The 54,308-nt window shown below is 59.7% G+C and carries 31 protein-coding genes and 15 pseudogenes; 24 read left to right on the forward strand and 22 right to left on the reverse strand.

Features of this window, described 5'->3' with window-relative positions; all coding sequences use genetic code 11:
* Window positions 1-480: 480 nt before the first annotated feature.
* Together DC522_RS34325 and nodD3 are read left to right on the forward strand one after the other, a co-directional pair.
* The gene (locus DC522_RS34325) at window positions 481-765 is read left to right on the forward strand and encodes a hypothetical protein (protein WP_133239325.1); all 285 of its coding nucleotides are present in this window, start codon (window positions 481-483) and stop codon (window positions 763-765) included.
* Between the two features lie 73 nt (window positions 766-838).
* A pseudogene (gene nodD3, locus DC522_RS20600) lies at window positions 839-1,072 on the forward strand (transcriptional regulator NodD3); the annotation flags it as partial.
* 380 nt (window positions 1,073-1,452) lie between these two features.
* Here the strand turns inward: nodD3 and DC522_RS20605 are convergent.
* The 7 genes and pseudogenes from DC522_RS20605 to DC522_RS20635 form a co-directional block, all read right to left on the reverse strand.
* Window positions 1,453-1,899: pseudogene (locus DC522_RS20605) on the reverse strand (IS6 family transposase); the annotation flags it as partial.
* Window positions 1,900-1,912: 13 nt separating this feature from the next.
* Window positions 1,913-2,914, reverse strand: a complete 1,002-nt coding sequence (locus DC522_RS20610) for a transposase (protein ID WP_133239326.1) — start codon at window positions 2,912-2,914, stop codon at window positions 1,913-1,915.
* A 201-nt stretch (window positions 2,915-3,115) separates the two neighbouring features.
* A pseudogene (locus DC522_RS20615) lies at window positions 3,116-3,343 on the reverse strand (IS6 family transposase); the annotation flags it as partial.
* 44 nt (window positions 3,344-3,387) lie between these two features.
* A pseudogene (locus DC522_RS20620) lies at window positions 3,388-3,534 on the reverse strand (IS6 family transposase); the annotation flags it as partial.
* A gap of 144 nt (window positions 3,535-3,678) precedes the next feature.
* Window positions 3,679-5,514 (reverse strand): NEL-type E3 ubiquitin ligase domain-containing protein, encoded by a 1,836-nt coding sequence (locus tag DC522_RS20625; protein WP_116530522.1) that lies wholly within the window; start codon window positions 5,512-5,514, stop codon window positions 3,679-3,681.
* A gap of 189 nt (window positions 5,515-5,703) precedes the next feature.
* Window positions 5,704-6,087: pseudogene (locus DC522_RS20630) on the reverse strand (transposase); the annotation flags it as partial.
* A gap of 283 nt (window positions 6,088-6,370) precedes the next feature.
* A complete protein-coding gene (locus DC522_RS20635; RefSeq protein ID WP_116530551.1) occupies window positions 6,371-7,402 on the reverse strand; it encodes an IS110 family transposase in 1,032 nt (343 codons plus the stop codon).
* 742 nt (window positions 7,403-8,144) lie between these two features.
* On the opposite strand from DC522_RS20635, the gene DC522_RS37335 reads away from it, so the two are divergent.
* Together DC522_RS37335 and DC522_RS20660 are read left to right on the forward strand one after the other, a co-directional pair.
* Window positions 8,145-9,305 carry a reverse transcriptase N-terminal domain-containing protein gene (locus DC522_RS37335; RefSeq protein ID WP_371680104.1) on the forward strand — a complete coding sequence of 387 codons (1,161 nt, stop codon included), beginning with the start codon at window positions 8,145-8,147 and terminating at the stop codon, window positions 9,303-9,305.
* 1,051 nt (window positions 9,306-10,356) lie between these two features.
* Complete coding sequence (locus tag DC522_RS20660) at window positions 10,357-11,409, forward strand: hypothetical protein (RefSeq protein ID WP_133239328.1); 1,053 nt, start codon at window positions 10,357-10,359, stop codon at window positions 11,407-11,409.
* Between the two features lie 143 nt (window positions 11,410-11,552).
* On the opposite strand, the pseudogene DC522_RS20665 reads toward DC522_RS20660, so the two are convergent.
* Both DC522_RS20665 and DC522_RS20670 read right to left on the reverse strand, forming a co-directional pair.
* Window positions 11,553-11,837: pseudogene (locus DC522_RS20665) on the reverse strand (IS5/IS1182 family transposase); the annotation flags it as partial.
* A gap of 64 nt (window positions 11,838-11,901) precedes the next feature.
* A pseudogene (locus tag DC522_RS20670) lies at window positions 11,902-12,126 on the reverse strand (DDE-type integrase/transposase/recombinase); the annotation flags it as partial.
* A 233-nt stretch (window positions 12,127-12,359) separates the two neighbouring features.
* Here DC522_RS20670 and DC522_RS36120 point away from each other — a divergent pair.
* Window positions 12,360-12,542 (forward strand): annotated as a pseudogene (locus DC522_RS36120) (IS110 family transposase); the annotation flags it as partial.
* A 55-nt stretch (window positions 12,543-12,597) separates the two neighbouring features.
* Here DC522_RS36120 and DC522_RS20680 read toward each other — a convergent pair.
* Window positions 12,598-13,296 carry an IS6 family transposase gene (locus DC522_RS20680; protein WP_116530527.1) on the reverse strand — a complete coding sequence of 233 codons (699 nt, stop codon included), beginning with the start codon at window positions 13,294-13,296 and terminating at the stop codon, window positions 12,598-12,600.
* Between the two features lie 391 nt (window positions 13,297-13,687).
* A pseudogene (locus DC522_RS20685) lies at window positions 13,688-14,742 on the reverse strand (IS110 family transposase).
* Window positions 14,743-14,816: 74 nt separating this feature from the next.
* Here DC522_RS20685 and DC522_RS20690 point away from each other — a divergent pair.
* A pseudogene (locus tag DC522_RS20690) lies at window positions 14,817-15,428 on the forward strand (IS630 family transposase); the annotation flags it as partial.
* Window positions 15,429-15,519: 91 nt separating this feature from the next.
* On the opposite strand, the gene DC522_RS20695 reads toward DC522_RS20690, so the two are convergent.
* Window positions 15,520-18,888 (reverse strand): PAS domain S-box protein, encoded by a 3,369-nt coding sequence (locus DC522_RS20695; RefSeq protein WP_165820233.1) that lies wholly within the window; start codon window positions 18,886-18,888, stop codon window positions 15,520-15,522.
* Window positions 18,889-19,759: 871 nt separating this feature from the next.
* On the opposite strand from DC522_RS20695, the gene DC522_RS20705 reads away from it, so the two are divergent.
* A complete protein-coding gene (locus DC522_RS20705) occupies window positions 19,760-20,131 on the forward strand; it encodes a response regulator transcription factor (RefSeq protein WP_245444370.1) in 372 nt (123 codons plus the stop codon).
* 276 nt (window positions 20,132-20,407) lie between these two features.
* On the forward strand, window positions 20,408-21,064 hold the full coding sequence (locus DC522_RS20710) for a response regulator transcription factor (protein ID WP_116530531.1): 657 nt from the start codon (window positions 20,408-20,410) through the stop codon (window positions 21,062-21,064).
* Here DC522_RS20710 and DC522_RS20715 read toward each other — a convergent pair.
* A complete protein-coding gene (locus DC522_RS20715; RefSeq protein WP_245444372.1) occupies window positions 21,050-21,517 on the reverse strand; it encodes a transposase DNA-binding-containing protein in 468 nt (155 codons plus the stop codon). The two genes, DC522_RS20710 and DC522_RS20715, sit on opposite strands and share 15 nt — an antisense overlap.
* Before the next feature lie 710 nt (window positions 21,518-22,227).
* Here DC522_RS20715 and DC522_RS36125 point away from each other — a divergent pair.
* The 6 genes and pseudogenes from DC522_RS36125 (at window position 22,228) to DC522_RS20740 (ending at window position 25,166) form a co-directional block, all read left to right on the forward strand.
* Window positions 22,228-22,584 carry a hypothetical protein gene (locus tag DC522_RS36125; RefSeq protein ID WP_245444374.1) on the forward strand — a complete coding sequence of 119 codons (357 nt, stop codon included), beginning with the start codon at window positions 22,228-22,230 and terminating at the stop codon, window positions 22,582-22,584.
* Window positions 22,585-22,613: 29 nt separating this feature from the next.
* Window positions 22,614-22,913, forward strand: coding sequence for a hypothetical protein (locus tag DC522_RS36130; protein ID WP_245444376.1), 300 nt, complete (start codon window positions 22,614-22,616; stop codon window positions 22,911-22,913).
* Window positions 22,914-22,951: 38 nt separating this feature from the next.
* Window positions 22,952-23,314, forward strand: coding sequence for a transposase (locus DC522_RS36135; RefSeq protein WP_245444378.1), 363 nt, complete (start codon window positions 22,952-22,954; stop codon window positions 23,312-23,314).
* Between the two features lie 383 nt (window positions 23,315-23,697).
* A complete protein-coding gene (locus DC522_RS20730) occupies window positions 23,698-23,895 on the forward strand; it encodes a type II toxin-antitoxin system VapB family antitoxin (RefSeq protein ID WP_047190369.1) in 198 nt (65 codons plus the stop codon).
* A complete protein-coding gene (locus tag DC522_RS20735) occupies window positions 23,892-24,260 on the forward strand; it encodes a type II toxin-antitoxin system VapC family toxin (RefSeq protein ID WP_116530532.1) in 369 nt (122 codons plus the stop codon). The genes DC522_RS20730 and DC522_RS20735 overlap by 4 nt, the downstream gene beginning before the upstream one ends.
* 10 nt (window positions 24,261-24,270) lie before the next feature.
* Window positions 24,271-25,166, forward strand: a pseudogene (locus DC522_RS20740) (recombinase family protein).
* Between the two features lie 539 nt (window positions 25,167-25,705).
* Here the strand turns inward: DC522_RS20740 and DC522_RS20750 are convergent.
* Window positions 25,706-25,951 (reverse strand): hypothetical protein, encoded by a 246-nt coding sequence (locus DC522_RS20750; protein ID WP_133239329.1) that lies wholly within the window; start codon window positions 25,949-25,951, stop codon window positions 25,706-25,708.
* 2,774 nt (window positions 25,952-28,725) lie between these two features.
* Here DC522_RS20750 and repA point away from each other — a divergent pair.
* From repA to DC522_RS20800, 5 genes are all read left to right on the forward strand, one after another.
* On the forward strand, window positions 28,726-29,940 hold the full coding sequence (gene repA / locus DC522_RS20780; protein WP_245444382.1) for a plasmid partitioning protein RepA: 1,215 nt from the start codon (window positions 28,726-28,728) through the stop codon (window positions 29,938-29,940).
* The gene (gene repB / locus DC522_RS20785; RefSeq protein ID WP_116530540.1) at window positions 29,937-30,977 is read left to right on the forward strand and encodes a plasmid partitioning protein RepB; all 1,041 of its coding nucleotides are present in this window, start codon (window positions 29,937-29,939) and stop codon (window positions 30,975-30,977) included. Before repA ends, repB begins: the two co-directional genes overlap by 4 nt.
* 192 nt (window positions 30,978-31,169) lie before the next feature.
* On the forward strand, window positions 31,170-31,310 hold the full coding sequence (locus DC522_RS34965; protein WP_165820234.1) for a hypothetical protein: 141 nt from the start codon (window positions 31,170-31,172) through the stop codon (window positions 31,308-31,310).
* A 778-nt stretch (window positions 31,311-32,088) separates the two neighbouring features.
* Window positions 32,089-33,306 carry a plasmid replication protein RepC gene (gene repC, locus DC522_RS20795; RefSeq protein ID WP_116530553.1) on the forward strand — a complete coding sequence of 406 codons (1,218 nt, stop codon included), beginning with the start codon at window positions 32,089-32,091 and terminating at the stop codon, window positions 33,304-33,306.
* 295 nt (window positions 33,307-33,601) lie between these two features.
* Entirely contained in the window at window positions 33,602-33,931 is a 330-nt protein-coding gene (locus DC522_RS20800; RefSeq protein WP_116530542.1) for a WGR domain-containing protein, read from the forward strand.
* 473 nt (window positions 33,932-34,404) lie between these two features.
* Here DC522_RS20800 and DC522_RS20805 read toward each other — a convergent pair.
* From DC522_RS20805 to DC522_RS20825, 4 genes and pseudogenes are all read right to left on the reverse strand, one after another.
* A pseudogene (locus DC522_RS20805) lies at window positions 34,405-35,103 on the reverse strand (IS6 family transposase).
* A gap of 92 nt (window positions 35,104-35,195) precedes the next feature.
* A pseudogene (locus DC522_RS20810) lies at window positions 35,196-35,403 on the reverse strand (Tn3 family transposase); the annotation flags it as partial.
* A 1,527-nt stretch (window positions 35,404-36,930) separates the two neighbouring features.
* A complete protein-coding gene (locus tag DC522_RS20820; RefSeq protein WP_116530544.1) occupies window positions 36,931-37,968 on the reverse strand; it encodes an IS110 family transposase in 1,038 nt (345 codons plus the stop codon).
* 170 nt (window positions 37,969-38,138) lie between these two features.
* Window positions 38,139-38,333, reverse strand: a pseudogene (locus DC522_RS20825) (DDE-type integrase/transposase/recombinase); the annotation flags it as partial.
* A 249-nt stretch (window positions 38,334-38,582) separates the two neighbouring features.
* On the opposite strand from DC522_RS20825, the gene DC522_RS20830 reads away from it, so the two are divergent.
* Window positions 38,583-39,815 carry an IS110 family transposase gene (locus DC522_RS20830; RefSeq protein WP_116530545.1) on the forward strand — a complete coding sequence of 411 codons (1,233 nt, stop codon included), beginning with the start codon at window positions 38,583-38,585 and terminating at the stop codon, window positions 39,813-39,815.
* Window positions 39,816-40,082: 267 nt separating this feature from the next.
* Here the strand turns inward: DC522_RS20830 and DC522_RS20835 are convergent.
* The 3 genes and pseudogenes from DC522_RS20835 to DC522_RS20850 all read right to left on the reverse strand — a co-directional run.
* Window positions 40,083-40,592 (reverse strand): annotated as a pseudogene (locus DC522_RS20835) (IS6 family transposase); the annotation flags it as partial.
* 239 nt (window positions 40,593-40,831) lie between these two features.
* Complete coding sequence (locus DC522_RS36140; RefSeq protein WP_245444384.1) at window positions 40,832-46,132, reverse strand: Ulp1 family isopeptidase; 5,301 nt, start codon at window positions 46,130-46,132, stop codon at window positions 40,832-40,834.
* 270 nt (window positions 46,133-46,402) lie between these two features.
* A complete protein-coding gene (locus DC522_RS20850; RefSeq protein ID WP_116530546.1) occupies window positions 46,403-48,643 on the reverse strand; it encodes a hypothetical protein in 2,241 nt (746 codons plus the stop codon).
* 196 nt (window positions 48,644-48,839) lie between these two features.
* Here DC522_RS20850 and DC522_RS20855 point away from each other — a divergent pair, with 196 nt between their 5' ends.
* From DC522_RS20855 to DC522_RS34330, 3 genes are all read left to right on the forward strand, one after another.
* A complete protein-coding gene (locus tag DC522_RS20855) occupies window positions 48,840-49,538 on the forward strand; it encodes an IS6 family transposase (RefSeq protein ID WP_116530547.1) in 699 nt (232 codons plus the stop codon).
* Between the two features lie 69 nt (window positions 49,539-49,607).
* Complete coding sequence (locus DC522_RS37340; protein ID WP_116530548.1) at window positions 49,608-49,739, forward strand: trypsin-like serine protease; 132 nt, start codon at window positions 49,608-49,610, stop codon at window positions 49,737-49,739.
* Window positions 49,740-49,847: 108 nt separating this feature from the next.
* Window positions 49,848-50,039: a hypothetical protein gene (locus DC522_RS34330; protein ID WP_133239331.1), complete on the forward strand. Its 192-nt coding sequence runs from the start codon at window positions 49,848-49,850 to the stop codon at window positions 50,037-50,039.
* A 349-nt stretch (window positions 50,040-50,388) separates the two neighbouring features.
* On the opposite strand, the gene DC522_RS20870 is transcribed toward DC522_RS34330, so the two are convergent.
* The gene (locus DC522_RS20870) at window positions 50,389-52,332 is read right to left on the reverse strand and encodes an NAD(P)/FAD-dependent oxidoreductase (RefSeq protein WP_116530550.1); all 1,944 of its coding nucleotides are present in this window, start codon (window positions 52,330-52,332) and stop codon (window positions 50,389-50,391) included.
* A gap of 795 nt (window positions 52,333-53,127) precedes the next feature.
* On the opposite strand from DC522_RS20870, the gene DC522_RS20875 reads away from it, so the two are divergent.
* Window positions 53,128-54,285, forward strand: a complete 1,158-nt coding sequence (locus DC522_RS20875; RefSeq protein ID WP_371680114.1) for an IS630 family transposase — start codon at window positions 53,128-53,130, stop codon at window positions 54,283-54,285.
* Window positions 54,286-54,308 lie beyond the last annotated feature (23 nt).

A 54,308-nucleotide genomic window follows, 5' to 3' on the forward strand; every position in this document is an offset into this window, starting at 1 on the left:
ATGATCAACGAGCAGTGTTCGCATGTCATCTCCTATCATGGCACGCCCAGACCATTGGGCACATCACTGCCAACTATGAGGCCCGAGCGAGATGAGCGAGTGCGCCTGCGTCGGAAGGATGATCATCCCGTACCCACAGTCGCGCAGCTCGTCGCGTCCTTACAACTCCTCTTCGCTTAGGGTCACGCCAGCCACTCAAACGCAGCAAGTTCAGTCAGGAGGCGAAGTGCCGCCGTCCGTCCCTCTCCGGAGCATTTGAAGCGAGAACCTTGTCCGGGACGACGAGAGGTTCGACTTCCGGTGCACCATCTTCCACTGGCACCCGCTGGAGCCCGAGACAGCTGGATATAGCGACGGTGGCGGCAAGGAACGCGAGGTCCCACTGCGGTGAGCACCATCAAGCAGTTTCCGGTGACGCGCCGGATCCAGTTTTCCACTTGCAACAGCGGGGAGGCATAGGACCATGTCACAAGCAGCAACATGCAAGAAGGAATCGCCCTGCTGATGGAGCCGAATATCGGCGGTCGGCCAACCAAAAGTGCCACGAACAACTCCGACCTCAATTCGCATCGGTCCCCCAACACTCAGTTACGGTGCATCCAAAGTTTGTTTGGAAGTATTGCCGGCACCCGGCTGGGCTTGTCCTGTGTTCACGAATGTATTCTCTCGGGTATCCGGATCAAAGGAGCGCCCCATCCTGGTGTCGCGCCGTTCGAAAATGTTGCCGCCGATATACTTGATTTCAGTCAGATCACATTGTCCTAATGCATCGTTCCCTTAGCTTGGTAAAATTGATTGTTTGGATGACGTCCATTTACCCTATGGATACAATGAAGACGTGCGTTTCAAGGGCCTTGATCTCAATCTCCTCGTCGCGCTCGATGCTCTGATGACCGAGCGGAACCTCACGGCGGCGGCACGCAGCATCAACCTGAGCCAGCCGGCCATGAGCGCGGCCGTCGGCCGGTTACGCGCCTATTTCCGCGATGAGCTATTCACGATGAGGGGCCGTGAACTTGTCATAACACCGCGTGCGGCAGGACTCGCCCCCGCAGTCCGCGAGGCTCTGCTGGTACTGTCATTTTGATGTCGGGATGACCAGGCTTCCGCAAGGAAGCATCCATGTCAGTCCAAATCGGCTCACCAAGGCAGCACCGGTCCCATCACGCCAAGTGGTGAATGCGCGGTTGCGGGCAGTTCGATACGCATTGGTGGAGAGGCGGTGACGCCCCAGTTCGACGTGGTTGTGGATCGGCGTGGGGCAGGAAAAAAGCTGTAGGGCATGGCGCTGATTTGAAACGCTTCGTGTGGCGCTCCTGAGGTAGGGCCGTTTGATGTGAGACCTCGCAGCGGTTGTCAAGATTCCGACTCTGTCTATGTTCGACACCCGAGTAGATCTCGCGTTTGGCCGCCCAGGGTTTATGTAGCGAGCAGGAGGAATTGCTCCTCGGGTTAGGACTGCGGATTGCGGGCGTAGTTTGCCTGCTGTTTCCGCATCATGTGCACCATTTCAATCCCGCCCAGGATGGCGCGAGCGCATCTGATGGACCTGATGCCGAGCATCGGCCGGATCCGCCGCTTGATCACCCGATGATCCTGCTCGATGCGATTGTTCAGATAAGCACTTTGCCGGATGCGAATGGGTTTCAAGTCACGCTGCGAACTGTTCTCGAGCCTGTCCGCGGTATCACAGGACAGGATCGCCTCGCGGTTCGTCCGGCTGCCATCAATGACGATCCTCTCAGGTCTGCCATGCCGCTTCAGCGCTCGCGTCAGAAAGCGCTTAGCAGCAGTGAGGTTTCTTCGCTCGCTAAACCAGAACTCGACGGTGTCGCCGTTACTGTCAATGGCACGGTACAAATACATCCACCGCCCACGCATCTTGATATAGATACCGTCTGATCGGCCAACTCTATTGGGCAACTGGTAAGCGATAGCTGTCTCGGCTTTTGAGCGCACCGGAGCAAATGTGAACCAGCTTGCGCATGGCAGCCCCTAAGCTCGACATCGTGGCCTTCCCTCGCCCAAGCAGCCGCTGCTGCTGGGCTTTGATGTCCGGGTTCAGCTTTGTCGCAACGATAGCTGCCGTATAGAGCGCGGCGCGCAGCCGGGAGTTGCCGGCTTTCGACAGCCGCGGTCTCCCTCGAACGCTCCGCCTGGACTGTCGTTCAATTGGTACCAGACCCAGGAAGGCGGCAGCTTGACGAGCTGTCTCGAATGGATGGCTACGCAGCAGCGCGAGCATTTGCATCGCTGTCTTCGGACCCACTGCCGGGATCGTGCGCAGTCTCTTCAGATCGGCTTGCAGATCCTCGTGAGCGGCAAAGTGTTCGGTAATTGCCTCCTGCAGCAGTTTACACTGAGCTTTGAGCGCCCTGATGCTCGAGACAAAGGAACGCTTGATGGCACTGGAGCAGCCACGAACACACGCCTGCTCATATCGGTTCTGCTCCCGGCGCAGATCGCCCTCCAGATCATCCAGCCGTGCGAGAAGAGCTTGGAGTTCGACCAGGGGCTCGGCGGGAGGGGTCCACGCTTTCGGCCGGGTCAGGCAGCCGTAGCGCGCCAGAAGCACTGCGTCGATCCGATCGGTCTTGCTGAGAACAGCCATATCTCTACCAAAACTGCGGATTTGGGCAGGGTTGACGAGGGAAACTGTCATACCTTTAGCAGCAAGGAGGCGAGCAGCGAGCTCGTGATAGGCCGCTGTCGGCTCGAGAACCGCATGAACCTCTACGAGCTCAGTCTTAGAAGTTTTTGCCACCCAAGCGACCGCTCTCTCGATTCCGTCCAGGGTATTAGGAAAAGCCTTCTGGCCGATGGGACGCTCGCGGCCTTGAACGACCACCGCGCAATTCAGTCTCTCCTTTGCGACATCAATGCCGTAGAACACCGTCATAGAGCTCGCTCTCACTGAGAATGCCCCTTGCGCTGATCAACCTTGTGAATGCAGGCTTACCCATCTTCGGGATGACCTTTGATACCGTCCAATCTCAGCTGGGGCGCGTGGTGAGGCCGGGTGCCCCATCTATATCGCAGATTTCTGTCTTACGTCTCATTCGGGCTATCCCGGCCTCATGCTGTGGGAATAACCCGCAACGCCCATCAAATACAAGGTCTCATCCACATGCCATTTCCGGCTGACGGGTCGCTTGCATCGATTGAACCGCTCGAGAAGCTCGGGTGAGTAACGGACCACCCAGCGACCCACCGTGGCGTGATCAACAGAGATGCCGCGCTCGGCCATCATCTCTTCGAGATCCCGCAGGCTCAGGCTGTCAGCGAGATACCACCGCACGCCAAGCAGGATTACCGGCCGATCGAATTGCCAGCCCTTGAACATCCCGCGTCACTCTCTCTCTCGCCTGCGCAGACCATAGCCCCGCGATAGGAAAGAAAGAGTTGCGACAGAACCAGCATCTCCTCGACCATCCGAAGGCTGAGCGGAAACCGGAAGTACAACCAGACGGCATGGCTGATCACTTCAGCCGGAAAACGGTGGCGGGAGTAACGAGGGGCGTGGGTCGGTTCCATCCCTCACGGATAGCTCACCCCGGGTCACTCTTTGGTTAAGTTGACGGTGCCGAAATTGGATGCCCTTTCAAAAAGACCACAATCAAAGTGTTGCTTTGCACGAGTATCACCAGATTGACAGCCTCTTGCAATTGAAGGCTCGCTTCACGGCTCAAGTCCGCGCTCTCCGAGCACCTTGTGCATGAGCGCGCCTTTGATCTCGCGGGCGATTTCGTTGAGGATCTGGGCTCCGACTACCCGCTGGGCATCGACGTCGTCTGTCAGGCCGTCCCTCGCGAGGCGCTCGTTCAGGCGAGTTGGAAACTGCTCTTCCATCGCATCGGCGAGCCGCTCCTGCATCACTGCATGATCTTCGGGGGCGATCCGCCCCACCACCGTCTCCCAAGGTTGCCAGCGCGTTGCCAGATAGTCCGCGAAGCCCGTCGCCTCCTGCTCCCGCACCGACGCCGCGGCCCTGGCAACGTCGTCCTCGGTGACGTGAGAGACATTCAAGAAGCGCATGCCCGGGGCGATGTGCTGCAGCTCCAGCGGCTCGCGCAACTGGTTTTGGTAGGCAAGATAGACCTCGATCTCGTCGACGTTGGCGTCCGGATCGGCACGGCGGAGCGAGCTGACCGTCTCGCGCGCGATCCCCTCCAGCGCGTCCAAGCGGAACATGACACGGCCCTGCTGGAGCAGTTCGTCGAGCCGCCCGTCATAGGTCCCGGCCTCGACATCAGCGTTCACGCGTGCGGTCTGCATGCCGTTCCAGGTCAAAGTGATGCGATCCTCGCAGCTCTCGCTCGCTCCGGCAGCCTGTTGGAAATACTGCTCGCGCAATCGCGGCCTGACCGCTGCCTCCCGCAGATCCTCGGCCACCGCCTGCCGGAACGCATCACTGCCAGAATTCACAGTGCCACGGAGCCGGTCGAGGAAGCGTGCGTAGTCCTGGGCACCAGGCTCCTCGGCAAAGCCCTGCCAGGCGGCCACGGTCGCCGGGTCGCCCTCGAGCCAGTCCGCGACAAACTCGTGCAAGGGCCGTGGCTGAACTTCCACCGCTACCGGGTCCATAAGCAAGAAGATCTGCGGACCGGCATAGTCACCGGCATGCATGGCTGTCGCCACGTTGGTCAGCAACCACTCGGGCAGCGGGTTGTTCTCCAGATCAACGGAGGAGTTACGGCCTAGCTGCGTCAGCAGGGTCTCGGGTACTCTGGTCAGCTGGTTGTTGCTGGCGCCGAGCCATAGGAGCTCCGCCGGGATCGTCTCGGGCAGGCTGGTCAGCTGGTTATTGCTGGCGCTGAGCCACTCGAGCCCGGCCGGGAGCGGGTCGGGCAGATTGGTCAGCTGATTGTAGTCGAGGTTCAGGCGCTCGAGCCCAGCTGGAAGATCGGGCAGGCTGGTCAGCCGGTTGCCGCTGGCGTCCAGCTCCTGAAGCGTTGCCGGAAGGGTGTCGGGCAGACTGGTCAGTTGGTTATTGTTGACATTCAGGCGCCGAAGCCCCGGCGGCAGGTCTGCTGGCAGGCTCGTCAGCCTGTTGCTGTTCACGTAGAGCCGCTGGAGTCCGGCTGGAAGATCGGGCAAGCTGGTCAGTCGATTGTCGCTGGCGTAGAGCCGCTGAAGATCGGCTGGAAGGTTAGGTAGGCCGCTGAGTTGATTGCTATTGACATTCAGGCGCCGGAGCTCGGGTGGGAGGGCGGCGGACAAGACGGTCAGGGACCGGGACGAGAGATCGAGCGGCTCATCGAGATCGGCCGCCTGTCGCCAAGCGCTCGTTCGAAGTACCGCCTCTTGCCGGTTCTCGTCTTCGCCCTGCGCCTCTTCCGCAGCCCAGCCCGCCAGGACGTGGTCCTGCGACGAGGTGGGGTCGGCGGCGGACGCCCCCGCCTCGGTCAAGGCTGCGGCCCACTGCGCCGCGGCGGGAGACCCTGGTTCGGAGCTTTCGAATTCGGAAGTTGCGGAAGGAGTGCCAGCGCCAAGCTGGGCCCGTTCTGGATTCATCGATGCCTCCTCTTCAGTAGCCAAATGCAGGAAATTCCCATCTACGAGGCTCAGCTGTCGCCAAGCTGACAAGCCGCATTATTTCTTGAAAAACGACCGGGTCCTTACAGGGGAGCGCGCAAGGTTTGTGCAATAAGGTATCGTCAACTTAACAAGTTGAGTTAGGTCTGCCCGTCCCGGATCGTCAGATCAGATGCCGGCAGCGACACCAGTCACCTCCGCCCAAGTCATAAATGCCTGTGCTCGGGATTTGCGATGATCGGCGGCATGGATATTGGCGGGACGACGGAAGAGGTTTGCAACCTGACCGTGAGCGGAGAGGAAGCGCTGGGCCTGACCGGCTGACTTGAAGCGCTTCATGATCCGCTCCCGTCGTCGCGTCGGCTGATGACTGTTCTCTGCGCGGTTGTTCAAGCCTTTGTGCTGTCGGTGCTCAACGCTTGGCATCACAACTCTCTTTGCGGCGGCGTAGCTGGCCAGCTTGTCTGTGATCATCACCCGCGGCGCGATGCCCTGCTTCTTGAGTAGCTTGCGCAGCAGGCGCTCGGCTGCCCTCGCATCGCGCCGGCTCTTCTCTATTCGGCCGCCTTCAGTCAAGCGCTTTTGGACTCCTCGACCTCATAGCTATAGCTGTCCCGCGGGTTCTCGCTTCTCTCCGGAATCGGCCTAACGGCCCTTCCACTATGGGATCAGAAGAATGAAGTGGAACAATCTGGATCGCGTCCTTCCGATCTTCGATCGGAGGAACATCCGATTGTGCGGACTCACCTCATTCATCGTCCCGCGAGGGACAGGCATCCGCCTGAGGGCGGAAGCTTGGGCTTCGGCCTGAAGGTCCTTGCTCAGTCAGACCTGGTCAGGCTGCCTGAACCTCTCTGGTCCAGCGGAACTCGGTTCCATCCAACCAGATGCGGTGCAGAATGGTCGCCAATCGGCGGGCGAGTGCGACAACCGCTTTTCGTCCGCCACGCCGCTGGGCCACCTTCATGGTCCAGGCTTTCAGCCAGGACCAGCGGGTGATCCGGGTGAGCATGGCTTGGGCCGCCTCGAACAACAGGGTTCGCATCATGCCGTCGCCACACAAAGAGATCCTGCCGACCCGGTTGCTTTCTCCCGATTGATGCAAGACTGGCGTCAGACCCAAGGCAGCTCCCACTGCCTTGGAGGTTCGGAAGCGGGCTGGTGTGTCGATCGTCGCTACAAAAGCCAGAGACACCACGGGTCCGACGCCCGGAACCGTCATCAGGCGCCGGCACACCTCATCATTCCGGACCAAAGCCAATAGTTTGCGGTGGAGAACGGCAAAGTGCTCGCGCAGTTCGCGACGGGCCTCAAGGAGCGGCTCAATGATGTCGATCAGATCGGGCATGCTCTCAACGAGCTCGCGGATGCGCGCCTCGAACCGAGTTGCTCCCACGACGCCAACCTTGAGCCCGAAGTTGCGCAACAGACCACGGACGTCGTTCTCGATGGCGATCGCCTTCTCCTGCAGCAGCTTGCGCGCCGTCAGCAGTGCCCGCCGTTTCTGGCTGGAGAGGGTCTTCACATGCACCGGCCGGAACAGGTTGACCCGCATCATCTGGGCGATGCCACGGGCATCATTGCGATCAGTTTTGTTCACTTGAGCTTTGAGAAAGGCCCTGGTGTGGCGCGCCTCAATGCACACCACAGGCAGCCCTACGGTGGAGAGCCCTTCAAAGAGCCATTGTGAGAGCGGCCCTGCCTCGAGTCCGATCCGCCCAAAGTCCCAAGCAGGATTTTGCAGGATCTGGAGAAGGTCGTCGGGATGGCTGACAATCTTGATCTCGCGGCAGATTTTCCCCATCTCATCAACGATACACACCGCCGTCTCTTTGACTGAGACATCCAGACCCGCATAGTGCTTCATGCTCCGCTCCTCCCACTGAGGCCACTCCCTATCAGCCTCGATGCCGCTCAGCCTGAAGCGCAACTTTGCCGGTGGAATGGCAGGTTCCGCCGCCAGGCCGAATACACCATCTGGACCTCCCAAAGAACGTTTTCGTGCGACCTGCAAGTCGCGTGAGTTTCTGTTTCACAGGAGGGATATAGCCTGCAGAAACCGGCTGTTCCATCAGCCGTTCTCTACCCGGACATGCGGAGCCGGTAACAGCTCGGTATGAAGCTCTGGGGACAAAGTAGCCGCCGGATATCCGGTACGCCGAGCCGCGAGGCGAGGCGGAATCTGCCAGCACGAAGGCGGAGAGGCGCAAGGGATGAGCGGATACGACCAACGCATGTGAACTTCCGATAAACGTTGTGATCTTTGACAAGCCAAACGTGCTGACAGGCTTGAACCAAACGGTACGCGATGAGGTGTGGTCTTTGAATACTGGGCCGCCATGGACGATCAGCCGCCGGCGAAGAGGAAGGGTCCGCCCCGCTCGGAGATTCATGCGGAACAGGGTAAGCCCATAGTGCTGCCGGTAACGGCAGGCCAACCGCAAGGAAGGCTGTTGGCGCTGTGGGTCAAGGAGTGCGGAAGAAGCGAACGCCCGGCTGTAATGGACGGGATACGGGCTGAAACATCGCCTGACGCGAAAGCGGGCAGACTTCCGCGCGGTCATTCCTGGCGAGAGAACTTTGACCAATCGTGATACGAGGGAAGGCAGATGATGGCGATCGGCGCGAAGGCGAGCGAGGCTGGGGCGTCCTCGCGCACTGCTCAGATGTGGGATCAGGCGAACTGGGCGCACATTGAGGCAGAGGTGAAACGACTTCAGGTGCGTATCGCCAAGGCAACTCAGGAAGGCCGATGGAGCAAGGTGCAAGCCTTGCAACGTCTGCTGACCCGCTCGCATAGCGGCAAGATGTTGGCCGTGAAACGGGTGACGGAGAATCGCGGTAAGAGAACGCCGGGAGTGGACGGTAAGATCTGGTCGTCCCCGGCAGCCAGATGGAACGGGATGAGGTCACTTCGCCATCGCGGCTATCGTGCGAGGCCGCTGCGACGTGTTTACATCCCCAAGAGTAACGGCAAGAAACGTCCGCTGGGAATTCCCTGTATGCGGTGCCGGGCGATGCAGGCGTTATGGAAGCTCGCTCTGGACCCGGTGGCAGAGACACTGGCAGACCCGAATTCCTCTGGATTCTGGCTCGAACGCTCGACAGCCGACGCCATCGAGCAGTGCTTCATCACGCGGGCCAAACGAGCTTCGCCAGCGTGGATTCTGGAAGGTGACATCAGAGGCTGCTTTGATAGCTTCAGCCACCCCTGGCTTCTGGAGCACGTCACGATGGACAAGGCGGTGGACCGCGAGGCCAAACGCTTTTTTCAATTGTGTTCAGACTATCGACGCGGAGAAGCTCCGGCCTTTCCATCCGCGCCCATTGGGCGTCGAGAACGGCCTGCACTGGGTGCTCGACGTGCAGTTCCGCGACGACTGCCGCATCCGCAGAAAAATCGCCCCGCCAACTTCTCCGCCGTCAAGCGCGCCGCCCTCGACGCGCTGCGCACGGCGTCCGGCAAGCACAGCCTCAAAGCCAAGCGCCTTCATCAGCAGCTGGGACGAGGACTACCTCGCCGCCCTATGACCTCAACTCATTTGTTTTCCCCTGAGAGTGGTGGTAATGTTCGTTGCATGCGGGCCGGATCTCAATTATATATTTCATTTCCGGATCCAGTCATTTGGCGCGCCTCTTGCTCCGGCCCCTGGGTAAATTTAAACGATAATATCAGAGGGATTTCTCATGAATCTCAGAACCGTGCTCATGCTCGCATGCGCCGCAGTCGTCGGCATATCGCTCTTCGACTCGCAGGACGTGCGGGCTGACGAGATTGAGGGCTATTGTTATCATTTTTGCTCCCAGGGGCAGGATGACGAGTGGTGTATATTTTGCTCCTCATCTGCCTCCCCTTCGCTTCCAACGAACCCTCATGGTAAATGCGGAAGCGAGGTCGAGGGGCAAAGTCCGACTCGGGCCACAACGCTGCGAGCGGAATGTCTAGAGCATCGGCTGTTCAGACGAATCCATAGCCTGCGGCAGTGAAGTAGTTGCTGCATACCTCGGGCTCGAGCAGGTGGCGCCGAGGGCGCGCCAGAGCGCGTCAAAGGTTCGAGCTTCCGCTTTGCGCAAGTGCGCTTGGATCTGGAAAAGGCCTGCTCGATCGTTTTGTCATGATGCCTCTCAATGGTTGCTTCCTGTTGAAGTTCAGTCTGATGGCTTGATGCGACCTACGGGGCTATCCGCGAGTTTCACCAGCCAAATGCGTTGTGTCCCCACCTGAGCCAGCCGGCCCTTGAGGGTGCCCCGCCGCAGCCAGCCATAGACCTTCTGGCATGCGCCCCGAGCTGCTCGGCCACTTCCTGCAAGGTCATTTCCTCGTCATCCGCACGCGGCACTTTCCCGGACCAGATCGGCCGCGTCGTGCCATGTCTGTGCCGCTGCAGCAGGCGCCGGATCATCGGAGCGTTGAAGGCTCTCCGCTTGGCAGGCCGAAAGCCCTCCGCGTTCAGGCGGGCTGCGATTAGCTCTGCCGTCTCGCCGGCCGTCCGCAACTCCACCGCCCGCGCTAGCTGTCCGGATGTGCGACCTCCTTGGCGTGAGCGACGACTTGAAGGGCATCCGGCAAAGCGTGTGGATCGGGCGGCCTGGAGCTTGGGATCCTCTCTGGCCAACTGGCTGCTTTAGACGCGCCAAAGACGCGGAATTACCTAGTGTATGCAGGGTCGCGGGGCGTTCTCCTCCCCAGCGATCGCAGCCGGGCGGGGCTGCGTCCGAAAGGTTTTAGGCGTCGGTAGCATTCCTTTCCTGGCTCGTCAGTTTCTCGAAAGCTACCCCTACGAAGATAAAGCCTGAAAAACCTATACTCGAGGGAACAGAATGAATATTGATCCACGGAACACCGCAGGAGCTTCCATTGAAGCTTACGATCTCCTGCAACAACATCAACGGGCGCAGCAACAGCCTGGCAGCCTGAGCGCACAAACCAGCTCACCAGCACACCCGTCCACGGATCAACTGATCTTTAATCTACAGCTAAGTGAGTTGCGGCCAATCCACCAAACATCAGCCGCCGCCTTGACAGATTCCGGAATTGGATCACCCTCGACTATGACGAAGGGCAATCAGAGAGCACGCGCTATCCAGAAAAACGAACGGTGCCCGGCCCCATCCTTCATTCGAGGTCGCGCCGAACTTGCCGCATCGCTGGCCGGAGCGAACATTGAGGCGCTGAAGAAGGAGATCAGGCTGGCTGAGCAGCGGTCAGCACAGTGGCCAAGAACGAGCGGATCTTCCGCCGGAAGTGTCGATAGCCGCAGCGTTCTGAACGACGTGATGGCATCGTCGTATCTAAGACTGCATCGTTTTCAGAACGAGGCCATCGATTGCGAGCCGCGCCTAGATGAGGATGTGAGTGCCATCGCGCATGTGCGTTCGTTAGCGGACTTACGTTGTCACGCTAGCCCGAATGTTTCTAAAGCTGCTATCTGCTCGGACAACGAAAGGGAGGATGAAATTGATATGGCGCGCCTCGCTGCATGGCACACGCAAGGCCTTACAGATAGTGCTTTTGTGTCATTGTCCCAGGACCCCTCACGACTGCTCCTTTCAAAGGACGACAGTGAGCATGGCGCGAAGGCAATAGCAGAGAATGCTAAGGCGCTGCACATCTACACGGTACCGAGTGTTACCGCTTGGCCGACCGGAAAAATCAAAGACATTTTGGAGCGCGGGCGTGCTCCCGGAGATAAGGAGTTGCTAGATTGGGTGAGGGAAATACCCACCGAGGAGACCGAGGTCTTGTTTCTGGGCGGCAATTTGGATGACTATCGGACGGCGGTCATCGACCCGAACCCGTACAGGGCTGACGCACCGGAAAATGCTCGGTCCATCAAGAAAGCAAGGGTCAGCTCCGATGCGACGCCGAGATGATCGCGGACTGGCCCCTCTGAGGAAGCGAGCTCGCATTCGATTGTCTCAACGGGCGCCTGATCGGCCGGCTCATGGCAGGAGCTTCCCGCGACGGCGGTTAATTTAATAGGCCTTCAATTATTAGGTCTTCAAGAAGTCGTCCGTTAGGAAGCCAATCTGATTGCCGGTTGGACGATGAGTAGGCGCCAGAGGGCGATCGGGATTAGGCGCAACAGCATCCTCAACCAGGCGAGGGCGAGGCGGAGGTTGTGGCCGACGGCGGAGAGGACGATGTTGCCAGCATCCCCATCGCGGCCTTTGAGCTGACAGCGGCCGAGATGGCCGTCGGTCTTCATGTGACCGATCACGGCTTCGATGGCGGATTGGCGGCGGAGCTCGCGTTTGATCACCCCGAGGACCCCGCGCTTCTGGCCGGAGATGAAGATGCGTCATGGGTGGTTCTGTTGCAAATCCGGATCAGAGACGAGAAAGGATCAGGTGCTTGTGGAGAGCTCATGCGGCGAGCAGATCGAGTTGCTCCGCGAGTGACGGCTGCAGATTATGGGCAGACTTCGCCTGTTCTTTCCGCATCATGTGCTCCATTTCAATCCCGCCCAGGATGGCGCGAGCGCTGCTCAGAGACTTGAAGCCGAGCATCGGCCGGATCCGCTGCTTGATCGCCCGATAATCCTACTCGATGCGATTATTATCGGGCATGCTTTTCCTCGGCACCATCGGCGCGTTGGCGCAACCAACTCGGCGGCTGTATCCTGGTACGACCGGGACAGGGTGTCGGGAGCACGTGATGTGGGCAGGCCGAGCTACTTGATGAGCTGCGAGCTCGATTTGTCATCTGGCCGCCCCTGCGACCAGCCCGGTTGCGCCGTGAGCGCGGATCCGTAAGTGTCGTGTGGCCCGCAGGCTCCCTGACGTGATGCAAGCACACAGGAGGTCCCATGCGTGTGATCGGACTGGATGTGCACCGCACGTTTGCCGTTGTGGCGGTGCTGGACAACACCAAGCTCTCGCATCTCGGTCGGGTGGACCTGACCCGGGATGCCGTTCTGGCCTTTGGCCGCAAACTGCAGCCCGATGATGAGGTCGTGATCGAGGCGACCGTCAAATCCGCGATGATTGTGCGCCTTCTTCGCCCCGGCTCTGTTGCAGTAACTTTGAAAGGGCATAACGAGCCCTGCCCGGGAGCTGCGTTCAAGCGGCGAGTCCGAAGAGCTGCTTGACGAGGCGGACTTCGCCCGTCGCTCCTGGTTGTTGCAGGATGCAGTGACCTCGGCGGATCATGCGCATCACCTCGAAGCCTTTGATGGTGGCGTAGGCTGTTGTCATCCTCTGGAAGCCGCGCGTCGGTCGGATCACGCGCTTGAGCGCCCCATGGTCCGCCTCAATGATGTTGTTCAAATATTTTGATGTCCGGTGCTCCACATGAGGTGCCAGATGGCCTTCCTTCTGCAGGCGCCGGATTGCCTTGGGATACGAGGCCAGCTTGTCGGTTGTGATTGAGGAGGGCGGATGGTCGCCCGTCGTATTCAGGGTTTTGCGCAAGAAGCGATAAGCCGCTCGGGTGTTTCGGCAGTCGGACAGCATGAAGTCGATCAACTCACCGTACTTATCGACAGCCCGAAACAGGTATTTCCATTGTCCACCGACCCGCACATAGGTCTCGTCCACCCGCCACGATCCTGAGCGGGGTCCCTGGTAAGGTCGGATCCGCTTCTCGATCTCTGGCGCATAGCGTTGGACCCAACGGAAAATGGTACTTGGGTCGACCGCAACACCACGCTCGGACATCATTTCAGCCAGATCACGATAGCTGATTCCGTACTTGCAGTACCAGCGCACGCACAGCAGGATGATCTCAACTGGAAAGCGACGGCGCTTGAACAGAGACACGGGAGCAGATCCTTGATGAACCGCTCCTCGTTATACGACCGAGGTTAATGCAACAGACCCGTCGTGGTCGCTCCCGCTGCCCTCTCACGACTGCTGTGCCGGCACGGCTTCACGTATAAAATCTATGGACCGGCCGTGCGTTGCAAGAGGGCTGTTTTTGGTTGGATGAGAGTCGGTTCGCATCAATCTATCCGGCCTCGATGTGGAGCCGAAGCTCCGGGCCATCATGGGAATCCGCGCGCACCGGGCTTGCTTAAAACCAAGACCTCTGCGGGCCATTTTTATACTCAGGCTTCCAGTGCGCCGGGCAACCGTTCATCCATCCTGTTACATCCTTCTCGCGAACCACCGGGGGAACTTAGTCGTCGGAATCACAGAGATCGCAGTCCGTTCAGGCCGTGCGGGTCGCAAACTCCGCTTCATACCCGCATCTGCGGAACAGCACACTCCAGGCCATGCGAGCGAGTTTGTTGGCTAAAGCCGCCGCGAGCACATTGCGATGCAGCCGAGCGGCGGCCGTCATCACCCAACGGCCGAAGCAGTGGTTCTGCCAGCGTCCTGGATACCGCAGGAGGGCTTGGGCGCCGCTGACAAACAAGGTGCGCAAGTAGCGGTTTCCACGCTTGGAGAGACCGCCCAGGATCGTCCGATCCCCGGTCGAGATCTGCTTAGGCACCAACCCGAGCCAAGCCGCAAAGTCGCGGCCCTTAGCAAAGGCAGCTCCCGTTCCGACCGCCGCCACTATGGCGCTGGCGGTGATCACGCCAACTCCCGGGATGCCCATCAGCCGCTGGCAGCCGGCATCCTGACGAGCCAAGGCCGCAATGTCCCGCGTGATGGCGGCAATGCGCTCATCGAGTTGTCGCCAGTCTGCCGCGAGATCCTCAAGCAGGTGGATCATGCGCGGCGAGAGCACGTCCGTGCGCTGGGCGAGAAGCGACGGGAGGGCTTCCCGCAAACCAGCCGGTCCCTGGTGCACTGGAATGCCGCGCTCGAGCAGAAAGCCGCGGATCTGGTTGATGATGGCCGTGCGCTGCCCGATCCGTCGGCTTCGCACCCGGTGCAGCGCCTGCAGATCGAGCTGCTCGGCCGACTTCAGCGGTACAGGCTGCATGGTTGGACGCTGCGCGGCCTCGGCAATGGCTTCGGCATCGCGGTAGTCGTTTTTGTGTCCTTTGAGAAAGGGTTTGACGTATCGAGCTGGCAGCAGGCGAACGTCATGGCCAAGAGCGGCGAGCTGGCGCCCAACATGGTGAGCTCCGGTACAGGCCTCCAGGCCGATAAGACAGACCGGCACGTTGGCCAGACAGGACTGCAGCTGTCCACGCGCGATCTTCCGGCGCAGCACAATCTTGCCGCGCGCATCCATGCCAATGAGGTGAAGGTGTTCTTGCCCAGATCGATGCCAATGGTGGCGATGGCCTCAATCGCGGTCTGTTGTGTCATGGCATGGCTCCTTCGCTGCGGGATGATCCCGTTCTCCCATGCTCCGCCCGGGAGCACGGCCGGTCCATGCCATTAAAGCCCAGATGGCCGCGGAATGCGCATGCGCCGACGTGCGTGACGAGCGCCGGGTCTGGCCGACCCAACGTCAGCCGCGCATGCGCCAGCAGCCATGCCGGTTGGTGTTCTTGGACGAGACGTACGTCAACACCAAGATGACCCGGCTGCGTGGGCGTTCTCGCCAGGGAGAGCGGTTACGCGCCAGCACGCCCTTCGGCCACTGGAAGACCCACACCTTCCTGGCCGCGCTGCGGGGTCATGAGTTGAGCGCGCCGTGGATCATCGATGGCCCGATCACCCGCTTGGCATTTGACATCTATATCGAGACACAGCTGGCGCCCACGCTGTCGAAAGGCGATGTGGTCATTCTCGACAACCTCGCGGTCCACAAGAGTGCGAGAGCTGCGGAATGTCTGAAGCAACGAGGCGCCTGGTTCCTGTTCCTGCCGGCTCATTCGCCCGATCTCAACCCGATCGAGCAGGCCTTCGCCGAGATCAAGGCGCACCTGCGCAAGGCCGAAGCCCGCACCTTTGATGCGCTCTGGCGCGCCCTCGGCGACATCTGCAACTTGTTCGAGCCGCAGGAATGCTGGAACTTCCTCAAAGCAGCCGGATATGCGTCCGAGTAATCGTCCGATGCTCTAGTCATTGAATCATCGGGCCTGCCAAAGCAGTAGCAGTGCGAGAGGTTGCTTCCACCTGTTGGTCCGAGGGTCTTAGTCACGATGACTTATTCTGGGCGATCGGCAGGCTGAAGTGAAACACCGCGCCCCGAGGCTCCTTGGCGCTCGCCCACAAGCGTCCGCCGTGCGCCTCAATGATCAAGCGGCAGATGGCCAGGCCCATGCCCGTGCCCGTCGCCTTCGTCGTGTAAAAGGCCTCGAACATCCGTTCCGCATTCTGTGGGTCCAGCCCGACGCCGGCGTCCTGCACGGACACCAGCACTCCGGCTTCCTCGCGCCGGGACCGGATCAGCAGCTCGCGCGGCCGCTCCACCACATCCTCCATGGCCTCAATGCCGTTCAGCACCAAGTTCAGTAATACCTGCTGCAGTTGCACCTGGTCGCCCATCACGGGCGATAGGTCGGGCGCCAGCTCGGTGCGCAGCAGGATTCGGTGCTGAACCACCTCCCCATGGACGAGGACTGCTACATTCTGGATGAGATCATTCAGGTTCACCTGCTCCGCGACGGCAGCTTTCTTCCGGAGGAGCGCGCGTACCCGCCCGATTACCTCGCTGGCCCGGTGCCCGTCCCGCGCGATGCGCTCCAGTGCCTCGCGGGCCTCGCCGAGCTCGGGCGGCTCGTGGGCGAGCCAGCGCAAGGCCGCGTTGGCATTGGTGACGATAGCACCCAGCGGCTGGTTGACCTCATGTGCGATGGAAGTGGTCAGCGCGCTCATCGTCGTCACACGTGAGACATGCGCGAGTTCGGCCTCTGCCTTGTGCAGCGCCTCCTCGGCGCGCCTGCGCTCGGTCATATCCATCACGGTCCCGACGTATTCAATCACGGCTCCGGTGTCGTCGAACACCGGATGCCCGCTCACGTGGAGGTGCTTGATCGTTCCGTCGGGAAGCACAATCCCGTGCTCGACCGTATACTTTGCCTTCTCGCGGATTGCGGTCCTGACGAGTTCGAGAACTCGGTCGCGGTCGTCCGGGGGCCAAAAGCGAGCGAGCTCATTTATGTTGGGGGGGCTGCTCCGCTGCGAATCCAAGCCATAGATCCGGAACATCTCCTCGGACCAGTAAATGGCTTGCTCGGTGGCTGGGTCGTAGGCGCAACTGCCAGTATGGCTCAGCCTTTGCGCCTCGGCGAGATAATGCTCGCTGCGCCGCAGGGCGTCCTCGGCCCGCTTGTGATCTTCAATGTCGGTTAGGATACCATACCATTTGAGGATGGTGCCGTGCTCATCGCGCAGCGGCACGGCACGGTCCAGGAACCAGCGATAAGCCCCGTCCGCCGCCCGGCGATAACGCGACTCGTTCTCGTACGGCTCGCCCGCCGCCGCGCACACCCGCCATTTCTCCAAATTGCGGTCCAGATCGGCCGGATGAACCACACTTTGCCAGCCAGATCCGGCCGTGTCCTCCTGGGACAAGCCTGAGTATTCGCGCCATCCCCGACTGGCAAAGGCAGCGAAGGGCCCGAAGGGCCCCGGCAAAGCGATGTAGGCCATCGCGGGAAGGTGTTCGATTAGATCGCGCAGCTCTTGTTCGCTCCGCCGGGCTGCCTCTTCGGCGCGCTTGCGCTCGGTGATATCCTCGCACGCGACCAGGATGACCGGGCACTTTCTCAGCAGCACGGACCGAGCGGTTTCGCGCACCCAGAGCACTGTGCCATCCTTGCGCACCTTGCGGACTTCCCAGCTCATCGCCTGGTTGGGGTGAGCAAAGCAACTGGCGACGTTCCTCTGCACGACCTCCCGGTCGGGCTCGTAGAACACGTTCAGCACCGGGGTGCCGACCAGTTCATCGACCGTATAACTGAGCTGCTCGGCGCCGAAGGGGTTGACGGACAGGATGATGCCGGCCGCGTCGACCATGAAGTACATCGTCGGGTTGCTCTCAAAGACCGCCTTCCATTGTTCCTCGCTCTCCCGCAGCGCCTCTTCTGCCTGCTTGCGCTCGGTAATGTGCCGCCCGACGCCGCGGTAGCCGATGAAGCACCCTGCCTGGTCAAATACCGGCAGCCCCGAGACGGACACGTAGCGCTTGCCGCCCTCCGGCGTAGGCCGCGCGAGCTCGAAGTCGCGAAACGGCAGGTGAGCATCAAGCGTCTCCCGGTGCTTGCGCCAGGCCTCTGCATCAGGCTCCAGGTAGGGCACTTCCCAACGTGTCTTTCCGATCTCAGAGCCCGGTGCAGGCGCGTCGGCAAGGCCTTCGGCGAACTCCTGGCGGATGAAGCGATGCTGCGTGTCGGTCTCCCAGTATACATCAAAGGAGAATTGCACGAGCGTGCGAAAGCGCTCCTCGCTTTCCCGCAACGCTTCTTCCGCCCGCTTGCGCTCGGTGATGTCCATAGCCGCTCCGATGATTTCGAGCAGGTCGCCGGACTCGCTGAAAACAGGATGGCCTATTCCGTGAAGGTGCTTGATCTCGCCGTCCGGAAGGACGATCCGGAACTCTGTTTCGGAATCCCCCTTCTTACGAATTGCGGTTTCCGTGTTTGCCAGCCACTTTCCCCGATCCTCCGGATGGATGCGCTGGAGCAGCGCCTCGAAGGACGGGATACCAGCTTCCGGATCGAAGCCAAACAAATGGTAGCGTTCCTGCGACCAGTAGGTGATCACCTGCGTGGCGGGGTTCCACGCCCAGCTGCCGCTTTTGCTCAACGCCTCTGCCTCCGCCAAGTAGGCCTCGCTGCGTCGCAATTCCTCCTCCGCCCGCTTGCGCTCAGTGATGTCGTTGTTGGTCTCCAGGATCGCCACGGGACGGCCTCGTGCATCCCGTTGCATCGACCATCGACTCGTCACTACGGCTTGTGTGCCATCCTTCCTCGTGTGGACGAGCTCACCGTCCCAGCGGCCGGTGCGGAGCATCTCGGCCATGATCTCGTCGAGCGGCTTGGGGAAAATTGTCTGTATGAGTTGGTGGGAGATCTTGCCGACAGCTTCCCCTTTTTGCCACCCGTACAGCTCCTCGGCGCCGCGGTTCCAGTAGATGATGACGTCATTCATGTCGCGCACGAAGACGGTGTCGTGGGTGAGGTCGAGGAGTCCGGCCTGCTCGCGCAGCACCATTTCCCTCGATCGGTTTTGCACGGCGAGGACAGCCGTAACGCCAATCACCGCAAGGCTGAGGAGGCGGTTTGAAAGGGCAATGTCCGGCGATGCGTCATGCTGCGACAGTAAGTAGCTTAGCATCGTCAGTGCCATGCATCCCAAGGACGCGAGCACGACACCCCGCGCCTGAAGAACCTTGGCCGATAGAAGCACAACACCCACGTACAGCACGGCGATGGCGACCTCTGCGGGGGTCATCGTGTCGAGAATGAAGATCCCGATCGTGATAACAGCGCTAATAGCTGGAAGGACACGCGACGCGACGATTGGCGACGTCGCACGATCTTGTCCTTGGTTCCGCTCCATTCGAATGTTGCGCCTCGCCAGGGACATGCCGGGGATCCCAGTTCCAGAGCGACGGAGCCAAACCGCTGGCCCCTATCGCCAGTCGCTCCATTTGCAGTGTTGTTAGTTTGTCTCGATCGGCCTTGCGGGTAAAGCGGAAGCATCGAAGGCGTTGACGAAGCGTAACAACATAGCGCCGACCCAGAAGACGACCAACAGCTGACACGGCATTGCCACGTTAACGTGAGCATGAGGGAGCGCCGAGCAGATCGACTGGCAGTCCATGCCCGTCAGCTACAAACGCCACGGGTCCGGCCCTAAATCATCGCTCGCGGGGTCTCGTGGCGCCGCCAACTTGTCGGGAGAGTTGTGCTTACCCCGGGTTCAGTTCAAAATTATCGTACAAAAAGGGCTGCGCCTGGAGGAGAAATGGATCCAGTGCCGCAGCCCTAAGTTCGCTAATATGCGGGAGGGAAGTTCAAGTAGTATTCGATGTCACTCGGAGATGATCAACCTGAAAATTTGTTTCAGGTTTGAAGCTTTAAGAAATGAGATCTTTATACGGAAGTTTACCTCGGATCAGTAGCCGCGCGAGAGCGGAGAAAGCGGCAGGCGGACTATGTTCATCTCTTGATAGGTGTCGGAACTAAGGCCGGATCCGACAGTGGACCCACCTTTGGAAACCTGCCTGTGCTTCCTTTCTCGAAGGGCCTCATTCCGTGTGAACCGGAGGGCCACGCCAGAGGATAACCAAGGTCACATTTTAGGCATGATGCGCTGATGCACAGCCATACTCACGTATGATTTCCTTCTTCGTGACCGAGTCGTACTTATCTTAGCGAGGCCTATGGTCCTAGACCTCTTATTTCTCGCACGCAGGAGGACGAGCCGCGTGCAAAAGTCCCCGATTATTGCAATCATCGACGATGACGAATCCGTTCGAACCGCGATCAAGGGGCTTCTAAGGGCGATTGGATACACGGTATACACGTTTGCATCCGCCGAAGATTACCTGGGCTCGCCTCGTGTGAACGACACGTCGTGTCTTATCACGGATGTTCAGATGCCGAGCATGAACGGATTCGAGCTGCAACGCCACTTGGTAGGCAAAGGTCAGCGCACGCCCATAATTTTCATAACGGCTTTCCCCGAAGAGCCAATCCGGGCGCGTGCACTGGATATCAGAGCGATCTGCTTCCTGAGCAAACCGTTCGATCCACAAGTCTTGATCAACTGTCTTGATCGAGCGCTGAGAGAAGCCTGACAGTGCTACTGAGGGCCAGTTCCGAACATAGACTGGACAGCGATGGACAAGCTCAGCCGTACGGCGAGCCACTATCCACCCAAGGTTGATTGTTTCCTCCGCCGGAATCGCCAGCCACCCGGTTCGCTTTTGCTGAATATACAGCCGAGCTTAATTATGCCAGGGTACCACGGCCACAGGCATTTCCTTGCGTGAAATCAAGCTGTTCCGTTCTCCACTTTCACCGCTCAAGGTGCTAATTTAGTTGCGATCGTCTGGTAGTTGGAGAGATGCCTCATGTCGCGCCGTTCAGCTCCATTGCCTGCGAACGCCGAAGAGCCGGTCATCTTTATCGTGGATGATGACGAAGCCCTATGCGATGCACTCGGAAGCCTGTTTCGCTCTGTCGGGCTCAAAGTCGAGATGTTCGGCTCGGCAACCGAATTGCTGCAGTTCAGATTTCCGGACGTGCCGAGTTGTTTGGTGCTCGACATCCGATTGCCACGGCTGAGTGGCCTCGATTTTCAGGCGGAAATGGCTAAAGCGAACATCAGAATCCCTGTCATTTTCATGACCGGTCATGGTGACATTCCAATGTCGGTGAAGGCCATGAAGGCTGGAGCGATCGATTTTCTGGCCAAGCCGTTCCGCGATCAGGATATGTTGGATGCGGTGGCTGTAGCGCTTGACCGTGACCGTCAACGGCGGCTTGCTGAGAAGCAATTGTCGAGCCTGCGGGCGAGCTTCGACGCCCTCACGCAGCGCGAGCGAGAGGTGATGGGCCTCGTTGCCACCGGTTTGATGAACAAGCAAATCGCGGGCGAACTAGGGGTCAGCGAAATTACCGTCAAGATTCATCGCGGTCACGTTATGCGGAAAATGGGAGCGCGGTCGCTTGCCGATCTGGTGAGAATGGTTGAGATGCTCGGAGCCAACTCGTCATTGTCCAAGTAAGCTCGGTCCAAGTAAGCTCGCAATCCACCGGATGCAGAGCAGGATCACCGTGCGGTCGATACCCCTGCCCTCGAACACGCCGCCCTCCGCTGCTGAGACTTCCGGCCGAGATTGCCTGGTCACGCCGACCGGCTCGGGCCGGACCCGGTGATAGGTGAACTCGGTGGTGTCGTGGAGGATGAGGATTGGCCGCTCGGTTGCGGTCACGCGGCTGGCCGTCGCCGCGAAGTGGCCAGCCAAGATCTCAGCTTCGCTGCCCTGATCATTGTCGAAAAAGCGATAAGCGGCCTTGGTGGCGGCCCAGTCCTGGCAGGCCTGCGGAAGGCTTGCTCCCATTACCCCGCCGAGCTGCTCCGAGAGCCGCCGCAGCCGCTGGCCCAGCCGCGAATCGGCAAAGGTTGATCCGGCCAGCTCCTCATCGAGCCACGAGGCGCCCTCGAGCATCGGATCCATGGCGCCACTCCATCCGAACGGATGCCTGGCAAGGAATCACGCCCGAGTCATGTCTCGCAAGCTGAAGCGACGCTCGCTCTGGAGATGTGGGTAAATGAAAGCAATCTGCCCCGCTTACCCTAAGGGCGTAACCGGGGCATTTTGGGGGCGAGGGATTCCTCCGACTGGACATTCATGATTCAATGCCGGCATGACCTCGCCGCCTGGTGGTCCCAACAAGCCGCTGTCTCAGATGGCCCTGCGCGAGCTGGTCTCGGATCTGGCCGGCAAGATCGATCGACTGGAGCACGAGCTCGAGCAGCTGCGCCTCGACAACAGCAACCTGCGCATCGACAACCAAGCCCTGAAGGATGAGATCGCAAGGCTCAAGAACCTGCCACCGCGCCCACCGTTCAAATCCTCCGGCATAGAGAAAGCCACTCAGCCGCAGCCCAACAGTCCGGGCCGCCGCCCAGGCCGCGGCGCCAAACGGGATCGAGTGACCCGCGAGGTGATGATCCGGGCCGAGGAGCCAGCCGGCTCGCGCTTCAAAGGCTACAAGACGGTCGTGCGGCGGGATCTCGTCATCGTCGCTGAGGTGGTGCGCTACAAGCGCGAGCGCTGGCTCAGGCCAGAGGGCAAACCATCATCGCGCCGCTGCCAGTCGGGGTCGCCGGCGGGTTCGGTCCCGGTGTGCGCCGATTCTGCTTCGCCCTGCACACGCAGGGCAGGTGACCACCGAATGGCTGACCGATCTTCTGAACGGCATCGGTCTTGCGATCTCCAAGCGGGAGGTGGTGCGCCTGCTCACCACCGATCTGGAGATGTTCGAACAGGAGGACCACGCGGTCCTGGAAGCCGGCCTGGTCTCCTCGCCTTACCTCACCGTCGACGATACCGGTGCGCGGCATGCCCGCCGCCCTGGGGTCACCACGCAGATCGGCGGCGAGCGCTTTTGTGTTTTCCGAACCAGCCGGTCGAAATCGCGTTTGAACTTCCTGACGCTGTTGCGGGCAGGCCGTGAGGATTACGTCGTCAACGAAGCCACACTGGACTATTTGCGTCGGCAGCCTATCGAGGTGCCGTGATCGCTGGTTTGAGGAAGCTCCAGGGCAGAGTGTTCAGCTCACAGTTGGAATGGCTGGAGCATCTGGCGTGGTGCTCGATCAACATCTTCGACCGGCCCCTACTCCAGACGCTGAACGAAGCCGCCACCTGGGGCGCGCTCCGGCAGCACGGGCTGATGGAGAACACCGTCATTGTCTCCGACGATGCTGGCCAGTTCTGGGCTGCCACGCATGCGCTGTGCTGGATCCGTGCGGAGCGGCACCTGCAGAAGCTGAGCCGGCCTCGCCCAAGCAGGCCAAAGCGGTGGAGCTGGACCGCCAGGCGATTTGGTGCTTTTACCGCAGTCTGAAGCTGTGGAAGCAGAGTCCTTCACCGGTAGGGAAGCGGGTGTTCCGGCGCCGGTTCGACAAGATCTTTGGCTTGCGCACGGGCTACAAGGAGCTCGACGCGCTGCTGGCCCGTCTGGCGCGGCGCAAGGACGAGCTGCTGCGGGTGCTCGAGCGGACAGAGATCCCGCTGCACACCAATGCATCGGAGGACGACCTGCGGGCCTGGGCGATCAAGCGCAAGATCTCCGGCGGCACGATGAGCGCCAATGGCCGCGTGGCGCGCGACGTGATGCTGGGGTTGCTGAAGACCTGCCGGAAGCTCGGGCTGTCGTTCTTCACCTATTTCGGGGACCGGCTTGGGCTCAACGGAGATCAGCCGAGAATTCCGCCACTCACCATTCTCGTGGCCCGAGCAGCCTGAGGCTTGGCCCCCCAAACTGCCCCGATTACCCCAAAGGCTACGCTACCGGGCAACTGCCAAGTTGTTGAGATAAAATGTGAGAACTCGAATGGTAGAAGCTAAACCCCAATTGACTATGGTCTGATGGACGGCTGCCCCCTGTTTTGCCGGGCTTCGTCGCGAGCCCCACCTGAGATCTCATCACGGGCGCTCAGGTACGACCTTGAGTGGCCGAAGCGGCTCAGAAGTCCTTGTTTTAGGCCATTTTAGCAGGCCAGAGGGAAGCGCTGCCCTCTTTGAGTGGTAAACGAAATCCCTCACCGGTCGTTTGCAAACGTGCTGCACATTGGCACTGGATTTGTCATCGAATGATGTTATTTTTGATGATAAGGAGACAGGCCCGAATGAGAACAACCGTTGCTCTTGACGATGATCTCGTCGCGAAAGCGCAAGCATTCACCGGCGTACAGGAGAAGTCTGCGTTGCTTCGCGAAGCGCTGAAAGCCTTGATCCAGCGCGAAAGTGCTCGCAGGCTCGCCCGGCTTGGCGGCAGTGAGCCTGATCTGAAGCCCATTCCGCGTCGGCAGACCGACAGCCAGTGATCATTGTCGACACCTCCGTTTGGATCGATCACCTGAGGGCCGGAGATCTTGGATTGACCGAACTGCTGGAGAACGGGCGTGTTCTGGCCCATCCGTTCGTCACAGGCGAAATCGCCCTCGGCAGTCTTCGCCAGCGCAGCGCTGTATTGGAGGCATTGCGTAGCCTCCCACAAGCCACGGTGGCCAGTGATGATGAGGCTCTAATGTTCATCGAGACGAGAAAGTTGTACGGCATCGGCATCGGCTATGTTGACGCCCACCTTCTCACGGCGGCGCAACTTACACCCGGGGTCACACTCTGGACTAGGGATCGGCGCCTGCGGGAGGCATCGATGCAGCTGCGGTTGTCTGCGGATCTCACGTGATGGCGCAGCGATGGTCCCCTCCCCTTCTGCCAAACGACGTCTGATCGGCTACGCCCGTGTTTCAACCGAAAACCAAGCAACAGACGCCCAGACGCTCGAGCTAAAGGCTGCCGGCTGCGCTGTGGTCACCAAGAGCAGGGATGCGGCGCCTCTCGGTCCCGCCCCGTCCTGGCATGCCTTCTCAAAGATATCCGCCCCGGAGACATCCTAACGGTGGTCCGTCTCGACCGCTTGGCCCGATCAGTGAGACACCTTCTGGAGGTCATCGAGACCTTGGAAGGACGCGGAGCGCACTTTCGATCCCTGCGCGACCCGATCGACACCTCGGCGCCTCAGGGCGTGTTCTCGCTGCAGGTCCTCGGCGCCGTGGCCCAGCTGGAACGATCGCTAATCTCCGAGCGCACGAAGGCTGGTCTGAGTGCGGCCAAGGCTCGGGGGGAAGATCCTCGGGAGCCCGGGTGTGCGGGAGCGTCGGCCTGACACCATCCGGCGTCTGGCTGGTGCGCGTGAGAAGCGTTACGTCGAACCCCTCATTGCGTCGTCCGGCCAGTGGATGCCGACGGTGAAACGGACGCGACCAGTTCACACATGGGACGACTTTGTCCGCGTCCTGAATGCCCGTGGCCCGGAGTGGAAGGTGGAGCGCCTTCGCCGGGCGGTCCGAGAGCTTGTGTCGCAGCGCATGGCCGATTCGGTGCTTCGAAAAAAGTCCCCTCCTCGCTCGCCAGATGGTCGCCTCATGACGTTGATTGCTGGCATTGCGATGGCCGACCCGGATCTCTCCCTCCGAGGCATCGCAGCCCAGATCCAGCAATTGCGGGAGCGAACACCCCGCGGGGGGCAAAATGGAATGCCTCATCGGTCAAGCAGCAGCTCGATAATGCGAAACGGTTGGGTCTAGCCTAATTCGCTCCCCTTCCCCAAAGAGTAGACAGCAAGTGATGGCGGCGGATTAGAGTAGGAGCCTGTAATACCACTGTTGATGGAGGCTCTTGTGGAACGGCCCTCTCCTCTTTCAGAGAAGCTCTCGGTTCGTGTCCCACCCAGGACCAAGAGGCGGCTTGAGGCACTCTGTGTTGATGAGAGCCAGGCGGAGTTCTTGCGTCGGATCGTTCTGGATTCTCGACAGGGTTGAAGAGTCAGCTCCGATCGAGGAATGGGACGACTATGGTGTGGTCCAAAGGCAACTCATCAGCGCCTTGGCCGACATTGATCTCCATCCCAATGCGAGGCCGGCAGGGATCGCACCGGCGGTGAAGCAGCGGCGCGATAAGGGAAGATTGTAAGAATATATCCCTCCGGTGGCTTAGCTTTGGCGCGAGCCCATAGTGCTGCGGGTCTGCCTCTTTGGCAGTTGTCTCACCGGTATATGGCGGCTCTCCGCAGGCTTTTATGACATCAACGCCGTTGTTCATCCATTGACGTTATTCGTGGTGTCCTGTGAGCTAAACGATCAACGCCACTGCAAGGTAACGATATGACGACTTTCCCCTGAAGAGATCATCGCAGCCGCCGTCTCCCACCTCGCGAACTTGGCCGAGTGCCTGCGTTCGCTCGATCTCAGCGATCAGGTGGTTGCTGATGTTGTTTGCCGCAGCAACGAAGGGCTCGGCGGGTATGGTCCTCTCTGGCTCGTCGAATACAGTCAGGCCCTCTGGGCTGTCCCACTCGATCTTGTGCTCTCCGGCCAAGTCTTGCTCGTGCTCAATGTTCATGGGCGCTTAGAACACGGTACTGGCATCTTATCAGATCTCGACGACCTTCACCGCAACTCGATCCCGGCGTGGAGTCATCGGATACCGAAGCGGTTTGCGCCGGACCCGGATCAAGTGCCCGTCGCGGGCCGGAACAACGTAGCCGAATGGAGTGGGTACTTGACCATGGATCCAGAGGGTAGTCTTTGGAAAGCGGTTCGGATCGAGGTTGTTCACGAAGAACGGGTTCAACACGTCGTGCTAAAAATCCTCGTGAACCGAACCTGAGAATGGCTCAGATACGTGATGATGACGTCCGCCCTCGCGTGTTCGAAGACGCAGAGATGGTCTAGGTGGAGATTATTCCACCTCTCTACGGTCGCACCTTCAATCTTGATGAAGTCAGGAAATCGGGAGGCCTCTCGGATCGTGCTGCTAAACAAGTGGGGCGAGAGTGTTGCCGCGGCAAACAGCACGCCCTGCATCGCGACTACGGCACCACCATTTTTGGCGAGCCCGAACCGTGGAAGTCGTGGTTTCCGTTCACATGGATGACGGAGAGGCCGAATTGCCGCTCGATGCGCGCGGTACTTCTAAGCGGACAACTTGACTCTGGTGCGAATCGCTAGCCATGACGAGCACGTCGATTGGAAGGACCTGTGATAGAGACAGACCACCATAGACCGGGAACATCGTTTTGGGTTGATTGGGCGGCCGTCGTTGTGCTCGTCGAGAAGAGGGTCGGCGTTGCAGGCGATGCGGTTTACCAGACGAGGGAGGTTTGCAACTCACCTCACGGATGAGAATGGCACTTGATTGAGGGTTTGCCGCGGCAAACCTTTCAAGCCGTGTTCCATCCTTCGGGTGGTGATTCTTCAGTTCGGATACGGTTTTCGTCGCCCAACCCTACTGGTAGACCGCCGATTCGGGGATTCACGACCGTTTCGCAGCCCAAGGCTTGGAACGGCCACAAGCAAGCTCGCGCCGGTGTCGAAGCTGAAAGTTTGCCGCGGCAAACTTTTTAACGGTGTATCAGGACATCGATTTGGTCGGGTAGGGGTTTTCAGGCTCAAATAGCCTCCCTGAACCTATACTCACGCGTCAGCAAGACGAGGCCCAAGACTTTGCTGCGGCAAGCGCCACGAGATAGGCCCACCAGCTTTCGGTCCTAGCTTGGCTACAATAAACACCCACCTTGTCCACTTGCGGATGGATGCCCATCGATTGCAGAAAAGCAAAAACCGGCAGCCCCAGGAATATCAAAAGCCTCTTGTGCCGTACTCGTAACCGTTCTGACCGGACTATCATCGGTAGGCAGGAGCGCGGAGATAACCGCCGCTCAAAGGCCAGGCTCAGTAACTCTCATCATCAAAGTCAAAGGGAGGATCGCCGCGGGTGATGAGATTAAGTTTCGAACAGCGATGCATGGAAAGACGCGCGGGGTAGTCCTATTTGCGAGCCGGTCGGAAATCTGCTCGCCGGCCTCCGGATAGGGAATGAGATTCCGAACGCTAGATACTCAACCGGCGTATTGGCGGACGCTGGATGTGCCTCAGTCTGTGCTCTTGTCTCGCTCGCCGGTTTGCCGCGGCAAATTCAGGCAGAAGGGAAGATCGGTTTCCATGCTGCGTTCGTCGCGGGGCCCGACGGCAGCTGAGAGACCGGAGCAGGAAACGCATTGATTGGAGCATACCTCGAGCGTTTGAAAATAAATGAATCGATGGTGGTCTATCTCACCAGCGCTCCGCCAGAGGGAATGCAGTGGCCAACAATAGAAGACGGCGAACGCGTCGGTATCGAATTCGCAATTCTCGGAAAGGGCGTTGGTCTCGAACGCCGGTCGCAGGTCAGCCAAGCCCCGTCAATTCAGCCACGTCCCGAAGCGCCACCAAAATTCAGCCCAGACCAGGTCACGCCAGCCTCGGCGCGCGCGTCAGTCTAAGGCGTGAACAGTCCAAAACCGCGCTGCAGCATAGCCCGATCGGTGCCGCGCTCGAAGTGGTCCGACCGAAAGACTTCCACCGAGCGGTCCAGATCTTGTTCGACGGATACACGAGGGGTGACTCGCTGAAGACCATAAGGCCGCAACTCTTCTAAATCGCAGCGCCATACATCTGGAAAAAGCCGGCTTAGGCCGACGAGGCTGTCCTCGTTGAGTGGCATGGCTATCATTATCGCGATTTTGTACGCCGGGGACCCCGAGAACTGAAGAGGTGCGCGAGGAATGATTACCACCAATTGGTTCAGCTAACCATGAGCGATGAACAAATGACTGCGTTCATGCAGAAGCTCCTCCGACCGCAGGTTGGCAGGACGAGTTCGATGTCAGAGGAGCAGGCGAAAAAGCTCATTACAAGTGTCATGTCGTCTGTGATCAATCGAAACCGAGAACGCATCCTCGCAAGGGCGCCGCTGTACAACGACGCCTGGTCGTGTATATCGCAGTCGTTGGAAAACCCGACAACACTCGACGAGCTCCGCCTCCTTTGCGATCTCAAATTAAGGGCAGAGAGAGCGCTGCTCTCCCGCCCTGATACCGTCCGGGCTGCCCTGGCACGGCTTATTCTACAGATCGCAAACTCCAACAGGCGTGACCCCAGGCGCTGAAATTTGTGCCGGCAAACATAGTGTGCTCAACCGCTTCCGACGTTAACCTTTTGTTAGCACAAAACGAATTGCTCCTGCTACTCGAATCGACGTAGCTTGCCATCTGCGGAAAAATGCGCAATCTGCCCTCAATTCCGCAGATGCGAGCAAAGGGGAAAAACAGCGTGCCAAGCACAAAGAGCACCGAAAGTCCAAAGCCGACAGAGCTTCGCACCGTCGTCCAGGCTCATGCTGCTGATCTGTCACGGCAACTGCAGCTCCATATTCGGAATTCGTTTCCTCCATCGTCCGACAAGACGATCCGCAACTTTTCCCCGTCCGAGGTCGCAAAGCTGCTGGGCATTCACGAGGGATATCTGCGCCAAGTCGCTTCAGAGGGGAGGGGACCTGTCCCTGTAACTGTGAACGGTCGCCGTTCGTATTCGGTGCAGGACATCCACGAGCTTCGCAAGGTTCTCGATCAAGGGTCACGCGGCACGCGTCGATATCTGCCTTACCGCACTGGCAGCGAACACCTGCAAGTCATCTCAGTAATGAACTTCAAGGGTGGCAGTGGGAAAACAACTACAACGGCGCACCTAGCCCAATATCTTGCTCTCCGCGGCTACCGCGTGCTCGCGATTGACCTTGATCCGCAGGCAAGTTTGACGGCGCTGTTCGGTGTTCAGCCTGAACTGGACGTCGGATCCAACGAAACGCTTTACGGTGCGCTCCGATACGACGATGAGCGCCGGCCGATCTCGGAAATCGTGCAGGCGTCGTACATTCCTGATCTCCATTTTATCCCGGGCAACCTGGAGCTCATGGAGTTCGAGCATGACACACCTCGCGCTCTTATGACCCGCAAAGCGGGCGATACTCTTTTCTTCGCGCGCATCGGCCAAGCGCTGGCAGAGGTGCAGGATCTCTATGATGTCGTTGTAATCGACTGCCCGCCGCAGCTCGGCTACCTAACGCTCTCCGCACTCAGCGCTGCAACGGGTGTAATCATCACCGTGCATCCGCAAATGCTCGACGTCATGTCGATGAACCAGTTCCTGATCATGACCGGCGACCTCCTCGAGGAAATCGGAAAAGCTGGCGGCTCAGGCAGCTTCGACTTCATGAACTATCTCATCACCCGGTTCGAGCCTGGTGATGGGCCGCAGAACCAGATGGTTGCATTCCTGCGCTCTATCTTCGGATCGGCCGTACTCAACCATCCGATGCTCAAGAGCACGGCGGTGTCTGATGCGGGCATCACGAACCAAACTCTGTTTGAAGTGGACCGTCAGCAGTTCACTCGCACGACATACGATCGCGCCATTGAATCCGTCACGAGCGTGAATGCTGAGATCGAAGCGCTCATCAATAAGGCCTGGGGGAGGGCTGCGGCATGAGAAAAGGAATTCTGATTGCACGTACCGCATCCGAAGACACTCCGGTCGAGCCGGCTGGTGATACCGAAGCACGCGCTCCGAGAAACCGTCTGCGACCGCTGTTGAATGCGCCAGGCCTTGTCACTGATCCCGCAGCGCGTCCTGTAGGTGCCCTAGGCCAATCGCTCAATGAGTTTCAGGCCAAGGCACAGCGTGCGGAGGAGATTGAGCAAAAGCTCGCGCAGGGGCAATCTGTCGTTGATCTCGACCCCATGTTGGTCGACCCCTCGTTTGTTACTGATCGCCTTCCGAATACAGACGACGCTCATCAGCGTCTCGTTGAGGCGATCCGCGAAAACGGTCAGCTCATCCCCATTCTCGTGCGGCCTCATCCGGAGAAGGATGGCCACTATCAGGTCGCATTTGGACACCGGCGCCTACGGGCTGTTAAGGAGCTGGGGCGCCAGGTTCGTGCGATCGTCCGTAATCTGAGTGACGAAGAGCTCGTCATTGCTCAGGGCCAGGAAAACAACGAGCGAGAGGACTTGTCGTTCATTGAGCGAGCGCTCTTTGCACACCATCTCGAACGCAAGGGTTTCAGCCGCGCAACAATCACAGCGGCTTTGTCCGTTCACAAGACGGACCTCTCGACGATGCTGTCTATTGTCGCGCGAATTCCGTCTGCTCTCATCGATGCAATTGGGCCCGCTTCCAAGACCGGGCGGCGCTCGTGGATGGCGCTCGCAGATGCGCTGAAAGGAAAGTCTGAGATCAAGAAAGCGGAGGCAGCCGCCTCATCTGACAACTTCAATGCGCTCGATAGCGATGCCCGCTTCGCCGCTATCGCGAAGGCTCTCACAACACCTAAGGCGATAGGTGCCCCTATCACCATCAAGGACCCGAAAGGCCGTCAATTCGCACGCGCTGAGCGGACGAGTTCAGCCACCGTCTTGAAGATCGATGAGAAGGCTGCACCTGCGTTCGGCCAATACCTGCTCGACAAGTTGCCAGAGCTGCTCGCAGCCTTCGAATCGGAGCGCCAGAGGACTGACGGTTAACAGGAAGTGAAGTTTTCCAGAGAAAAATGGTCCGATTCTGATTCAATCTTGCATTTTGACTCCACTGCAACTTCGAATCGTGCGTTCCTCGTTATGCACGAGAGAAGATGGTTGGCTGTGATGTCGGACACAAGAGCGATTGAACGGACAAAGCGCTTCCGCAAGCTGCGGCGAGAGAGGGGAGATCGGGAGATGAACGTCTGGGTCTCCACCGCTGTTGCTGCTGCTCTTGATGAGGCTGTTTTAGCGGGTCAGTTCAAGACGCGGCAGGACGCCATCCACGCAGCTCTCGCAGCTGCTTTTGTCCGTAAGGAGGTAAACCTCACCAGTTAGTCAATCAGGCAAAGCAAAAGGCCTCGAAGCTGGAAACTTCGAGGCCTTTGGAGTTACCGAGGGCCGGCAACAAGTGTCCTGAACAAGCACTTTATGCCATCCCGACAGTCCGTAGTCAATGAACATCGGCTTCCGGTGAACGCTCTTGCTTTGCCCTCAAAAGGAGGGTGCGGTGCTCGCAGCATCGTTCAAGAGCTGGGCTCTCCCAGCGCACAGCATAAGAGATAGCAGCAGTAACGCTGGCGGTTCTCCTAACAGATACACGGTCATCAGCCAGCGCCCCGCCAGGCTGAGCGTACCCGTGCATCCTTCTGCGAGCAAGATATCGAACCGGCCTCTCAGCAAATCTGAGAGCGGATGTATCTCCGGCCGAGACTGGTCCGGATTTTTGATTTCTCCGCTCGGAATTCCTGAGGAGTTTCAAAGGCTTTATTGTTCTTACCTCCCCGATAACTTTGTGGAGGCATGGACGAAGTCCTATCGGCCGATTCTCGTGCGCAGCAATGAGACAGCCGATCAGGTCACACGGGAAATCAACCAGAGGAGAAGCGCCACGGCGTGACGACGTAGGAAAAGCAAAGGCCTCCGAAGCGGCAACTCCGAAGGCCTTAGAAATCAGTGGGACAATGAAGCCCGACACAGCTTCAGAGTCCCATACAGCGAATCCGGTGTCAACGGAGAAACGGCAATTTCTCCGAACATCTGAGCTTTGCCTATCACCTCAAGAGCCTCACAGCTTTTGGGATCGGACACGCTTGGCCTGAAAAAGGTCAACGCCATGACGGTGCATCAATCGACAACACCCTTCGGCCGGCGGCCCTTGTCGCTGGCCATGGTGGCCGCGCGAGCGGTTTCAGAGGCCGGGCCCAAGGACGCCCTGGCTGAGAAGTGGAAGGTCTTCGACAACCTCCGGGAAGCCAAAACGGCCCTCGGCATCTCCGATCGGGCGCTGAGCGTGCTCAATGCGCTCCTGACATTCCACCAGGACACTACGCTGCAGCTTGGCTCGGATCTGATCGTCTTTCCATCCAACAAGGCCCTGACGTTCCGGGCCAATGGCATGTCGCCCTCTACGCTGCGGCGCCACCTGGCAGCTCTCGTTCAAGCTGGCCTGGTGATCCGTCGCGACAGCCCGAATGGAAAGCGGTATGCCCGAAAAGGGGAGGGGGGTTCGATCGAGCAGGCGTTTGGCTTCGATCTCTCGCCGCTCGTGGCCCGTGCTGCGGAATTCGAGAGTCTGGCTGAACAAGCACGAGCCGAGAGGAAGGCGCGATACCTGCTGCGGGAAGAGATCACGGTGCTCCGGCGGGACATCTCCAAAACGATTGCTGTTGCGCTCGAGGAGGACCTCGCCGGCCCGTGGAACGACCTTCTTGCGCGATTTGACGCTCTCAACGGGACACCGCCCCGCAGCGCAGAGATCGCTACTCTGGAAGCCATCGCTGCCAATTTGCGGGCTCTTTGGGCTGATGTGGACAACATCCTGAAAACTCAGCTCAAAATTAAAAGTATGAGCGCCAATGAGTCCCAAAATGGGCGTCACTATCATAGTTCAAAACCAAACCCCTTTTTAGATTCTGAACAAAGCCTTCAAAAAAGGCTGGAAGAAACGGCGGCGCCAGAACCTGAAGCCAAGAAGCCTCCCATCAGGGCTTTTTCTCTGAGCCTAGTCCTGCAGGCGTGTCCGGACATCGCGATGTACACGAAGGGAGGGCAGGGGATCTCGACCTGGCGTGAGCTCATCACCGCAGCCGGTTTGGCAAGAGGTGCCTTGGGGATCAGTCCCTCCGCCTGGGAGGATGCCTGTGCCGTCATGGGCGATGAAGACGCCGCGATCGTGATTGCCGCGATCCTGCAGCGGTCCGAGATGATCGTGAGCGCCGGCGGTTACCTGCGAAATCTGACCGAGCGGGCGCGAGAGGGGAAGTTCTCGGTCGGTCCTATGGTCATGGCTCTCCTTCGGGTCGCTGCGGGTGGTGGGAGAAAATCAGCATGACGCGAATGCAGCGCCTTGGAAGAGAGTGGCTGACATACGCCCGCGTCGTTCAGCAAGAGGGCACTTGCACAGCCCAACTCATTACGAACACTTATGCCGGAAGGTGATACTTCGTCGATGGACGAGAGCGAAAGGGAAAGCTCGCTGGAATCGGGCATGGCGCTTCAGGCAGGCTCGTCCAGTCGCGCGAACAAGCTCAAAGGACACGATGCATCACGGGTGTGAATCAGTTGGCCCGTGACTGATTCCAGCTTTTCATTAGACCTCGAGCCTGAGGATCACGACACTTGAGCTCATGTCAGACAAGCTCAATGTCCTTGTTTTGGAACGCTGTGATCCATCACAGAACGTGTCGCGCTTTTACGTTCTGCGCATCGAGCCGTCACTCTTTGGTGACCCCACCCTGGTTCGGGAGTGGGGTCGGATTGGCCAGCGCGGTCGCCAGCGGATTGAAATTCATCAAACAAACGATAGCGCAGTCGAAGCCTTAGAAACTTGGCTTCGCCGCAAGCAGCGCCGCGGCTACCAAGTGCGCGGGCTTGTAGATAATGGCGGAGGTGGCCCGCTCTCGACAGAATACCGTCTGGCACAAGCATTTGGAAATGGCTCGCCATTCCAGCCCTGATGGATCATCCTTTGATTTGGAGCACGAGTCCTATTGCGTACGTTTCTGGTCACAGCAGTTGCCTCGCCCCCTTGTACATTGATCGGGCTCCCTTAAACTGATCGTTTGGAGACGTTTCTCAAGTCATTCTGTTAACCAGCTGGAGAGCGCAGGGCTTTCACACAGTCGGCGAAAGTGCTTTGAAAACAAAGACTTTAGCGGCTCGGCTTGCGACGAGAGGCCTACATGGCCGCCCATAATTAGACCTCAGACAAAGTAGTTCACGATGCAGCCGCATAAAACGGCGCACATCCGTCTATTAGACCGTAGCCAGTTCCTGATTAACTTCATCTGCTGCACTCGCCTCTAGCGCTCTCAAAGGCTTAGCAGTACGCCAGAGCGTGGCCTTTAGGGGTAAGCGGGGTAAGCGGGGCAGATGGTTCTGTCGCAAATCCGGGGCAGGGATGAGAGAATGGTAGGTCTTCGCTACGCGCTCATGCAGCGAGCTGCTCGAATTGCTCGGCGAGTGACAGCTGCTGATTGCAGGCATATTTCGCCTGCTGTTTGCGCAGCATATGGATCAACTCGATGCCACCCAGGATCACGCGGGCGCTGTCAACGGACTTGAAGCCGAGCATCGATCGCACGCAGCGCTTGACGGCGCGGTGATCCTGCTCAATGCGGTTATTGAGGTATTGACTCTGCCTGATCCGGATCGGCTTGAGCCGACGCCTTGAATGGTCCTGCAGCCGGCTCTCGGCATCACACGAAAGGATGGCTTCCCGATTGGTCTGGCTGCCGTCGATCACGATCCTCTCGGGTCGGCCATGCCGTTTGAGCGCCTCGCGCAGGAACCGTCTGGCAGCAGTGAGGTTGCGCCGCTCGCTGAACCAGAACTCGACAGTATCGCCATTGCTGTCGATGGCCCGATAGAGATATTTCCATTGGCCTCAGACTTTGATGTAAGTCTCATCCACGTGCCACTTGGCAGTGACGGCTCGCTTGCGTGCATTGAAGCGCTTCAGAAGTTCAGGCGAGTAGCGGACAATCCGTCTGTGAATGGTCGCGTGATCGACGGAGATTCCTCGCTCGGCCATCATCTCCTCAAGATTGCGCAGGCTTAGGTTGTACGCCAGATACCACCGGACGCAGAGCAGGATCACCGATCGATCAAAATGCCTGCCCTTGAACACTGCGTCCTCCACTACCGTGACCACGGTCTCAGTAGCTGAAACTCTGAAACAAATTGTTGCGACAGATCCGACTGACGTGCTACCAGCCGAGGGGGGGTAATGTGCTTGATGACGTCGGGCGGCGTGGGAATGCCCTCCCGGTTGAGCTCGGCGAACGCCGGTTCGAGATAGAGCGTGTTCCAGTAGACGATGGCGTTGATCAGCAGGTTCAGCCCGGACGCTCGGTAGAACTGGCTCTCGAAGGTCCGGTCGCGCGAAGGTCCGGTCGCGCAATTCTCCGAGACGATTGAAGAACAGCGCGGGCCTCGCTCCTACTCTGTAGGCAAGCCCGCACCCGGTTCCGCAGATCAAAGGCCAGAGTCGAAAGAGGGCCTTATACGAATAAGCCCCTCTTCTCGGAATTCGGCAGTGTGAGGCACGCCCATCATCAAAAAGGTTGTTGTCGGCACCTCCGCGGTTGGCATAAGCCCCTTGGCTCTTAGCATGTTCATCTGGTCTTCTGAGGCCGTCTGAGGAGCTAAGACCCAGTGGTCCCACGCAGGAAGTCCGCAATTCGTAACGAAATCTTTAAGTTCAGCCGGCGCGGCCCCTGCGGATGAGGACGGCCCAGCCTGCGATGGCCCAGCCTGCGACGTTCCAGCTTGCGGTCCCGCGGCGTCCACATGCTGCCATATCAGATCTTGATCGTATTCGGGCACGTCCTGCAGCGCCCGAGCATGCGGTTGCTGCTCGCTAGGCTGGGGAGACCTTTCCCTGTCAGCGATCAATGGGGCGGGAGAGGCTGTAGACCGCGTATACAGGTCATCCTGCCAATCAAACGGTGATGGATAAGGATTCGCCGAATCCAAATACTGCGAGTAGGGATGCCCCGTGTCCAAATATGGCGAATAGGCTTCTCCCCGCGGCACTAGTGAGTCAGCAGCATGTGGCGGAGGGCTATGTTGAAATCCGCTCAGCTGGTGAGCAAATGCCCTTTCGTTGGCGGCTGGTGGAGAGCCGGGCTGTGGGCTAGCGTTTAATGGGTTGATTGAATTGATATTCATCCTGTTTCTCCTTTGAATATGGAGCGCCTCGAGCCTTTCCGATGCGATGGCGGCACAATCCCCCAGCAATGGTAAGAGAGATACCTGTCGAGAAGCTGACAATCAGATGGACCGAATGCCAATAAGACCGCACTGATGTCCGCGGGACGTCATGTCATATTGCCAAATTCATTCTGGACGGGCCGACGCTCGCGCACGAAGCTGTCCTGGCGCGGCGCGTCAAAAGAAGGGTCTCCTATCGCCCATCTTGAATGATCGTGGTCGCGGCGCCGTGAAACAACCTCAGCACCGAGTCCTCCGGCGGCTTGTCGGCGGCGTCACCTCCTAGCCTGAGTTTCTCAAAGTAAGAGGTGCATCGACCCCGCGACTCTGAAAAACCCTTTAGTTACCCAGGCTTACCGGATTCGCCAAGGAGGTCCGATGCAAACACACTGTGTGTCCACGCAGCTCGAATTTGAAGACTTCGATGGCCACAAAGTGGTCGGGTTCTTCTCTATTCGGCGATTTGAGGTCAAGCGCTTTTCAGGCCTTCCACGTTGCCGATGTTTGACGTCACTCGCGGGTCCTTGCTTCTCTTCGGGATCAGCTCTCGGGCTCTCCCATGATGGGATCAGAAGAACGAGGCAGTCCAATCTGTCGCGCGTTCTGATCGCGCCAGGCGCGACCGACACAAGAACCCTAGCGAACTCACCTCATCCATCGTCCCGCAAGGGGCGTCTCTCCATCGGCTGGCGGAAACTCGTCTAGCTTTCTGTTCGTGTGACAGGCTGTTCCAACGGGCCGATCAGGCGGTCGCCACGGCACTCTCCTTTGTCCAGCGGAACTCGGTGCCATCGCTCCAGAGGCGGTGCATGATCACGGCCAAGCGACGCGCCAGAGCCACGATGGCCTTTTGCAGGCCGCGCCGTCGGGCCACGGTCATGGCCCAGGCCTTCAGCCACGACCATTTCTGCACCCGGGTCAGCAGCACCTGAGCCGCCTCATAGAGAAGCGCTCGCATCATGGCATCGCCGCACAGTGAGACCCGCCCGATGCGACTGCTCTCGCCGGACTGGTTGAGAACCGGCGTCAGCCCCAGAGCGGGGCCAACCGCCTTGGAATTCTTGAACCGCGCCGGAATGTCGATCGTGGCGCTAAAGGCCAACGACACCACGGGGCCGACACCGGGAATGGTCATCAGGCGCCGGCAGACGTCATCCTCCCGGACCATTGCCAACACTTTGCGGAAAAGAGTAGCCAAGCGCTCCCGCAGGCTCTGACGGGCCTCGAGGAGGCAAGCCATGATGTCAGCCAGCTCCGGCAGGTCGGCCACGAGCTCGCGGATCCGGTCCTCGAATTTGACTTTGCCAATGATCCCAACCTTAAGCCCAAAGTTGCGCAGCAGACCGCGGATGTCGTTCTCGATGGCAATGGCTTTCTCCTGCAACAACGTGCGGGCCGTCAGCAGGGCGCGTCGGTTCTGGCTGGTGAGCGTCTTCACATGCACAGGTCGGAACAGGTTGACGCGCATCATCTGAGCAATGCCGCGAGCATCGTTGCGGTCGGTCTTGTTCACTGGCGCCTTCAGGAAGGCCTTGGTGTGGCGCGTCTCGATGCAGATGACCGGCAGCCCGGCCATGGCCAGCCCGCTATAGAGCCATTGTGACAGTGGGCCGGCTTCGAGCCCGACTCGCTCGAGCCGCCAGGCCGGATCCCGGAGCACCTGCACCAGGTCGTCTGGATGGCTGGTCACCTTCAGTTCGCGACAGACCCTGCCCGTCTCGTCCAGAATGCACAACGAAGTCTCTTTGACCGAGACGTCGAGGCCGGCATAATGCTTCATGCTGCGCTTCTCCCCCTGATGCTTGTGGCGGGTCCTACCCAGACCACGGTGTACCATCAGCCTGAAGCGCAGCACCTCCGACAGTCGATGAAGATGGCGCGAAGCCGAATACCCCATCTGTCGCAATTTCTGGCGATAGACACAGAACTGCCAGAGTGAACGGTAGGCGCTTATGCGGTGAGCCGCTCGAACTGCTCGGCGAGCGACAGTTGCTGGTTTTGGGCGTAGTGAGCCTGTCCTTTTCGCATCATGTGGACCATCTCGATCCCACTCAACACGGCCCGAGCGCTGTCTAATGACTTGAACCCAGGCATTGGGCGAACCCGCCTTTTGATGGCACGATGGTCCTGCTCAATGCGATTGTTATCGGGCATGAATAGGCGCGACACCTCGATCCGCTTTTCAGACAGCTGAAGGGTCGGTTACCCTCAGCAGACCGGGATAGGGGTGTCGGGAGCACGTAAGGTGGGCAGGCCGAAAGTACCTCTGAGCTGAGAGCTCGTGTTGTTATCTGGCCGCCCCTTCGACTGGCCCGGGTGCGCTGCGAGCGCGGATCCGTAGGTGTCGTGTGGCCCGCTGGCTCCCGAGGTTGTGCAACCGAACAGGAGCTGGAGATGAGGATCATTGCTCTCGATGTCCACCGGTCCTTCGCTCAGATGGCAATCCTAGAGAAGGGAGTTATCCGGGATGCCGGAAAGGTCAATCTCGAACGCAACCGCTTGCTGCGGTTTGCCCAGTCACTGAAGCCGGACGACGAGATCGTCCTGGAGGCGACCGGCAACACCAGCGCCATCGTGCGCCTGCTGTCGCCGTTCGTGGCACGCGTGGTGATTGCCAATCCCAACCTGGTGCGGGCAATCGCCTGGGCCAAGGTCAAGACCGATAAGATCGATGCCCGGGTGCTCGCAAAGCTCCATGCGAGTGGGTTTTTACCCGAAGTCTGGATGCCGGACGAGGAGACCGAGACACGCCGGCGTGTCACGGCCGAACGCACTCAGCTGGTCACGCAGATGACCCGGCTCAAGAACCGGATCCACTCGGTTCTGCACGCCCACCTGATCCCACCCTACCCAGGAAACCTGTTCTCGCAGCGCGGGAGGGCCTGGTTGGAGGCCCTCCCGCTCGCCGAGGATCAGCGCCGTGTGATCCTGCGCCATGCCGGTGAGCTGGATCGGCTCAGCGCTGAACTTGTGGAACTGGACAAGAGCCTCGCCCAGAAGGCGCTCGACGATCCGCAGGTCAGGCGGTTGATGACGATCACAGGGGTGAATGCCACGGTGGCCATGAGCGTCCTGGCGGCGATCGGCGACATCAATCGCTTCTCCTCACCGCAAAAGCTCGTGAGCTACTTCGGTCTCAATCCGAAGGTGCGGCAGTCGGGCGACAAGCCCGCCTACCATGGCCGGATCAGCAAGCAGGGACGCGCTCATGCCCGCTCGATGCTGGTCGAGGCCGCTTGGGTGATCTCCGGCGTACCAGGCCCACTGCGGGCCTTCTTCGTGCGCATCAGGAACAAACGCGGCAAGTCAGTGGCTGCCGTGGCAACGGCACGCAAGCTGGCGGTGATCGTCTGGCATATGCTGAGCAAGACTGAAGACTACACCTGGAGCCGGCCGGCGCTGCTGCAGTGGAAATTGCGACACCTGGAACTGGCAGCGGGGTATCCATCGCACCGTGGTGGCAGGCAAAAAGGATCCGCTGCCGCGTACAGCAAGAAGGCAGTGCGGGAGGCGGAGCGGGAGATGGTCGGTGAGGCCGAAGAAGCCTACCGGCGCTTTGTGGCTGGCTGGAAACAGCGATTGCCGAAAGGGTGCTCGGGTGCCGCCAATGAGGTGCGACGATCCTAAGCTGCGCGGCAGGGTTGCAACCTCACGCCCTGCTCTTCGCTCCGGGGTCACCCGAGCCCGTTCAATGTAGCAGAACCAGCCCTGCCGATCCACTCGCCGGTAGGGGGCGAGTACCGCACGCACTCTCATCGCCCAGGTAGACCGGCGAGCCTCTCGTCGCGCCCAGACCCACTCCAATCAAACAGTGAATGGTTGGACGCAGACGACCGCAGGGCAGCGGCGAAAGACAAAAACTCTGTCTGGCGTCGAAAGCAGCTTGTCAAATACATCCGTAAGGTAGGGACTTTGTCGGATCCGGATTGGCTTCAGCTGGCGCCGAGATCGATCCCGAAGCCGGTCTGTTGTGTCACAGGACAGGACGGCTTCCCGGTTCGTCTGGCTGCCGTCGATCACGATCTGCTCGGGGCGACCGTGCCGCTTCAGCGCCTTGCGCCGGAACTGTTTCGCGGCAGCCAGATTGCGCCGCTCGCTGAACCAGAACTCCACCGTATCGCCATTGCTGTCGATGGCCCGGTACAGATACATCCATCGCCCGCGCACCTTGATATACGTCTCACCCACATGCCATTTCCGGCTGACGGGTCGCTTGCATCGATTGAACCGCTCGAGAAGCTCGGGTGAGTAACGGACCACCCAGCGACCCACCGTGGCGTGATCAACAGAGATGCCGCGCTCGGCCATCATCTCTTCGAGATCCCGCAGGCTCAGGCTGTCAGCGAGATACCACCGCACGCCAAGCAGGATTACCGACCGATCGAATTGCCGGCCCTTGAACATCCCGCGTCACTCTCTCTCTCTCGCCTGCGCAGACCATAGCCCCGCGATAGGAAAGAATGAGTTGCGGCAGTCCCCCCGCCGATCGACTTGTTTCTCGCCAGCTTGCCAACGATCTGAAGAGCGCGCATCTCGACCGCCGGACCGGCCTGATCCAAAAGCGGAGCGAGGTGTTGTCCTGATCCGCTCGCTCAGGCGAGCCCACGGTCTAGTGTCCGGGAGAGCCGCTCCAGCCAGCTCCATTAGCCCAAGCCGGGATGAGCCCGAAGTCGGTCTTGGAGGGACTGCCGATTGGCGCGGAGGTTGTCGAGGTGCAGCGGCTCATGCTCTGGCCGCTCTCCTTGCGCCAACCGACTAACCAGCGCTCGCGTGCCGTCCACGACAAAGACGCCGCAATCATAGTCGTTCTGCTGCTCGGCCATGTCGGCTGGCCTCAGGCTGAGGCCCAGCCGTTTTGCGAGCTGTGCTGCACGGTCTTCGTTGCATCCCAGGATGGAGTCGTAGTGATAGGCGACCGGCCGTTGCCGGTTTCTGCGATCAACGAACAGCAGCGACCAATGGGTGCCGTGTTGATCAGGACGATCGGCATTGTTCATTGGCAGAAACAGGAAGTCGGCTGTATCATTACCATTCCGATCGATGAGGCGCTGGAATCTGCGTTGCGCGTCGCTATCGACGGCCGCCAGGCGCACCTGATAATGGGCTACAAGAGGATCCACGAGCTGCGTCCGGGCGGCGAGATCCGGATGGTTCTCCTCCAACCACTGCTCCAGCAGCTGGTAATCCCTGTGGATATGCTCGTCGCCCAGCCATTCCGTGGCGCCGAGCTCTAGTCCGCTGCGGCCGTGGGAGGAGGCTGTCGGATCCAAAGCCCCGATCTGAGCATCGGCGGATGTGCGCGGGAAAGGCGCATAATGTGCATCATCACGCAGCTCCTGCGGTGTCGGCGCATTCAGATCAATCAATGGCTCAAGACCAGCGTAGGTGTCTGAGCGAGCTCTGGCAGGATGCGTTGGCGCAAAGTGAGCATCGTCGCGCAATTCGGACGGTGTCGGCGCATTCAGATCAACAAAAGACTCTAGGCCGCTGCAGGTGTCTGAACGAGCCCTGGCAGGATGCGCCGGCGCAAAGTGAGCATCGTCGCGCAATTCGGACGGTGTCGGCGCATTCAGATCAACAGATGGCTCCAGCCTGCCTTTAGCATGTGACGGGGGCCTGGATGGTGATGCTGGTTCTTGCAGCTGTTCACCCAACCAAGCCCAAGCTCCCGCGCTCGGGCTGGCTGGCGTTGAGGGAAGATCCTGCGCCGAGCCGGAATGCCGATCGCCCTGCGCGGCCGGCGAACTCGGCTGCTCACGGGCTCGCAGCCCCAGCTCTCGGTTCGCCTCGACGAGTTTTAAGTAGCTGCGAAGATGCGACAAATCGGGACCGACCACTCTGCCTCCAGTGCGTTGGAAGGCTACCACATCGTTGTCCAGCGTTAACTGCTCCTTGCTGGAGCCGTTAAGTCGCCCGGTTATGGTCCCCCTGCCATTTGCTTTAAGCCACGCACTCAGCGCACGAAGACGTGTAGCCCGCTGCTGCGCAGACTGCCTCAGCGCCGCAGTCGGGGTTCTAAGAGCTTTCAAGGCTTGGCCGAGCGCGCCCTCGATGAGGGGGGCGTCTTCGGGATGAGGAACCAGGTGACGGGGGCGACCAAGGACTCGGGGTTCGGGTGCTTCGGCTCCTTCACCCCCACGCAAGAGCCGCCGGAGATGATTCATAACCGATTTAAGGCGGTTCTGAGGGTCCCGCCCCGGGCTCCTGTAGGCCGAAATTTCCTCGTCCAGTGATGAACCGTCTCGCAACCGAGAAGCTAAAGGTCCCTTGTTATTTGCTTGGAGCCACCGAACAAACGCCCCAAGCCCGTAAACACTGTTATTGATCGCCCCTGGGGTGATCTTGCGCTGCTCGGCGTCTACCCGGAACTTTGCCAAGAGCTCCGCGTCTTCGGCAGGAAGCTGCTCAGGCGGCACCAAGACGGACCGTGATGGGCTGCCTTCCACCATCACCGAAAGCTGATTCTGAGCGTGACCCTTCGAGACGACCAATGGCCAACTGACGGCGTCACGCAATGCGTTGTGCTGCCTAGCGGTGTCTCGGACATGCCTCGCTACTGGATGTGCCGCTGGGGCGTATTCGTGCGCACGCGACGGCATCGGAGCTTGCCTCTGCGATGGTGACGCCCCCAGTTGATGGGATGGGGTCTGCATCAGCTGCCGCTCAACGGCGACGTCCTGCGGATTGCTTAGCGTCTTCTGCCTCTTCGCTGATCTCAACTCCCCTGTATCATGCTCATCGCTGATGCGAATCTGCGCGCCTGGCACGAGGGTGTTCCTGTGACGTTCATCCGTCAGTTCGTGGTCATGGTGGCGCCAGTTCGAGGGACGAAGGGACTCTGTAGGATCCAATGCCAGGCCATGCCGCGGTGGCTGAAGACACGACGATGCACCGGCTTCATCGACCGTCCCAAAAAACAAATCCTGATCGTCCCCCTCAGAGAGTACCGCTGGCCAACTGAAAGCTGGCTGCGACCTGCCCTGCTTAGCCGCGGCCTCAATGCCCCCTGCCCGGTCAGTGATTGACGCGACTCCGCCCGCCGACTGGGAGGCCCGGAGACGATCTAGTGCGGTAAGAACGGGCCGCCTCCGACTTTTATCGAACATCGCAGCGTCGCTGCCCAGCGACTCGTCGTTAAGCCGAGCCGCGATTCCTGGCTTGTTGTTTGCAACGAGCCACCGGCTGAATCTGCGAAGAGGACGAGCATAATTCGTCTCAGCGGTGATCTCCTTGTACCCCGCCTTAACGAGTGCGTCTTGAAGTCCGGAAATCAAGGGCGCGTCTTCGAAATAAAAAGGGGGACCGTTGAGTTTTCTCGCTCCCGCACGGAGATGATCAAGTGCCGCGCCGATACTTTTGTGACCACCGGCGTCCTTGTAGCGCTTGATCGCTTCATTCAGCGGTTCGTCCGCATTCCATGTCTCCTCGTGAAGCCGAGCAGCAATGCCCGGCTTGTTGTTTGCGCGCAGGTAGTGGCTGAAATCCGTGAGAACAGTTGCATAGGTTTTGGCGGTATTTGACGTTCCGGCCGTCACTGCTTGTTTTTTGTACTCTTTGATGAGAGTCCCGTCCTCGGGATAAGGAGTCAGGTCAGCGCGGCCTGCGATCGGTACGACTCCTCCCGTCGACTGAGAGGTCCGCAGATGAGCTAGTGCCCAACGAACGTTCGCCGTCCCACGTTGTGTTATGAACTCCTCGACATCCTTGTCCATCGACTCGTCATGAAGCCGATCAGCAATGCCCGGCTTGTCGTTTGCAAAGAGCCAGCGGCCCAAGCTGAGCAGATAACCGACGTTGCTCGTGGCGGTGCTCTCGGCGGCTCCACCCCTGAGGAGCGCCTCCTTAAGCCCGGAAATAAGGAGCGCATCTTTGGCATAAAGCGGCTCCTTGGTGCGACCTACCAACACCCCATTTGACTGAGCAGTCTGCAGCGCTGAGGCGCCCAGCACCGCCTCATCCTCTTGGGCATGCAGCGCTAGGATTTCTTCGTGCCCACTGGCCAGCATCATGGCCTGTGCGTCCAATGATGATGCACTAACCTCATTGGCCCAGGACTGCATTCGCACGCGGCTCCGCGAATTGCCGATTTCATTCGGCTGCCGCCCAATGGCAACGCCTCGCGTCGGTCTCGAATTGGCTGAGTCATGCTCATCGTTGAGGATCTCCTCGTCTGACAGGAAGTTGTTCCTGCCTGACGCACCCATCAGCCCGTCCGCAGCCCTGTGGTGGTCGTGCTGCCAGTTCACGTGATGAAAGCTCGCTTGTGCATCAGGCGCCTGGCGGCGCGCGGTTGGCTCCAGAGGTGACGAAGAGCGGGGTTCGTCCATGATCCCCCAAAGCTGATCCTGATCGTGACCTTCCGCAGGGAGAACCTCTGGCCAGCCGCCAGCTCTCTGCGAAGCGCTGTGCTGTGCAGCGCCATCCACGATACGGCTCGGCTCCATGAGCGCCGCATCTTTTGGATCAAGAGCAGGAGAAATATAGCGCCGAGGCTGCACCGCCGAGGCGCCCAGCATAGCGCCACCGCTTGGCGCGAGGTTGTCTTCGTGCTCTGCCTCCGATGGCGATACGCTCAGTTGATGGGTGGGGGCCAGCCTCGGCAGGCGACCGCCTAAGCTGCTGATTTCGCTAAGCTGCCGCTCAATGATAGCTCGCTGCGGATTGTTTAGGCCGCTCAGCCTTTTCGCTGGGCTCGCCTGCGCTGCGTCACGCTCCTCGTCGATGAGGACCCCGTCTGCGAGGAGATCGCTGCTAGCAAACGCACCGGTCAGCTCGTCCGGAACCCAATGGTCGTCGCGGGGCAAGTTCAAGTCACGAAAGGACCCTCCGGCATCCGCTGCCTGTTGATGGTGCGCGATTGTCTCGAGAGGTGGCGAGGAGCTGCGTCCGTCCATTGTCTCTAAAAGCAGATCATGCTGGTTCGCAGGCAGAGTCTCCGGCCAGCTGATAGCTCCGGTCGACCCGCTGTGCTGCGCAGTCGCGGCCCAGGTCCGTCTCGGCTCGGCGCGAACCGCGTCTTCGAGATCAGGAACGGGGCGAATATGACGCCGGAGTTCCATCGCTCTAGCACCCGCCGGCGACCTCAGGAGATGAGCCAGTGCGGCCCCGGCTTTGCTGCGGCCACGGGAGTCCGCCTCCTTATACCGGCTGACATCTTCATCCAGGGAGTCGTGGCCAAGTCGAGCAGCAATGCCGGGCTTATCGTTTTCACGGAGGTAATCACTGAAATCGGTAAGAAGAGTTGCATAGGTCCTGGCGGTGTTGGCGGTGTCTGGCGCTGCTTCTTCCTTGTACCTTTTGATGAGATCCGCATCCTGGGGATAGGGATTCAGCTCAACCCGGCTTGCAATTGGCGCGATGCCGCCCGGCGATTGGGAGGCTCGAAGATGATCCAGTGGCGTAGCGACGGCCTGCCCCTCCTGCTTGCCGAACTCCTGGGCATCCTTGTCCAGCGACTTGTCGTAAAGCCGGGCAGCAATGCCCGGCTTTACGTTCTTTACGAGCCAATGCCCCAATCTGAGAAGACAAAGTACATTGCGCCTGACGGTGCGCTCGGAGGCCCCAGCCTTGATGAGTGCCGGCCTCAGCCCCTCAATAAGAGACGCATCTTCGGAATAAACAGGATCCAGGCTGCGACCTGCGAAAACCAAATTTGCATAGCCGGGCGGCCGCGCCGACGCATTCAGCATCGTTCCACCGCCTTGACCGTGCGGAGCCGGCGTATATGGATGCCCGCTCGCCCGCATGATGGGCCGCGCCTCAGAACGCGATGCATCCGCTTGATGGGCGCGGACCTGCATGAGCACGGGAGCGGACGGGACAGCGACCTCGCTCAGCTGCCGCTGAAAGGTCGCCGCCTCTGCCGACGAGTCGGCCGGAGAGGCATCTTGCGCGTCCACGCTATCCGTTTGTTGACGCGCCCGATTCATTGAGACGAAGTTCATCTGTACTCACTTTCGAAGCTGAAGGGCCAGGAGCGCTGATCGTATGCGCCTGGACTTGAGCCGACCCATCGCCGGCATTTGACGGTTCAGCTGCCAAGTGGAAGGAAGTCGGGGTCACGACGCTCCCGATCGAATTTCGTCGGACCCCGTTGTCGATCTGTTCGAAGGAGCCCGCGCCGGCTTCGAGCTCATCGAGGATTTCCTCTCGGTGATAACGGTCTGCTTGATGGTGTCACCACAGCGACGCTCTGGCGCGAGACACTCAGGTAACTACATCCCGAGGCGCGCGAACTGCATCGACGCGTGCTCCGCCTCGGGAAGGGGGTACCACGGGGCGATGCTCAACAACGACTTACAGAATGCAGGCGTGAGCTTGCCACGGTGAATCACGACGTTCTCGTGACCCATTGCAGCCCGGGCGTTCTGCCACTGCCGATTGTGGCCGCGCTGGTCATTGGACTTGACGTGGCAAGCGGCGAAGTCGGCATCATCCAGCATCGCCAACTGCCCCGCATGTACCGGACGCTTCGTATGGATGTGCACCCACATCGGGCTTGGCATCGCCCCATTGCGCAGCGCTTTGGGCTGCAGCCTGATTTCGAACAGCGTCCCTGGCTCGCCCTTCAAGGCGCGCGGTCGATCCACAGGCGCCAGTTCCTCGGCCGCCCGGAGCTGTTCAATGTACTTCTGCGACGGAAAGGTGTAGGTCTTCGTGCAATCGATCATGATCGCCGTCTTTCGCGCGTTCAAAGAGTTCGCCTGTCCCTGCACCTCGGACAACATCGCCTTGAGCCGGACTGTTTTGTCGTGCACTTCGCGCACTTGCGCAGGCGTGAGTAGGCCGCGTCGGCGAGGCTCCTCCAGCGCGGCTACACAGGCCTCAATCTCGGCGGCCTGCGTCTGCAGGCGCTTAACGACGAGATCCACGACGTGGTCGGCGTCCTCGGGCTTCATCTGGCGCGCTTGCGAGACGGCGCTTTGCTGAGCCGGCAGATCGAACTGCAGCAGCTCGTCCAAGCGCTTGAGTAATCCGGTCAGTGCTTTCCTGGAGGGCGGAGCCTGCCACATCTCCAGATGCCCGGTTGCCGACGATGACGCCCTCGCGTGTGCCTCCTCCGCGCTCGCGAGTTTCTTCGTACCCAGATCCGAGAGTACAATAAGCTTGGCTGTCGGGGCAGTGTCGGCGTCGCGCCTGGCGAGCTGCGGCTCGGGCAGCCCGGCCGTCGAACTCCCCTCGCCTGCGGCCGGTGTGCGCTTGCCTTTCCCCTTCCTGCGCGCCGCGTGGCCCTCAGCCACTACGGCAGTATTTTCCAGTATCGCAGCCCGGGCCGGCGGTTCAATCACGGCTGGCATCTTTGGCTGCACTGCCAGGAGTTGCGTGACTTCGTGGGCGGTGACCCATGCACCTTCCACGATCTGGTCCAACAGTTCCAATGGAAGTTCGGCACCCGTTCCCGCATCCCTTAACCTTGCAACAATGCCGTGCACCCCTGACGCAAATTCCGAAAGCCGCTCCATGACTCCTTCTAGAACGGCGCAGTGCTCTGCGTCGAGTGCGCGCCCTTTGCTGTACAGAACAGCGTCGGACGTCGAGAGGAATGCCGGGAAAACGTCCTCGATGAAGGTTCCCAGCAGATGCACCCGCCCGTTCGCACCCATGAGGATTTCCCTCACGGCTGGTCCGACCGTGCTCGCCTGAGACTCGATCATAAGTCGCGCGAGAGCGATCCGCGAGTGCAGATACATGCACTTCGTATGAAGTGCCCAGCCGGTATGCAGGCGTAGTGCCGCCTCTTCGGCCTTCCGCATCTCGGGCGTGGCGCTTGGCAAGTTGGCGGTGGTCGCGCAGACGGACTGCATCCGTTCCGAGCGCAAGACCTTCTTTCCCCACCACTCCATGCAGGCCAGGTAGTGCTTCGCCACACTGGATACCGCTCGGCTCAGCTGGTCGGGCGGAGCGTTGTCAGCTCGCATCTTGTCGAGCACGTCTGCTGCTTTCTTCCTGCGCGGCTCCAACTCGTAGATAGTCGCGGTAGCCAGTTTGTTGCATTGGTCCGCCGCATCGAGCGTCTCATCGCGGAGTCGGCGAGCCTGCTTGTCGGACAGAATGCTACGCGCGGTATCTCGGGGCAGGCTCGCGTAGTAGGCCAGAACTTCCGAGCCTGCCTTGACGACTTGATCGATCAGCTCTTGCGCCTCCGACGGGTTCCGGGCTTGCGTGGCCGCATTACGACAAGCATCAAGGTCCTCACGCAGACTGCGCATTTTTCGGTTCGCTGCCTTGATCTCGTCGCCTCTTGGGGCTGCCACACCCGAAGTTGGTGGCTGGCTCACGAGCGGCGCCGTTCTATCGTGAGGCCCAGAGCCCATCCGCTCCACGACGGAATCGAACGATTGGCTGCCTTCCCCAGGGGCGGGACCGGGCTCCGGGCCCGAACTGCTCGATCCCCACGTGCTGTCGGCTCCTGCAGCCCCAACGTGCGATTTCCCAGCTCGGCCAATGCCCGTCATATTCCACCTCCAATCAGGTCGAGAATGCTCAGTCTGCCTGGATAGACTGGCTGGCTGACGAGTAGCTGACGAAGAGCGTTTTTTCCGGATGCACAAGAAAACCCAGATCACCGTGGGTTGCAATTCGGATCTGTCGCAACTCTTTCTTTCCTAGCGCGGGGCTATGGCCCGCACTGGCGGAAGAGGGTGAGGCAGGATGTTCAAAGGTAGGCAATTTGATCGGTCAGTGATCCTGCTCTGCGTCCGATGGTACCTGGCTTACAATCTGAGCCTGCAAAATCTTGAGGAGATGATGGCGGAGCGCGGTGTTGAGGTCGACCATGCGACGATCCATCGGTGGACGGTGCGCTACGCCCCGCTCCTTCTCGAACAATTCAACCTCCGCAAGCGGGTCGTCACTCGGAGGTGGCACATCGATGAAACCTATATTAAGGTCCGCGGACGGTGGACCTTTCTCTACCGCGCCATTGACAGCCACGGTGACACCATTGAGTTCTGGTTCAGCGAGCGACGCAATCTCGCTGCCGCCAAACGCTTCCTGAATAAGGCTCCCAAGCGACATGGCCGTCACGAGAGGATTGTCATCGACGGCAGCCAGACCAATCGTGAAGCGATCCTGTCCTGTGATACGACAGACAGGCTGCCGGATCGATCACGACATCAGCTGAAGCCGATCCGGATTCTCCAGAATCGCTACCTCAATAACCGCATTGAGCAGGATCATCGTGCCATCAAGCGGCGGGTGCGTCCGATGCTTGGGTTCAAGTCCGTGGACAACGCCCGTGCGATCTTGGGCGGGATCGAGATGGTTCACATGATGCGCAAGGGACAGGCGAAGTATGCCCATAATTGGCAACCATCGCTCACCGATCAGTTCGAGCAGCTTGTCGCATAAACATTTCATGCGGCTTTGGTATCTTTCTGTTCTCAGCCATAACTTACGACAAAACCAGGCAATAGACCAGTGAACGCCATCTTGGTTGGAATCGTATCAACTGGGGACGATTGTGGAACGCCGCTGAAGTACGGTGTGTATACGCGTGTGTCGTCTGAGCGCGCGTGGATCATGAATGTGATGTCAAAATCCGGTAACTGAGGCGGCGAGTCGGGATGCGGGCAGGGTGGAAAGTTCACGTGGCCGCGTCTATCCGGCATCGAACATGTCCTCGGTAATCCGGATGCCCCGCGGATGGAGGTGGCCCTGGTGCGGCAGCCATCGGTGACTGCGGTCATCCTTGGCCAGCACGCCCTGCCGGTTGAGGTTCTTGCCGCTTCCGGGAGGGTTGATCTCGACGAGTATGTTGAGATCCTGTTCTTCGACGACGTCGTTGATCGCGCGAGGAAACGGATAGCCGTTTACGAAGATCGGCTGCGGGTCGACCTGAGTGGGAGTTAAGAGCGATGGAGATGCACGACATCCCAATCTACGTGGACAGGCTGATGCCCAAGAACACCTCTGGCCCTCAATCGAAGGCGGCCAACGCAATTTCATCGGCGGCTTGGCGGCCGTGCGAGACCAATTGAGAGACGAGCACACGAACTTGCTACACGAACTTGTCACTCGCATAGCTCGCCGCGACCAAACGCAACCTGAGGCTGAAGTTCAGTCAGACTTGCGACAGTTCCTTCTCACAGCGCCTTTCGAGCTCGACGAGGGGAGCGTCTTGGCAGCATAATGCCGATGAGGCGGCCGCGGTCAAGAAGGTCGAGGCCGTAGTTGCGAGCGGGGGTCGTTGACCGCCCTCTCAAACCGCTTCATCCGAAGCCTCTAATCGGGAACCAACCTGCGGCACGGTACGGTAGTCACCGAGATCCGCCTCCTTCAACAACTTCCAATAATCCACCAGACGCCAAGGGCTATTTGTTACGATTCGCCCTCGATCGTTGCGGAAAAAAGTGGACATGCCGGCATGGCTCCAGATCATCTGCTGGTGCATTTGTTGGATCTTTCGGTTGTAACGTTCATATACATCTTGCCGGCATTCTACTTCGACAAGCGTATTCTCGCCCATCTGGCGCAGAACACTCAGCACGTAATCGATTTGGCTCTCGATTGTGAAGATGAAGCTGCCGCGATGGCCAAGCGCCGTATTGGGGCCGTAGAGCATGAAGAAATTCGGGAACCCCGGTACAACGGTGCCAAGGTACGCCTGACAGTCATCATCGTTCCAGACCTCACGTACCGTCCGACCATTGCGTCCGATCACCTGAATCGGAAGTAGATAGCGTGTGGTATCGTAGCCCGAGGCGACGATGACAACGTCTGCCCCATGCGTTTCACCATGAATCGTATGGATCGACCTGCCCTCAACACGCGCAGCGGCTTCGTCTACCAGCGTAACATGTGGCTTCAGTAGGGTTCTGTACCAGCCGTTGTCTAGGAGCATCCGCTTGCCGAACGGCGGGTACGACGGGATGACCTTGGCGACAAGGTCAGGGCGCCCCGCCAGCTGTCCCTCGATGTATCGTGTGTAAGTCTCGCGGTCGCCGTCGTTGACCGCATTCACGGAACGGTCCGGATGCGGCCAGGCCGGATCCTTCTGCAGGGCCTCGTGCACTTCACTGTCGAAAATCCAACTCAGCCGGAGCCTGTACAGCCATTCGTAGTGTGGCACCTCGCGGAACAAGAACTGCACCGGTTCCGGAACCGGCTTTTGAAATTTCGGGAAGGGCGCCGCCCATTGGCGTGAGCGCTGGAAGATTGTCAAGGCACCCACCCGATCTGCAATGGCGGGAACAACCTGCATTGCCGAAGCCCCATTGCCAATCACGGCCACGCGTTTACCGTCGAGCGCGACTTCTGGATCCCATTCCGAGGTGTGTACCACCGGGCCGTCGAAGTCGCGCAGGCCCAAAACGTTCGGCCATTTCGGCGTGGTGAAACCCCCCACGGCCGAGAGGACAACATTGGTCACGAGGTTTTCTTCCGTACCGTCGGGCAAGCGTAACCGGGAGTGCCAAGTTAGGCTCTCTTCGTCATAGCGGGTGACCAGGCACTCGGTGCCGTAGCGGATGGAGCTCTCGATCCCAAAGTCGCGGGCAACACGGTTGAAGTAGTCGTCGATTTCCTTTTGTAACGGGAAGAACTTGCTCCAGTCGCCACTGGCGAAAGTGTAGGAGTAGAGATGCCCGGGCGTGTCCACTCCGCAGCCAGGATAGTGATGTGAGTGCCAGACCCCGCCGGTGCTGTCTTGCTTTTCGATCTGGATGTAGGAGATGCCCAATTGTCTTAACCGAACCGCGGCTGCGACACCGGACATACCCGCCCCGATGATGAGCACACGAAATCCCTCCGGCAAGGACACCGGATCCGGAATGGCGCCTGAATATCTCCGCAGCTTATGAATCATCATGTCAGCGTATTCTGGCGGGATAGGCTCGGCCTCCGACACAGTCAGCATGCGGATCAACTCTTCTGCCGATAGGTCCTGCTTGGCGACTTGTGCGCCGCGGCGCCAAGAGATGATCGCGGCCAGTGCTGCATTGCGGATCTTTGTCTGCAATTCGGCCGCGAGCCCCCCTGAATCGTTGTCGCCCCAGCCACTCTTCACGGGAACAAACGGCGGGTTGAGCCAGTACTCCTTTCCTGTGAACTGGTACAGAAGGAGTAGTAAGGTTGGGATATTGGCCGAAGGGAGCGCATCGGCGATGCGTTGGCGGAACAGGTCGAGGTCCGCAGAGTTAGCCATGATTTAGGTTCCTACTGTTGCATGTATCCGGGGCCAGCCCCAGACGCTGCACTTCAATGCAAGTTTCTGCCTCGGCTTCGCTGTGGTTTCCGCAATCGGCATTAGGGAAGCTTCGGCAAGCCAGTTGCCGAAGCTCTGATCCAAATCGCGCTTGAGCGCGTCGGCATCGATCACTTCTCCCACGCTCGCGGCAAGATTGCAGCGCCCGAAACCGGCTTATGAAGCGAGCCGAAGGTCGTGACGGCGGGGGGTTTCTCGGCGCCCTCGTGCCGCTAGCCGGGGCACGACAGCGGAATATGGGCCTGTGCTGCCTCGACCAGGCGCGAACAGCCAGTTACTTCTGCATCTGAAACGATCCGCTCCTTGATGATCGGAAGTAGGGCTCGGCAGAAACCGTTGTGCTAGCATGTCGATATCTCCGCTCGATAAGTCGGTCCGTGGCGTGTCCTGCAAATGCCTGGTAGCAATATGCATGCCAAATGAAGAACTCTTTCTAATACAACGAAATGGCTCAAACAGGCGGTCTCGCATGTCCAGCATTGTCGTACATCGAACGAGCCTCAACGCGACATGACCTACCGCAGTCTGACGCACTCCGCGCCCAGGGCCCTGTTCGACAACGCCGATGTTGGCGGCGAGCGTCTCCACCGTGAACGAATCACGATTTTTGGGGCGCTGCAGCCTTGCGAGATAGGCCTGCGCGAAACTGTGGTTTTGGGGCTCCCAGTGGTCAGTGCCTGACAAAAGAATCCATTTGCGGATTCCCCTCGGCTGGCGCGCATGCGAGGCTAAGGGATGCGCACTGGCATCTCCATCGTCCTTACCTCCTCCGACCGGCAGCGACTTGAGGCGGTCATCGGCAACCGGAACACGGCCCGGAAGCACGTCTGGCGGGCGGCCATCGTGCTGCTGAGCGCCGATGGCGTCGGTACCGTCGAGATCATGCGCCGGACCGGCACCTCCAAGACCTGCGTCTGGCGCTGGCAGGAGCGCTTCATGCACGAGGGTGTCGAGGGGCTGCTGCGCGACAAGACCCGCCCGTCCCGGATCAAGCCGCTCGGGCCTGCCGTTGCCGAGCGGGTCGTCCGCCTCACGCTTTCTGACCCACCGGCCGAGGCCACCCACTGGACCGCCGCCATGATGGCCCAGGAGAGCGGCATCAGCGCCAGTGCGGTGCGCCGCATCTGGCGAGCGCATGGCCTCCAGCCGGATCGCTATCGCCAGTTCAAGCTCTCCAACGATCCCAAGTTTGCCGATAAGCTCAGAGACGTGGTCGGGCTCTACGTCGACCTACCCGCTCATGCCATCGTGCTCTCGGTTGATGAGAAGAGCCAGATCCAGGCGCTCGACCGCACCCAGCCCGGACTGCCGCTGAAGAAGGGCCGGCTCGGAACCATGACCCATGACGACAAGCGTCATGGCACCACCACGTTGTTTGCGGCCCTGAATGTCTTGGACGGCACCGTGATTGGCCGCAACATGCAGCGTCACCGGCATCAGGAGTTTATCCGCTTCCTGAACACCATCGAGGCCCAGGTGCCGGCGGGTCAGGCGGTGCACGTGATCCTCGACAACTACGCGGCGCACAAGCATGCAAAGGTGCGATCTTGGCTGGATCGCCACGAGCGCTTCACCTTCCACTTCATCCCGACCTCATGCTCGTGGCTCAATGCGGTGGAGGGCTTCTTCGCCAAGCTGACCCGCCAGCGGCTCAAGCGCGGCGTGTTCCGTTCGGTGGTCGATCTTCAGGAGGCCATCAACCGCTACGTTGCTGAAACCAATGCGCGTCCCAAGCCCTTCACTTGGACGGCCAACCCAGATGAGATCATCGCCGCCGTCCGGCGCGGGCATCAAGTGTTAGATTCCATCCATTCTCTCATGATTGCGGACAAGGGGTTTATGAGACCTGTGCGCGGGTGGCCTCGACCAGGAGCCTTTTGGGTGGTCCAATAGGGCGGATGCGTATGACGGGAGCA

The organism is Microvirga sp. KLBC 81 (assembly GCF_003075415.1).
Taxonomy (GTDB): Bacteria; Pseudomonadota; Alphaproteobacteria; order Rhizobiales; family Beijerinckiaceae; genus Microvirga.

Bases quoted from the DNA above. Each gene is read 5' to 3' on its own strand.
- DC522_RS34325 (WP_133239325.1), top strand. From the start codon at position 481: ATGCAAGAAGGAATCGCCCTGCTGATGGAGCCGAATATCGGCGGTCGG.
- DC522_RS20625 (WP_116530522.1), bottom strand. From the start codon at position 5,514: ATGAATCCAGAACGGGCCCAGCTTGGCGCTGGCACTCCTTCCGCAACT.
- DC522_RS20635 (WP_116530551.1), bottom strand. From the start codon at position 7,402: ATGAAGCACTATGCGGGTCTGGATGTCTCAGTCAAAGAGACGGCGGTG.
- DC522_RS37335 (WP_371680104.1), top strand. From the start codon at position 8,145: ATGATGGCGATCGGCGCGAAGGCGAGCGAGGCTGGGGCGTCCTCGCGC.
- DC522_RS20660 (WP_133239328.1), top strand. From the start codon at position 10,357: ATGAATATTGATCCACGGAACACCGCAGGAGCTTCCATTGAAGCTTAC.
- DC522_RS20695 (WP_165820233.1), bottom strand. From the start codon at position 18,888: ATGGAGCGGAACCAAGGACAAGATCGTGCGACGTCGCCAATCGTCGCG.
- DC522_RS20710 (WP_116530531.1), top strand. From the start codon at position 20,408: ATGTCGCGCCGTTCAGCTCCATTGCCTGCGAACGCCGAAGAGCCGGTC.
- DC522_RS20715 (WP_245444372.1), bottom strand. From the start codon at position 21,517: ATGGATCCGATGCTCGAGGGCGCCTCGTGGCTCGATGAGGAGCTGGCC.
- DC522_RS20730 (WP_047190369.1), top strand. From the start codon at position 23,698: ATGAGAACAACCGTTGCTCTTGACGATGATCTCGTCGCGAAAGCGCAA.
- repB (WP_116530540.1), top strand. From the start codon at position 29,937: ATGAGAAAAGGAATTCTGATTGCACGTACCGCATCCGAAGACACTCCG.
- DC522_RS34965 (WP_165820234.1), top strand. From the start codon at position 31,170: ATGAACGTCTGGGTCTCCACCGCTGTTGCTGCTGCTCTTGATGAGGCT.
- repC (WP_116530553.1), top strand. From the start codon at position 32,089: ATGACGGTGCATCAATCGACAACACCCTTCGGCCGGCGGCCCTTGTCG.
- DC522_RS20800 (WP_116530542.1), top strand. From the start codon at position 33,602: ATGTCAGACAAGCTCAATGTCCTTGTTTTGGAACGCTGTGATCCATCA.
- DC522_RS20820 (WP_116530544.1), bottom strand. From the start codon at position 37,968: ATGAAGCATTATGCCGGCCTCGACGTCTCGGTCAAAGAGACTTCGTTG.
- DC522_RS20830 (WP_116530545.1), top strand. From the start codon at position 38,583: ATGAGGATCATTGCTCTCGATGTCCACCGGTCCTTCGCTCAGATGGCA.
- DC522_RS36140 (WP_245444384.1), bottom strand. From the start codon at position 46,132: ATGAACTTCGTCTCAATGAATCGGGCGCGTCAACAAACGGATAGCGTG.
- DC522_RS20850 (WP_116530546.1), bottom strand. From the start codon at position 48,643: ATGACGGGCATTGGCCGAGCTGGGAAATCGCACGTTGGGGCTGCAGGA.
- DC522_RS20855 (WP_116530547.1), top strand. From the start codon at position 48,840: ATGTTCAAAGGTAGGCAATTTGATCGGTCAGTGATCCTGCTCTGCGTC.
- DC522_RS20870 (WP_116530550.1), bottom strand. From the start codon at position 52,332: ATGGCTAACTCTGCGGACCTCGACCTGTTCCGCCAACGCATCGCCGAT.
- DC522_RS20875 (WP_371680114.1), top strand. From the start codon at position 53,128: ATGCGCACTGGCATCTCCATCGTCCTTACCTCCTCCGACCGGCAGCGA.